The following is a 56,819-nucleotide window of genomic DNA, read 5'->3' as shown; positions in this document are numbered from 1 at the left end:
GAAGCGCACTTTGGCCACCAGCCCCACCTGCACGGTGGTCTCGCCCGGCTCGAAACTAGGCTCGGCGACGCTGACGTCATCGGCCATCTTGGCCGTGCGCATCATCACCGCCGGCGCCGCCGCATACTGGCGCTCCTGCAGGAAGTTGCCCGTGCCTTCGAAGTCCACGGCCTCCAGTACGGCTTCGCTGGCATTGCGCCCCATCGCCTTGGCCATGTAGGACACCCGGTCATTCAGGTTGCGGTAGGCGGCCGCTATCCGCGCTTCATCGAGTTTGCGGGTGGTTTCCGGCGTCAGGCCAAACTGCAGATTATTCAGTGCCAGCACTTTCTGTGCTGCGGCCACAGTCTTCGGCAGCTTGTCCAGACTGGTGGTGGTCATCTGCACATACTGGCCCACACGCCAACCCGTAATTGCGCGCTGGCGCGCTGGCTGACCATTCGGCAGCGGACGCTCTTCCGCATACACGGGATAGGTGTAATAGCCCTGCGTCTTCAGCATGGCGACCGGGTCTTCCTTCTTCAATATTTCCAGCCCCTGACGCATCTTGGTATTCACCCGCGAGGCAGCCACGGCTTTGTCCTTGTCCTGCTCTTCGATGGCCAGCGTCGCGACTACCTGATCATTCGCATGCTGCACTTCGCCCGAAGCCGGGACGACGACCAGTGTGCCCGTGGTCTGTACGGCATCTGCGCCGGCGGCATACGCGGAAAATGCCAGCGTTGCGGCAGTGGCGGTGACGAGTGATTTCAGTGCGGTCTTAGCAGCGGTCATAACAGACTCCATAGCAAGTTTAACAACGAGGCCAACTTTACCCGATTTCCACACGCCAACCCGTAACACATGGTGAGCGTTTGTAACAATTCGCGCGCAAGAAATCAGCCACAAATGCTGCACTCGCGTCTGCCTATGGTACATTCGCCCCACTTCGACTGTGAAAGTGCCCATGTCGTACCCCTATCTGAGCGACGTCATACAGGCAGCCACTGGCTATGCCCTGCCCTTGCCGCTGGCCACCTTCGGCCTGTTTGTGGCACTGGGCGCACTGGCCGCAGGCAGCAGCTTTCGCGCCGAACTCAAACGCTTCTATGAAGCTGGCCGCATCGGCCCTGCCTATGTGCATGGACTATCGCGTCCGCCACAGGAAATCGTCAGCGACTTTATCATTATCGTACTGATCGCCGGCGTACTGGGCGCACGCCTGTTCCACATTCTCGACCATCTCGACCAGTTCTTGGCCGACCCGCTAGGCATGATATTCACGCGTTCGGGTCTGAGCATCTTCGGCGGCCTGATCTTCGGCACCTTTGCCGGCATGCTGTGCGCGCGCCGCTGGCGTTTGCCCGTCACGCCCCTGCTCGATGCCGCCGCCCCCGCCCTGATGCTGGGCTACGCCATCGGCCGCATCGGCTGCCAGATTTCCGGTGATGGCGACTGGGGCATCGCCGCCAACATGGCGCTCAAACCGGACTGGCTGCCCAGTTGGCTGTGGGCCCAGACCTATGACAACAACATCTACGGCGAGCTGATCGCCGCACCGGGCGTCTACCCGACGCCCATGTACGAGACCGCGATGGCGTTGCTGTGCTTCGGCCTGCTGTGGGCCGTGCGGCGCCATCCGTTCCGCATCGGCTGGCTGTTTTCGCTCTACCTGCTGCTGGCCGGCGCCGAGCGCCTGCTGATCGAACAGATCCGCGTGAATCCCGTCATCAAGCTCGGTAACCTGCAAGCCACGCAAGCCGAACTGATTGCCAGCGCCCTGATCACACTCGGCCTGATCGGCCTGCTGCTCAAACGCCAGCGCCGCTAGTCCCCAAATATAGAAAATAGTTATCAGAAATCGTTGAAAATTTCTCAACTTATTTATTGTTATTTAATGCATAATTAAGTTTCTGATAACCTCTGGGGTATATATGAAAATCGTTCGCTACTTAATGTCATTGCTCGCCGTCGCGTTGATGAGTGCCAACGCCAGCGCGGCAACTGAGCAGTTCCATCTCACCTACAAATTCAGTCCTCTCAGCGCACCTTCGGTCTGGATTCCAGAACCATGGACCATTCAAGCAGACTTCACCGGCACACGCGATGGGGACCTTATCCGCAAAGTGAAATTTACCCGTCTCACGGTCGCCGGCGAGCTCCTCAACAAGTTCGGCGTTGCATCACTGGCCGGCGATTTTGGCGAAGGTGTGCTTTCGTTCAGTGGTAAATCGAACGATATCATCGTGTATGGTCTGGGCCCGATAGTAAGCTTCGATTTCTACAGCTATACCGTCAATCCGAGTACGATAGGCACGACCTTTGTTGAAGCTGGCTTGTACTATACCGATGACAAACATCCACCAGGCGGGATTTGGATGCATGACCGCAACGTCAATGGTAGCTGGGCGATTAGCGCCGTTCCAGAGCCGGCATCCTATGCCATGCTGATGCTAGGTCTGGGAGTGGTTGCTTTGCGCGCTCGCAAGCACACTGCGGTATAACACTGATTACCGCCAGATAGATATTAGGAGGCCGCATTGTTAGATCATTGCAGCTTCCAGTTTGAGGTGGCGCTTTCTTCTGATTTTGGCTGCTCGCGTGGCGGGGTGATTTCTCCGCGTGCCAGTTCAAATCTGAACTATTCCAACACTAGAAAAAGCCGGGCATCGGAACCGCAGCGCAAATAAAAACGGGGCAGACCCTGCGGCCTGCCCCGTTTTAAGTTAGCGTGAAGCTAGCTTAGTTCTTCGACTGGTCAACCATCTTGTTCTTGGCGATCCAAGGCATCATGGCGCGCAGTTTGGCACCCACTTCTTCGATCTGATGCTCGGCGGTCAGACGACGACGCGAGATCAGGGTCGGTGCTCCGGCTTTGTTTTCCAGGATGAAGGACTTGGCATATTCACCGGTCTGGATGTCTTTCAGGCACTGACGCATTGCATCTTTGGTCGCTGCGGTCACAACACGTGGGCCCGTCACGTACTCGCCGTATTCGGCGTTGTTCGAGATCGAGTAGTTCATGTTGGCGATACCGCCTTCGTAGATCAGGTCCACGATCAGTTTCAGTTCGTGCAGGCACTCGAAGTAAGCCATTTCTGGAGCGTAGCCAGCTTCTACCAGCGTTTCGAAACCGGCTTTGATCAGTTCAACCGCGCCACCGCACAGAACAGCCTGTTCGCCGAACAGGTCGGTTTCGGTTTCTTCACGGAAGTTGGTTTCGATGATGCCGGCACGGCCGCCGCCGTTGGCCGAAGCGTACGACAGAGCGATGTCGCGGGCGATGCCGGACTTGTCCTGATACACAGCGATCAGGTGTGGCACACCGCCACCCTGGGTGTAGGTTGCGCGCACGGTGTGGCCTGGTGCTTTAGGAGCAACCATGATCACGTCCAGATCGGCGCGTGGCACAACTTGGCCGTAGTGCACGTTGAAGCCGTGGGCGAAGGCCAGTACCGCGCCTTGCTTGGCGTGTGGTGCAACGTTTTCGTTGTACACCTGAGCGATGTTTTCATCTGGCAGCAGGATCATGATGACGTCAGCGGCTTTCACTGCATCGTTGACTTCTGCCACTTTCAGACCGGCTTTTTCTACCTTGCTCCACGAGGAGCCGCCTTTGCGCAGGCCAACGGTCACGTTGACGCCCGAGTCGCTCAGGTTCTGTGCGTGGGCGTGGCCTTGCGAGCCGTAGCCGATGATGGCAACGTTTTTGCCTTTGATCAGGGAGAGGTCAGCGTCTTTGTCGTAGAAAACTTTCATGGTCATTCCTTTGGATAAATTTGTTTACACTTTGAGGATGCGTTCGCCGCGGCCGATACCGGAACCGCCGGTACGTACCGTTTCGAGGATGGCAGTACGGTCGATCGAGTCGATGAAGGCGTCCAGCTTGGACTTGGCCCCCGTCAGTTCTATCGTGTAGGTTTTTTCCGTGACGTCGATGATGCGGCCGCGGAAGATGTCCGCCGTACGCTTCATTTCTTCACGCTCCTTACCTACGGCGCGCACCTTGATCAGCATCAGTTCACGTTCGATGTGCTGGCCTTCCGTCAGATCCACCACCTTCACCACTTCGATCAGGCGGTTCAGGTGCTTGGTGATCTGTTCGATGATGTCGTCCGAGCCGGTGGTGACGATCGTCATCCGCGACAGGGTGGCATCTTCGGTTGGAGCAACCGTCAGTGTTTCGATGTTGTAGCCGCGGGCCGAGAACAGGCCCACCACGCGCGACAGCGCGCCGGCTTCGTTTTCCAGCAAGACAGAGATAATGTGTCGCATGTTATAAGTCCTCCGAACCCAACAGCATTTCAGAGAGCCCTTTGCCCGCTTTCACCATCGGCCAGACGTTTTCCGATTGATCTGTGATGAAGTTCATGAAGACCAGCTTGTCTTTCATGGCGAAGGCGTCACGCAGTGCGCCGTCCACATCACCGGGTTTTTCGATGCGCATGCCGACGTGACCATAGGCCTCGGCCAGCTTCTCGAAGTTAGGCAGCGAATCCATATACGATTCCGAGTAACGCGAACCGTAATCGATCTGTTGCCACTGACGAACCATGCCGAGGAAACGGTTGTTCAGCATGATGATCTTCGGCGTCAGGTGATACTGTTTGCAGGTCGCCAGTTCCTGGATACACATCTGGATCGAACCTTCGCCCGTGATACAGGCTACGGTGGCATCCGGATTGGCCATCTGCACGCCCATGGCGTATGGCAGACCGACGCCCATGGTGCCCAGACCACCGGAATTGACCCAGCGCTTAGGCTTGTCGAACGGGTAGTACTGCGCAGCCCACATCTGGTGCTGACCCACGTCGGAAGTGATGAAGGCATCGCCCTTGGTCACTTCCCACAGTTTCTGCACCACCGATTGCGGCTTGATCACCAGATCGGACGAGGCGAATTTCAGGCACTCGCGGCCACGCCACTCGTTGATCTGCTTCCACCAGTTCTTCAGCGCAGGCGCATTCGGCTTGGCCTCGGCCGCATCGAGCTGGGACAGGAACTCGATCAGCACGTCTTTGACGTTGCCGACGATAGGAATGTCCACTTTCACGCGTTTCGAGATCGACGAAGGGTCGATATCGACGTGAATGATCTTGCGCGGGTTGGTAGCAAAGTGTTTCGGGTTACCGATCACGCGGTCGTCGAAACGGGCGCCGATGGCGATCAGGACGTCGCAATGCTGCATCGCCATATTCGCTTCATAGGTCCCGTGCATGCCCGGCATACCGACGAATTTATCGTCGCTGGCGCGATAGGCGCCCAGACCCATCAGGGTGTTGGTGACGGGGAAGCCGAGTTTATCGACCAGCTTGTTCAGTTCCGGCGACGCATGCGCCAGGATCACGCCACCACCCGTGTAGATCATCGGGCGTTCGGCTTGCAGCAGCAACTGCACAGCCTTGCGGATCTGACCGGCGTGACCTTTGTCGACCGGTTTGTACGAACGCATTTCCACCTCTTTCGGGTAGGAATACGTCGTTTTATGCATCGAGATATCCTTCGGAATATCGACCAGCACTGGGCCTGGACGGCCGGTGCGGGCGATGTAGAAGGCTTTCTTGACGGTTTCCGCCAAATCCTTGACGTCTTTGACGAGGAAATTGTGCTTGACCACGGGACGGGTAATACCCACCGTGTCGCATTCCTGGAAAGCATCCTGACCGATGGCGTGACTAGGCACCTGGCCCGAAATCACCACCATAGGGATGGAATCCATGTAAGCGGTAGAAAGACCTGTAACGGCATTCGTCACGCCCGGACCGGACGTTACCAGCGCTACACCAACTTTATCGGAACTGCGCGAATAGGCGTCGGCAGCGTGTATCGCGGCCTGCTCGTGTCGCACCAGTACGTGTTGGAATTTGTCTTGTTTGAAGATGGCGTCGTAAATGTACAGTACCGCACCACCTGGATAGCCAAAGACGTGTTCTACGCCTTCGTCAGCCAAGCAGCGGACGAGTATTTCCGCGCCAGTGAGCAGATTTGCTCCCTGCGTTGCTTCGGTATTCATGAAACATTCCTTTCAAGGTCCATTGGAGATTGATCGGATGTTCTTTCCTGGCGAAATATGGATACCGCTACAGCTTGGACCTGCACCCCTGTCTTTGATGCGAATACACCAGCCTCTTCCGTCAACCGTAGTGACGTGCAAAGCGGTGCTCAACGCAAACTCGTTGGCGAGATCTGTCTGTAGTGGTTGTACATACCTCTCGCGCTTGTGGCGCGGGTTAGAACAAACTGCCTACATATGAAAGCGCGTCGGATCGATTGCGGCGTTGTGTGCCAGCGGCGATCTGACCTTTAGCTTCGGGGTGTTCAAAGCGTCCCATACGGTACACCGCCGCGCACGTTTGAGCAAGCGATAATTGGAAAATATCGCGGCATCGCAGCATTTTCTTGCTAGCGTGCGGCGAAAAGTCTGCAGAAAGGACTATTTTTTGCTAGCATGCGCTCAGTTCCAGAGCCGCCTGAGCGGCCCAGCGCCGGCTTTCCGGCGAGCATATTCCACTACGCATGGCCACAGACAAAGAATTATCCGACTTCCTCGAAAGCGTCGAACGCCGGGCCTATAAACAAGCCGTGTATGCCGTCCGCAAGGACGAGTCGGCGCTTGATATCGTGCAGGACGCGATGATCAAGCTTGCCGAAAAGTACGGCGACAAGCCGGCAGCCGAGCTGCCCATGCTGTTCCAGCGCATACTCCAGACCACCATCCTCGACTATTTCCGCAGGGAAAAGGTTCGCAATACCTGGGTCAGCCTGTTTTCCGGCATGGGCCCGAGCGGCGACGAACATGAAGATTTTGATCTACTTGAGACCTATGCGGCCGAACAGGGCAGCGCCGCGGCCGAATCGAGCGCCGATCAGTTAGAACGCGATCAGGTGCTCGCAATAATTGATGCAGAAGTGCAAAAACTGCCCGCGCGTCAACGCGAAGCCTTCCTCATGCGTTATTGGCAGGATATGGACGTGGCCGAAACGGCCCTCGCTATGGGTTGTTCGGAAGGCAGTGTGAAGACACATTGCTCCCGAGCAACGCATGCGCTCGCCGAAACGCTGAAAGCCAAGGGGATAACACTATGAACACCGAAGAGCTGAATTTCGCTTACAAAGTGCGCCATGCACTGAACGAACAACTGGACGATCTGCCTCCTGCCACCACTGACCGGCTGGCCAAGGCACGCCAGATGGCGCTCGCACGCAAGAAACCGGATGGCGCAGCGCGCCGTACGGCGCCTGTCGTGCGCAGCGAACTGGCCGGTGTTCAAGGAGGCAACTGGTCGTTCTCGTGGTTCAACCGCATGGGCGTGGCCCTGCCGCTGCTGGTGCTGGTGGCTGGCCTGATCGGCATCTACCAGTACGAGCAGCAGGAACACATCGCCGAAATCGCCGAACTGGACGCCGCCGTGCTGTCCGATGAACTGCCGCTGTCTGCCTATCTGGACCACGGTTTTAACGCTTACCTGAATCAAAGCGAGCAATAAGTATGGCTTTAAGTCGTCAGGCAAAGTGGAGTTCTGTCGCGTTGGTGCTGATCCTCGGTTCCGCCGCCGGCCTGCTATGGTTCGGCAACCAGCCCGATGCGCCGCCTGCCATCGCCCAGCCGCTGGCCAAGGCCGGTAGTGCACTCGGCGTGGCCGGCAAAGGCAGCGCCGCCGACAAGACCCACTGGAAGGATTTGACGCCTGAACAGCAGCACACGCTGGCGCCATTGGCTGGCGAATGGGACCAGATGGAGCCGCTGCGCCGGCAGAAATGGCTGGGCATCATCAAGCGCTATGCCTCGATGAAGCCGGACGAACAGGCGCGCGTGCAGGAACGCATGCGTGAGTGGGTGCGTATGACGCCGGAGGAACGCCGTCAGGTACGCCAGAACTTCGCCCGCGCCAAGAAGATCGACCCGTCGCAGAAGAACACGCAATGGGAGTCCTACCAGCAGTTGTCGGACGATGAAAAGAAAGAACTGGCAGCCAAGGCGGCGGTGAAGCCACAGGTGGCCAACCTGCCCACAGCAGCCCAGAGCAAACTCAAAACCGTGGCACCGATCAAGCCACTGGTGGTGACGGAAAACGGTTCGGCCAGTGCCCCGGCCTTAGCGCCACCAGCACCGCTGCCCGCTCCGCTAATGCCCCCTGCCAGCAATATGGCACCGGCTGGCAGTGCAGCTGGATCCAGCGGCACCAATAACGGCAGCAGCACGGGCGGCGGCTACACCACTGGCACCGCAAGCCCTGCAACTGGCGACGGCGCCACGATTCCGAATGCTTCCAACATAACGCCGGCACCCGTGCCGGCCGCAGCACAGCCTACGAGCAGCAATGTCAAATAAATTCGCAACCACTCCGCCTGTTACCGAAACTGCAGTAACTTACCCCGGCGTGGGTCGCCGCCTGATCTCCATGGTGTATGAAACGCTGCTGGCTTTCGCCGTGCTGTTTCTGCCTTTCCTGATATTCGAATTCATCGTACAGGCGCGTCACACGCCCGCGCTCGAGCATACGCGTCAGGCCCTGCTGTTCCTTGTGCTGGGTGCCTATTTCATCCATCAGTGGAGCCGCGAAGGTCAGACGCTGGCCATGCGCACGTGGCGGCTCAAAGTAATCCGCCCCGGCCACGCCCATCTGTCGCTGCAGACGGCTGCCGTACGCTATCTGCTGAGCTGGATGTGGGTACTGCCCGCGCTGATCGTCAGCGCCGTGCTGCATCTGGAAAAATGGCAGGCGCTGGGCGCCATCGGCGTCGGCATACTGGCGTGGGCCATGACGGCTTTCCTCGATGCCGACCGCCAGTTCCTGCACGATAAGCTGACGGGCACCCGTCTGGTGCAACTGCCGCCACTGCCGAAGAAAAAGAAACAGGCCAGCGCCGCCTGAGCGACACTGGCCTGCTGTAGCCTTTGAACTAAGGCCGCGTTCTTGCGGCTGCGCCTAGAAACGCTCGTGTGGCTGCAGATAGCGCCACTCGCCTTGCGGCAGGCTGGACATGGCGATGCGGCCGATGCGGATGCGCTTCATAGCCACCACGCTGAGTCCCACCATCTTGCACATGTGCTCGATCTGGCCCGGTTTCGGGCCTTTCACGGCAAAGCGCAGACGGCGCTCGTTCTGCCAGCTCACTTTGATCGGTGGCAGCGGCTTGCCGTTGAACGGCAAGCCGTGATTGAGTAGCGCCAGACCGTTCTCGGCAATCTCGCCACTCACTTCCACGATAATCTCCTGTTCCATGCGCGCCGCTTCTTCCGTCAGCTTGCGGTTGACGCGGAAATCCTGCGTCAGCACCAGCAGACCGCTGGCCTGCGTTTCCAGCGGCAGCGTCAGTACCAGATTGGCCAGATGGCGTTTGAGGAAGCGCTGCGACGGTGCCGTGCGCGTCAGCGTATCGGGCCTGATCTGGTGCAGCGCCGGTAGACCATCCTTGCCTATGCCGCCATTCACGCCCACCGCCTTATGCAGCAGCAGCGTCACCGGTACAGCTTCCAGCAGCGTCGCATCGGCTGCAATCGTAATCTCCTGCTCGGGCGTGACGCGTGCACCCGCCTCTTCCACCACCACGCCATCCACGCTGACGTAACCGCCTTCGATATACAGTTCAGCTTCGCGGCGCGAGCAAGGGCGCATCTCGGCCACGCGCTTGGCGAGGCGGACGCTTTGATCAGTGGTGGATTCGGTCATCCGAAAAAATCTCCAAAAACAGTAATGGCGCGTTCGATATCGTCGCGCGAGGTATCCATATGAGTAACGATGCGCAGACGGGGCGCCATCGAAACGCGGATACGGGTCAGTTGCAGCACGTCGTTGAGGCCACGGCAGGCGTCGGCCGGAATATCGACGTAGAAAATATTGGTCTGCGGCGTAGACACGGTGATGCCCTTCACCTTGGCCAGTTCACTGGCGAAGTAGGCCGCATTCTCATGATCCTCGGCCAGCCGCGCGTACTGATGCTGCAAGGCGTACAGGCCACCGGCAGCCAGTATGCCGGCCTGCCGCATGCCGCCGCCCAGCATCTTGCGCCAGCGCTTGGCCTCGGCGATCAGCGGCTTGCTACCGCACAGCACCGAACCAACCGGCGCGCCCAGACCTTTGGACAGGCAGACAGAAACGGAATCGAAACCGGCCACCGCCGCGCTTGGGCTCACGCCCAGCTTGACGGCAGCATTGCAGATGCGCGCACCATCAAGGTGAGTGGCCAGGCCGCGCTCATGCGCGAGCGCCGTGGCCTGCTGCAGATAATCGAGCCCCAGCACCTTGCCGCCGATAGTATTTTCCAGCGCCAGCAAACGGGTACGGGCAAAGTGAATATCGTCCGGTTTGATCTGCGCCGCGATATCGGCCAGCGCAAGGCTGCCGTCGGGCTGATTGCTGATGGGCTGCGGCTGTATGCTGCCCAGCACCGCCGCGCCGCCGCCTTCGTAGCGATAGGTGTGGGCTTCCTGCCCCACCAGATATTCGTCGCCACGGCCGCAATGTGCCAGCAGGGCTAGCAGATTACTCTGCGTACCCGATGGTGCGAACAGTGCCGCTTCGTAGCCGAACAGGTCGGCCGTATAGTCCTGCAACTGGTTGACGCTAGGGTCATCGCCATACACGTCGTCGCCAACTTCAGCCGCGTGCATGGCAGCGCGCATCGCCGCGCTAGGGCGGGTGACGGTGTCGCTGCGTAAATCCAGCCATTGTTCATTCAGCCCGCTCATCTTCTGCACTACCCTCTTACGTTGTTTGCGCGGCCACTTGCTGCGTATAGAAACGCTGGCCCATTTCTTCCAGCCCCAGCGTCTCCAGCACTTCCTGCAGACGCTGCGAGGGCCGCTGACGCGGCAGGTCTTTATAGGTAGCGATGATCAGCTCATTCTTCATCGAATGCTCCCAGCCCACCAGTTCCGTCACGTTGACCTGATAGCCATGCGCTTCCAGTTGCAGACAGCGCAGCACGTTGGTGATCTGGCTGCCGAATTCGCGCGTATGGATAGGGTGACGCCAGATTTCCGTCAGCGCCGACTTGGCCAGCGACTTGCCCTTGTTCTTCTTCAGCACGGAAGCTACTTCGGCCTGACAGCAAGGCACCAGCACCATGTAGCGCGCCTTCTTCTTCAGCGCGAAGTCGATGGCATCATCGGTGGCCGTGTTACACGCGTGCAGCGCGGTGACGATGTCGATCTGTTCGGGCAGCAGCTTCGACTCAGTGGACTCGGCCACCGACAGCGGCAGGAAGGACATGCCGGGGAAGTTGAATTGCTGCGCCAGTTCCTGCGAGCGCTTGACCAGTTCTTCGCGTGTTTCGATGCCGTAGATGTGCGAGTCATCGTTGAGTGCCTTGAAGAACAGATCGTAGATGATGAAGCCCAGATAGGACTTGCCTGCACCGTGATCGACCAGCGAAATGCTGCCCTTGGTTTCCAGCAGATCCTTGAGCAACGGCTCGATGAACTGGTACAGGTGATAAACCTGTTTGAGCTTGCGACGGCTGTCCTGATTCATCTTGCCGTCGCGCGTCAGGATATGCAGTTCCTGCAGCAGCGCGACCGTCTGGCCTTCGCGGATTTCTGGCATATTGTCGGCGCCCGTGACGGTTGCGCCGATCTTGGCAGCTCCTGCTGCCTTGTTCTTATTTGGCTTCATCGATCCACGCCTGTTGGATTGCTTCGAGTACCTTCTCGCCACCGCGCGTGTGGTCATCGTCGAACTCTTCCAGTTCGACGATCCAGTTATGCAGATCGGTAAAGCGTATCGTCAGCGGATCGATATCGGGAAACTTGTCGTAGAGCGCTTCCGCAATCGCGCTGATGTCCGTCCACTTCATGTCAGTGACCGCCTTCGCTAGCGTGGTTGATGGTGTACTTCGGAATTTCGATGACCAGATCTTCGTCGGCCACTACAGCCTGACAGGACAGGCGCGACACGGCTTCCAGCCCCCATGCCTTGTCCAGCTGGTCTTCTTCGTTCTCGCTCGCTTCGCTGAGTGAATCGAAGCCTTCGCGCACCAGCACGTGGCAGGTGGTGCAGGCGCAGGACTTCTCGCAAGCGTGTTCGATGTGGATGTCATTTTCCAGCATGATGTCGCACAGCGTTTTGCCAGCGTCAGCTTCGATGACGGCGCCGTCCGGGCACAGTTTGGCGTGGGGCAGGAATACGATTTGTGGCACTTGTAACCTCTGTAAATGTTTAAACGACCTGATCCAGCTTCTTGCCGGCCAGTGCGCTGCGCACGCTGCGATCCATGCGGCGCGATGCAAATTCTTCCGTACCCTGCGCCAGCGATTCCACTGCCGCTTTGACGGCACTGTGATCGACGGCACCGGCCTGCGACTGCGCGACTACGCCGCGCACACTGGCGATCAGCGCATCGAGCGCTGCGCGCTCGTCAGCCGACAGCAGCGCGCCATCTTCGGCCAGCGCCGATTCGGTCGCCAGGATGATGCGCTCCGCTTCCACCTGCTCTTCACGCAAGGCGCGCGCCTTCATGTCCACGTCGGCCGCCTGATAGGAATCCTGCAGCATGCGTGCCACGTCGTCATCGCCCAGACCGTAGGACGGCTTGACGCTGATCGATGCTTCCACGCCCGAGCGCAGTTCGCGTGCCGAAACGGACAGCAGCCCATCAGCATCGACCTGATAGGTGATGCGGATACGCGCCGCACCTGCGGCCATCGGTGGAATGCCGCGCAGCTCGAAGCGGGCCAGCGAACGGCAGTCCGTCACCAGTTCGCGCTCGCCCTGCAGCACATGCACGGCCAGCGCCGTCTGGCCATCCTTGAAGGTGGTGAATTCCTGCGCACGCGCGCAAGGAATGGTGGAATTACGGGGGATGATCTTCTCGACCAGACCGCCCATGGTTTCGATACCGAGCGACAGCGGCGTCACGTCCAGCAGCAGCCAGTCGTCTCCGGCAGCGCGGTTACCGGCCAGCAGATTGGCCTGAATCGCAGCACCGAGCGCCACCACTTTGTCCGGATCGATATTCGCGTGCGGGATGGTGTGGAAGAAATCGCTCACGGCACGCTGCACATGCGGCATGCGGGTCGCGCCACCCACCATCACCACGCCATCGACATCGTCTGCATCGACATTGGCGTCGCGCAGCGCTTTCTTGATGGCGTTCATGGTCTTGGTAATCAGGTGCTTGGTGATCTCGTGGAAAGTCTCCGCCGTGATCTTCAGATGCACTTCTTCGCCCGAACTGAGCACCGCATCCACCGTCACTTCATCTTTACTGGACAGCAGTTCCTTGGCTTCGCGCGCCTTCACCATCAGCACCGCCGTATCTTCTTCCGACAGCGGCGCCAGCTTTTCTTCCTGATGGATGTAGCAGAACAGACGGTGGTCAAAGTCGTCGCCACCAAGCGCCGAATCGCCGCCCGTGGACAGGACTTCAAACACGCCCTTGCTCAGCTTGAGGATGGAGATATCGAAGGTGCCGCCGCCCAGATCGTACACGGCGTACAGGCCTTCCGAGCCATTATCGAGACCGTAGGCAATCGCGGCAGCCGTCGGCTCGCTGAGCAGGCGCAGCACATTCAGACCGGCCAGCTGGGCCGCATCCTTGGTGGCCTGACGCTGGGCGTCGTCGAAATAGGCCGGCACGGTAATCACGGCGCCCACCAGATCATCACCTAGCGTATCTTCCGCGCGCTGGCGCAGCGTAGCGAGAATCTGCGCCGACACTTCCACCGGACTTTTCACGCCGGCGATGGTCTTCAGCTGCACCATGCCGGGCGTATCGAGGAAATCGTAAGGCAGGTTTTCCGCGTAGGCGATATCGGCCAGGCCGCGGCCCATGAAGCGCTTGACGGAGACGATGGTGTTCTTCGGATCGGTGGTCTGCGCAGCCTGCGCCTTGTAACCGATGTTGGCATGGCCATTAGGCAGATAGCGCACCACGGAAGGCAGCAGCGGGCGGCCGTCCTCGTCGCTCAGCACTTCGGGGATGCTGCTGCGGACAGTCGCAACCAGCGAATTGGTGGTACCCAGATCTATCCCTACCGCCAGCCGGTGCTGGTGCGGTGCAGTGGACATGCCGGGTTCGGAAATTTGCAGAAGGGCCATGTAGTGTATGCCGTGCGGCTCTGATTAAATGATGATGCCGGGACATGCCCGGCCTGAGTCTCTCTGTACTGCCAGTATCTAGGCTGGCCTTGCTGTGGCGGGCGCTATCTCTGTCGCCCTGCCGCGCGCCCGTTCAGGCGTCTTCCAGCAGGCTCAGTGCACTGTCTATCTCTTGCTTCAGCTTTTCGATGAACATCAGCGCGCGCACACCCTGAGCTGCCTGCGCATAATCGCTGCTGGCGATCTGCTGCTCGATGGCGGCCAGTTGCGTCTTGCGTTCGCGCCGCAGTTGCTGATCCAGCCCTTCCAGCGCATCCACATCTTTCGCTGCACGTGCATCGCCGAGCTCTTCGCGCCACTCCATCTGCTGCATCAGGAAAGCCATAGGCATGGCCGTATTCGATTCCGTCTGCAGATCCACGCCAGCCAGCTCGCACATATACTGCGCGCGCTTCTGCGGATGCTTCAGCGTCTGGTAGGCCTCGTTGGCACGGGTGGCCCACTGCATGGCGACGCGCTTCTCGGCGTCGGTGGCATTGACGTATTTATCGGGATGGACGCGGTTCTGCACGTCGCGGTAGGCGCTATCGAGCGCTTGCGCGTCGACGGCAAATTGCAGGGGCAGATTGAACAGCTCGAAGTGGTTTTGCATGGCTGGTCAGATGCGGAAGCTTTCGCCGCAACCGCAAGCGTCTTTCTGGTTCGGGTTGTTGAACTTGAAGCCTTCGTTCAGACCTTCGCGGGCGAAATCGAGTTCCGTGCCGTCGATGTAAGGCAGGCTTTTTGGGTCGACGAACACTTTCACGCCGTGCGATTCGAACACATTGTCCTCATCAGCCACTTCGTCCACATATTCGAGCTTGTAGGCCAGTCCGGAGCAGCCCGTCGTGCGCACGCCAAAACGCAGGCCTATGCCTTTGCCGCGACGTTCGATGTAACGGTTGATGTGTTTCGCTGCTTTTTCGGTCAGGGTGATAGCCATTTGATTCTCCCGCGCCGCGCCACGAAGGTGGCGGCGGCGTGATTGTATAACGAGCCGGAGCTCAGCAAACTTAGGCGCTAGCCGGATGTTTGTTCTGGTAGTCCAGAACTGCTGCCTTGATGGCGTCTTCGGCCAGAATCGAGCAGTGGATTTTCACCGGTGGCAGTGCCAGTTCTTCAGCGATTTCCGTGTTCTTGATGGCCAGCGCCTGATCCAGCGTTTTGCCCTTGACCCATTCCGTTACCAGCGAGCTGGAAGCGATGGCCGAACCGCAGCCATAGGTCTTGAATTTCGCGTCTTCGATCTTGCCGTCGGCGCCCACTTTGATCTGCAGCTTCATCACGTCGCCGCAAGCAGGTGCGCCCACCATGCCGGTGCCAACGCTGTCATCGCCTTTTTCGAAGGCGCCCACGTTGCGCGGGTTTTCGTAGTGATCGAGTACTTTTTCCGAGTAAGCCATGATAGTGCTCCTGTGTTCTCTATTTCTTAAAAATTAGTGCGCTGCCCACTGGATCGAATTAATGTCGATCCCCTCTTTGAACATATCCCACAGTGGCGACAGTTCGCGCAGCTTGCCCACTTTGGATTTCATCAGATCGACAGCGAAATCGATGTCAGCTTCAGTGGTGAAGCGGCCGATGGTGAAACGGATCGAGCTGTGTGCCAGTTCATCACTGCGGCCCAGTGCGCGCAGCACGTAGGATGGCTCCAGACTGGCCGAGGTGCAGGCCGAACCGGACGACACGGCCAGATCTTTCACCGCCATGATCAGCGATTCGCCTTCTACATAGTTGAAGCTGACATTCAGGTTATGCGGCACGCGGTGATCCATATCGCCATTGATATAGGTCTCCTCGATTTCCTGCAGTCCCTTGGCCAGACGGTCGCGCAGCGCCTTGATGCGCACGATCTCTTCGTCCATCTCGACCTTGGCCAGGCGGAAGGCTTCGCCCATGCCCACGATCTGGTGGGTCGGCAGCGTGCCCGAACGCAGGCCGCGCTCGTGGCCACCACCGTGCATCTGCGCTTCGATACGCACACGCGGCTTGCGGCACACATACAAGGCACCGATACCTTTTGGGCCATAGGTTTTGTGCGCGGTGAAGGTCATCAGATCGACCTTGGTCTTCTGCAGATCGATCGCCACTTTGCCCGTTGCCTGGGCCGCGTCGCAGTGGAAGATGATGCCTTTCGAACGGCACAGCGCGCCGATTTCGTCGATCGGCTGGATCACGCCGATCTCGTTATTCACCAGCATCACGGAAACCAGAATGGTGTCCGGACGGATGGCGGCGGTCAGCTGTTCGATGGTGATCAGGCCGTTGTCCTGCGGTTCCAGATAGGTGGCTTCGAAGCCGATACGCTCCAGTTCGCGCACCGTGTCCAGCACCGATTTGTGCTCGGTTTTCACGGTGATGATGTGCTTGCCCTTGGTCTTGTAGAACTGCGCCGCGCCCTTGATCGCCAGATTGTTCGATTCGGTCGCGCCCGAAGTCCAGATGATTTCGCGCGCATCGGCATTCACCAGCGCAGCCACGTGGCCGCGTGCCTCTTCCACGGCTTTCTCTGCCGTCCAGCCGTACATGTGGCTACGCGAAGCAGGATTACCGAACTGTTCGCGCAGGTAAGGAATCATCTGGTCGGCCACACGTGGATCGATCGGCGTAGTAGCCGAGTAGTCCATATAGATAGGGAAATGCGGGGCCGTCTGGAACTGTACAGGCGCGATATTTTTTTCAGGGGCGTTCATCTGGTAACTCCGGGTTAGGGGTCGCTCAACCGTGAGCGGCGTGATTGCGGTGCAGCACCACGACGTTCTGTTCAGCGTTCTTCAACTTCTGCTGATCGACCAGATCCTGCAAAGATACGGAATCGAGGTAATCAACCATTTTTTCATTCAAAGTGGCCCACAGCTCGTGGGTCATGCAGCGCGCGCCGCTGGCGATGTCGGCGCCGTGGCAGTTTTCCTTGCCGCCACACTGAGTGGCGTCCAGCGGCTCGTCCACGGCGATGATGATGTCGGCCACGGTGACCTTGTCGGCGCGGCGCGCCAGACTGTAGCCGCCGCCGGGGCCACGGATGGATTCGACGATCTCGTGGCGGCGCAGTTTGCCGAATAATTGCTCAAGATAGGACAGAGAAATGTCCTGACGCTGGCTGATGCCGGACAGCGTGACGGGACCTTTGCCCTGGCGTAGAGCCAGATCTATCATCGCAGTCACAGCAAAACGGCCTTTGGTGGTCAGACGCATCACTACCTCGGTTGGGTTAAAATATCGACCGCTCAGCATCCCTGAATAAGCGGATTAGTTGATCGAATTAGTCAAGTATATCAAACTTTAAAAAAGTCTGCCCGCCAGCCGCTGGCGCCGGCTGCCCCGCCCGCCCCTGCAGCAGCTTCATGGGCCCGAACAATGCATGCATGTCAGCATTGCCAATAAAACTCAGGTTGTAGGGATGTTCGGCACGTATCTGCGGGAATTTCTGCATCAACGGCAGTTTGCTGAGTGTTTCCGCAATTTTTCCCCACAGTATCAGTGTCGGCACCACTCTGGCCTGTTCGGCCAGCCCCGCCATCACCGTCTCGAAAAACGGCAGCCAGGCACGGGCATCTTTGACCGGCGCAACGTGATGGCGGAACACCAGCGCTGCGTTCAGCAACAGAAACCCCTGCTCGGTTAATTTATCCTGCAACTCGGCCAGCGTGAGGATATGGCTGCCGCTGCCCTGCTGGGCACGCACGGCGATACCGGCCATGGCTACGGTGCCAGTGTCATCCAGATCAAGTTGACCATCCGCCACCAGCAGCATTTTCATGAAATTGCGCAGCGAAGTGGCTTTATTTACAGGCTTGGACAAGCCGCCGCCCAACTGGTCCGACCACAGGCTGCCCACCGCCCCATCCATGAAGCTGACGCCGGTGGCACTGGCAGCACGCGGATATGGCCCCTCCCCCACCAGCACATAGCGCACCTGCTCGAGCGGCAGTTCAAACGCTGCGAACAGGCGCTGTTCAGTGGGCAGGTAGTCGTCCTCAGCCAGTTGTGGCAGATAGTCGGGCGTGGCCGCCATGATGGCTTCCAGCCCCTGCACGAGTAGCGGGCGCCACGACACATCGGCACGATTCAATGCAGCACGAAAATGGGCAGGAATGGTCATAGGAGCTGCAAACCTTCTAGCAAAAGACGAAATTGTAGCCCAACCTCCGTTCCCCCCTTCTGCCAACCCGTTCAGGGGCCGCACGATAGCGCCGCTGTAACTCATCAAAAAATTGCATTAAGGGAATCTTAAAAATAATTTTGACAACTCAATGTATCTTCGGATAAGATTCTCTCATTCAATAATCGTTACCGGAGAACAAACAATGCTGTTCAAAAAATCGTTGCTGCTGGCCGCCCTGCTGGGTGCTACCCTGACCGCCCAAGCTAACGTTGCCATCGTCGGCAGCAAGATCGTTGTTAAAGACACGGGTGCGGTCACCGCAACCTTCCTCGGTTCCGATGCTGGCTACAACGACGTGGTGTTCTTCGACAATTCCGGTACCCAACTGTTCAGCGGCCATCACACCGCCAACGGCACCACCATCGATCTGGGCACCTACAATGCCGGCACCATCCTGAATTTCAGCATCCATGTCGACAACACCGGTGACAACTTCTACATGGGCCCCGCTTCCGTCAACAAGGACAACGTGTTCCACGCTGCCGTAACCCAGACCAGCAACAACACCGCCGTGGTAGGTTTTGAAGATCTGTATGGCGGTGGCGACCGTGATTACAACGACATCCAGTTCAAAGTCACCAACGTGACCGCTGCTGTACCAGAACCAGAAAGCTACGCCATGATGCTGGGTGGCCTTGGCCTGATGGGTCTGCTGGCCCGTCGCCGCAAAGCCAAGTAATCCGGCGCATCTCTCCTGTTAAGACGGCGTACCGTAGAGTCTCTACGGTACGCCGTGTTTTTTTGCCTGTGCACGTCAGCAGCGGCGATGAACGCGCCCGCATTGGATGCTGCGCCAATCCGGCGCGCTTGATGTTTGCATAATTTTGCAGCACTATTTGAGGCACCCTTAGACCCTAATGCAGAGGCAGGCGTGACCGCTCCCGATATTTCCAAACTCAAGATCGAACGCAATCCCGCCACAGCCAGTGCGCGTCCCGCACGCCGGCGCTGGGTCAGGCCCGTCCTTGCTGGTGCCGTGCTGCTGGCCGTGGCCGCCATCGCCAGCAAACAGATCAACGGCAGTGCCAGCGTGGAAACCGTTACCGTTGCCCAGTCCTACCCGTCCCAGAGCTACACCCTGCTCAACGCTACCGGCTATGTGGTGGCCCAGCGTAAAGCCTCGCTGTCCTCGAAAGCCACCGGCCGGCTGGAATGGCTGGGCGTACTGGAAGGCAGCGCCGTCAAGAAGGACGAGATCATCGCCCGGCTAGAAAACCGCGACGTCTCGGCCACACTGGGTCAAGCGCAGGCGAATATCAAGGTGGCGCAGGCCAATCTGGAACAGGGCCAGGCCGAGCTGGCCGATGCGCAGGCCAATTTCAAGCGCACGGGCGAACTGCTGGCGCAGAAATTCATTACGGCCTCGGCCTATGATGCGGCGCAGGCCCGCCTGAGCAAGGCCAAAGCCAATATCGCCGGCTATCAGGCGGCCATCGCTGCGGCGCGCGCCAGCGCGCAGGTAGCACAGGTGGCGCTGGACCAGACACTGATCCGCGCCCCCTTCGATGGCGTGGTGCTGACCAAGAACGCCAACGTGGGCGACAACATCACGCCCTACTCGTCCGCCGCCGACAGCAAGGGCGCCGTCGTCACCATCGCCGACATGAGCACGCTGGAAGTGGAAGCGGACGTGTCCGAGTCGAATCTGAGCAAGATCCGCGTCGACCAGCCAGCCGACATCACGCTCGATGCCTTCCCCGAACTGCATCTGGCCGGCACCGTCTCGCGCATGGTACCGACCATAGACCGCAGCAAAGCCACTTTGCTCGTAAAAGTGCGCTTTAGCGAGCGCGATGCGCGCGTGCTGCCCGATATGAGCGCCAAAGTGGCCTTCCTCTCCAAAGCCGTGCCACCGGAAGACCGGCAGGCCGTGACCAGCGTGCAGGCGGCCGCCATCGCCTCGCGTGACGGCAAATCCGTGCTGTTCGTGCTGGACGGCGAAAAGGTCAGACAGGTGGCCGTCACCCAGGGGCGCAAGCTGGGCGAACTGGTGGAAATCCGGGGCGTGAAGGCGGGCGACAAGGTGGTGCTGACGCCGGACGCCAAGCTGCACGACGGTGCAGCCGTTAGCCTGAACAAGAAATAGGCCGCCATGAGCGAACCACTGGTATTGATAGAACATCTGGTCAAGTCCTACCGCCGTGGCGATCAGGTGGTGGAAGTGCTGCGCGATATCAGCCTGAATATTCCGGCCGGCGAATTTGCCGCGCTGATGGGACCTTCCGGCTCGGGCAAGAGCACCTTGCTCAATCTGATCGCCGGTATCGACAAACCCGATAGCGGCGTATTGCGCATCAACGGCCTCGATATCGCCGGCATGGGCGAATCGGACCTCGCGCGCTGGCGCGCCCAGAACGTGGGCTTCATTTTCCAGTTTTACAATCTGATGCCGGTGATGACGGCCTATGAAAACGTGGAACTGCCGCTGCTGCTCACACCCCTGTCGCGGCGCGAACGGCGCGAGCGGGTGGAACTGACGCTGGCCATGGTCAATCTGGCCGACCGCATGGACCACACGCCCAACGAACTGTCCGGCGGCCAGCAGCAGCGCGTGGCCATTGCGCGCGCCATCGTCACTGATCCTACGCTGATCGTGGCGGACGAACCGACGGGCGATCTGGACCGCGCCTCGGCCAGCGAGATTCTGGCCCTGCTGCAGCAGCTCAACCAGCAACTGGGCAAGACCATCATCATGGTGACCCACGATGCGGCAGCGGCAGCGCAGGCGCGCACATTGATCCATCTGGAAAAGGGCGAACTGATCGCCGGACAGGCAGCCTGACACCATGTATTCGCTGCGGCTGATCATCAAGAACGCCATGCGCCACAAGCTGCGCACGGGCCTGACAGTGCTCGGTCTGGTGGTGGCGATCTTTTCCTTCGGCCTGCTGCAGACGGTGGTAGACGCATGGTATGCCGGTTCCGAAGGCGCTTCGAATACCACCCTGGTCACCCGCAACAAAACCTCGCTGGTGTTCCCCCTGCCGCTGTCCTACCAGGCGCGCATCCGCGCCGTGCCCGGCGTGACGGGCGTGGGCTATGCCAACTGGTTCCAGGGCATCTACAAAGACCCCAAGAATTTCTTCGCACAATTCGCTGTCTCGGGCGAGAGCTACCTGAATATCTACCCCGACTATCTGCTGCCCGCCGAGCAGCGCGCCGCCTTCCTGCATGATCGCAAGGGCTGCATTGTCGGGCGCAAGCTGGCCGACCAGTATGGCTTCAAGGTGGGCGACACCATCCCCCTCAAAGGCACCATCTATCCCGGCAACTGGGAGCTCGTCGTGCGCGGCATTTACGATGGCCGCCAGAGCAGCACCAATACGGCCACCCTGTTCTTCCACTGGGACTACGTCAACGAAACCATCAAGAAGATCATACCGCGCCGTGCCAATCAGATCGGCGTGTATGTAGTGCAGATCAACCAGCCGGAGAACGCCGCCGCCATTTCCGCCGCCGTGGATAAGGAATTCGCCAACTCGCTGGCCGAAACGCTGACCGAAACAGAGAAAGCCTTCCAGCTCAGCTTCGTCTCCATGTCGGAAGCCATCGTCGTGGCCATCCGTGTGGTGTCCTTCGTGGTGATCATCATCATTGCAGCCGTGATGGCCAACACCATGGCCATGAGCGCACGCGAACGTCTGGGCGAATATGCCACGCTCAAGGCACTCGGCTTCGGCCCCGGCTTTCTTTCGCTGATGATCTTCGGCGAATCCATGCTGCTGGCACTGGTAGGCGCGGCCATAGGCATAGCCCTGCTATTCCCCTTCGCCGTCTTCCTCGGCAAAGTCATGGGCACCATGTTCCCCGTGTTTCAGGTGTCCCAGTTGACGGTGCTGCTGCAAGTAGCTGCCGCGCTGGTGATAGGCGCCGTGGCCGCGATAGCGCCCACCATACGCGCCGTGCGCATCAGCATCGTCGACGGCCTGCGGAGCATAGGATGAAGATTCCACTGTCCTACGTGGCACGCAATCTGTGGGCACGCCGCCTGACTACGGCGCTCACGGCTGCCGGTCTGGCGCTGGTGGTGTTTGTATTTGCCACCGTGCTGATGCTGGACGAAGGGCTGCGCAACACCATGGTGACCACCGGCGAATACGATAACGTGGTACTGGTGCGGCGCGGGGCTGAGACGGAAGTCCAGAGTTTTATCGACCGGGTGCAGGCCAACATCGCCGCCAGCCACCCCGCCATCGCGCGCGATGCAACGGGACAGCCATGGCTATCCAGGGAAACCGTGGTGCTGATTTCGCTGATCAAGCGCGACTCGGGCAAGCCGTCCAACGTGATCATCCGCGGCATCGCGCACGACGCGCTGACGCTGCGCCCGCAGGTGAAACTGACGGCAGGCCGCATGTTCCGTTCCGGTGCTTCGGAAATCATTGCAGGCGCCAGCGTTGCGCGCCGCTTCAACGGCGCCGGCATAGGCGAGAAGATCCGCTTCGGCCAGCGCGAGTGGACCGTGGTAGGTCTGTACGACGCCGGCAACAGCGGCTTCGACTCGGAAATCTGGGGCGATGCCGACCAGCTCATGCCGGCCTTCCGCCGCAATGCCTATTCCGCCATGGTGCTGCGGCTGGCCGATAGCCGCCATTTCGAGCAATTCAAGCACGATATCGAGAATGACCAGCGCCTGACGCTCGACGCCAAACGCGAGCAGACCTTCTATGCCGACCAATCCAAAGCCCTGTCTACCTTCATCAGCGTGCTGGGTCTGATCCTGTCCGTGATCTTCTCCATCGGCGCCATGATAGGCGCCACCATCACCATGTATGCCTCGGTGGCCAACCGTGTGGGCGAAATCGGCACCTTGCGCGCACTGGGCTTCCAGCGCCGCAGCATCCTGGCCGCCTTCCTCAGCGAATCCATGCTGCTGGCCGTGGTAGGCGGTGCGCTGGGACTGGCTTGCGCCTCGCTGATGCAGTTCATCTCCTTCTCGACCACCAATTTCCAATCGTTTTCAGAACTGGCTTTCGGCTTCCGTCTGACTGGTGCCATCATCGTGAAAACCTTGCTGTTCTCGCTAGCCATGGGCGGCATAGGCGGCTTCCTGCCTGCGCTGCGCGCGGCCCGCATGCCCATCGTCGACGCCCTGCGTGCCGCTTGAGCCGCTACGCTGTGGCGTATGCAACAGCTTTACCACAACGCTAAAAGCACATCCCTACAAAGCATGCTAGACTCAATTCATCATTAATAGTCTAGCCACCACTGCCACTCAAGCAGGTCAGCATGCCACACCAGCGCCGCCCTCTCGCCCGCCCCAGCGCCACCTGGCTGTGCGCTATGGCGCTGCTGAGTATATGCAGTCTTCCGCTACCAACTAGCGCCGGCGAGCTACTCCCGAAACGTTTGCCCGTGCGCGAATATCTGCACGAACTACGCCAGCAGCTGACGGAAAAAACCGCTCCGCAACGGCGCCAGTGGCGCAATGGCGACAGCCTGCGCCTGCCCATCCCTGCGGCGCCGGATAATGCCGGGGGCCTGGTGCCGCGCCAGCCCGTGCAACCGCGCGCCAATCTGGCCCAGCATCCTACTACGGCCAGCTGGCCAGACGCTTCGGCTTCCATCTTCGAGCGCTACTGGTGGCAGATCCTGCTCGGCGGCAGTCTGATCATTCTGCAGGGTTTGCTGATCTCCGCGTTGATTTTTGCGCTGCGCTCGCGCCGGGTGACGCTCGATGCTTTGCACGACGAGCGCAACCAGCTGGAAGCACGCGTGCTGCAACGTACGCAGGAACTGATGCAGGCCAACGCCAAACTCGAGCAGCTGGCCACCACCGATCCGCTGACCGGCATAGGTAACCGCCGCCGCATGACGGAGCAGATCAACCGCGAGCTGGATCGTGGCCGCCGCTTCGGCCACCCGCTGTCGCTGCTGATGGCCGACATCGACCACTTCAAGAACGTCAACGATCAGTACGGCCACGAAGCCGGTGACCGCGTCATCATCGCCGTTGCGCGGGCACTGGCCGAGGGCGTGCGCAATATCGATATGGCTTCGCGTTTCGGCGGCGAGGAATTTGTGCTGCTGATGCCGGAAACCTCGATCGAGGTCGCCACTAGCGCGGCGGAACGGCTGCGCCAGGAAATCGCCGCGCTCGAAGTCAAAGGCGACAAGGGCGAAAGCATACACTTCACCATCAGCATAGGCGTGGCCATGGCGCCGCCGGAAAACACCCTGGATACACCGTCGACGCTGGTATCACGCGCCGACAAGGCGCTCTATCAAGCCAAGGAAGCGGGCCGCAACCGCGTAATGTGCAACGGCTAGACCACCGCGGTCTTATTCTGCGTCCGGCTGCTGCGCAGGGTGTGCTTGCTGGAACGCTGGCAGCTCGGCGCAGGCCGCATGGATGCGCATGATGGTCGGGTATGGACTCAGATCGAGCTGGAAGCGCTGGGCATTGAACACCTGTGGCACCAGACAGCAGTCGGCCAGCGTGGGCGTATCGCCGTGGCAGTAACGGCCGGTGCGCGCATCCGTCGCCAGCAACTGCTCAAAGGAGGCCAGCCCTGCACTCATCCACTGGTGCAGCCACGCCAGCTTCTGCTCTTCCGTCACATTCAGCACCCCGCTCAGGTACTTGAGTACGCGCAGATTGCCCAACGGATGAGTATCGGCGGCAATGGTCAGCGCCAGTGCGCGCACACGCGCACGGCCGGCCGCATCGACGGGCAGCAGCGGCAGGTCTGGCCGGGTCTCGTCCAGATATTCGATGATGGCCAGCGACTGGCCAATGGCCGCACCACCATCGTCCAGTGCCGGCAGCAGGCCGGCAGGATTGACGGCGCGATAGGCCGGATGCAGATGTTCGCCGCCGTCGCGCAGCAGATGCACGGGCACGGCATCGTAGGCCAGCCCTTTCAGATTCAGGGCGATGCGCACGCGGTAGGCGGCGGAACTGCGGAAATAGGTATAGAGCTTCATGGTCAGATCCGGAATGGTTCGGTTAGTCGTTTCAGTCCTGCCCTGCAGGCGTAGCCATCATCCACAGCATGAGTGCGGACAGCAGCGCAGGCACGGCGGCTATCAGGAAGATGGTGCTGTTCGGCCAGTTCATGCGCAGCAGTTCTCCACCGAGCAAAGGACCGATGATGGAACCGATGCGCCCCACGCCCAGACTCCAGCCTATGCCGGTGGAACGCAGCGTGGTGGGATAGTAGTTCGCTGCCAGCGCATTCACGGCCGGCTGGCCGCCCACGATGCAGAAGCCCGCGACCAGTATCGCCACGCACAGCAGCGCCAGCAGATGCTGTGACTGGCCGATCAGCGCAATCGCCGCAGCCGCCAGCAGGAAGCTGGGGATCAGTACGCGGCGGAAGCTGGAGCGGTCAATCAACTGGCCCATGGCCAGTGTGCCGATGGTGCCGCCCACGGGCAGGATGGTACCGGCCAGCACGGCCGCGCTGGTGGACAGTCCCGCATCCTTGAGGATGGTCGGCAGCCAGTTGGACAGAAAGTAAAGATTGAGCAGATTGAGGAAATTCACCAGCCACAGCAGCAGCGTGGTGCGGGCCCGGCCTGCCTTGAACAGGGCGGTAACGGAGCCCCGGCTATCGACCTGCTGCGGCACCAGATAACCCTGCCCGTGCTGCGGCGTGAAGGCCGGATCGATGCGGCGCAGCCAAATGGCCACCCGCTCTATGCGCTTGCCACTAAGGATGACGAACTGCATGGACTCCGGCAGCATCCACAGCATCAGCAGGCCGATTAGCAGCGGCAGCGCGCCGCCGATGTAGAACACCGCATGCCAGCCATACATGGGCATCACGGCGGCCGCTACCAGCCCGCCCACGACAGCGCCCACCGTAAAGCCGCAGGACACCAGCATCATCAGCGTGACGCGGCGCCGGCGCGGGCTGTATTCACCGGCCAGCGCCATCACATTCGGCATGATGGCGCCCAGCCCTATGCCGGTAATGAAGCGCAGCCACTGCAGCTGTTCCAGCGTGCTGCAGGCAGGGGTGAGCAGCATACAGACCGAGAAGAACAGCGTAGCGCCTATCAGTATCGGGCGGCGGCCCAGCTTGTCGGCCAGCACGCTAAACAACAGCGAACCGGCCAGCATGCCGAACAGTCCCGCGCCGAACACTGGCCCCAGACTGGCTTTGCTGACTTGCCACTGCTGGATGATGGCCGGCGCCACATAGCCCATGGCCTGCACGTCGAAACCATCCATCAGGATGCACAGGCCGCACAGCAGATACACGCCGAGCTGGAAGCGGCTGATGGGATTACGCTCGACCAGTGCCGCAATATCAACGGGTGCATACTGCATCTGCTGCGCTGCCTTTCTGCGTGGGGTACGCGAAGTGAGCTTACCGGAAAATTAACGTTCCGAGTAATGGGTGATGGTCTGTTCGATCGCACCGAATATGCTGCTGCCCTGGCCATCGTGCATTTCGATGCGCACGGTGTCGCCGAAGTGTAGATAGCTGGTTTGCGGCTTGCCCGTTTCGATGGTTTCGTACATACGCACTTCGGCCAGACAGCAATAGCCCACACCGCCGTTTTCGATGCTGGAGCCATGCAGGTTGCCCTGCTTGTTGGACACCGTGCCGGAACCGATGATGGTACCTGCCACCAGCTCGCGCGTGGTGGCAGCGTGCGCTACCAGCTGGGCGAAATTGAAGGTCATGTCTTCGCCCGCATTCGGTTTGCCGAACGGTCGGTGATTGAGTTCCACCAGCAGCGGCAGATGCACTTTGCAGTCGGCCCAGTGTGCGCCCAGTTCATCCGGCGTGACGGCCACCGGCGAGAAGGCACTGGCTGGCTTGGACTGGAAGAAGCCGAAGCCTTTGGCCAGTTCGTTAGGAATCAGGTTGCGCAGCGAGACATCATTCACCAGCATCACCAGCCGGATGGCCTTGGCACTATCGTCCAGGCTCGCGCCCATGCGCACGTCGCCAGTAATCACGGCCACTTCGGCTTCCAGATCGATGCCCCACTCTTCCGACAGCGCATACACGGGATCACGCGGACCGACGAAGCTATCCGAGCCGCCCTGATACATCAGCGGGTCCGAATAGAACGAGGCTGGCACTTCCGCATTACGGGCTTTGCGCACCAGCTCCACGTGGTTGATATAGGCCGAACCATCGGCCCACTGGTAGGCGCGCGGCAGCGGCGAGTGGCAGAAGCTCTGGTCAAACGGCTGGGTATCCAGCAGTTCGCCCGCGTTCAGCGCGGCATACACCTGTTCCAGCCGCGGCGCGACCAGCTCCCAGTTATCGAGTGCGTGCTGCATGGTGGCAGCGATTTTCGGTACGTGCTGGTAACGCGACAGATCGCGGCTAACCACGACCAGGCGGCCGTCACGGCTGCCGTCTTTCAGTGTTGCGAGTTTCATGCCTTGGCCTCCGGTGCGTGCATCCACGCGGCGTGTTTCGGTGCTTTGCGGGTCTGTGCCCATTCTTCCAGCATTTCCCATTTGACGGCGTCGAGGCGCTCCATCATCTCCGGCGTGCCCGTGTTGGCCGCCAGTTCCAGCCGGTGGCCATTGGGGTCGAAGAAGTAGATCGATTTGAATATCGTGTGATTGACGGGGCCGATCACATCGATACCGGCCGCCACCAGACGCTCTTTGGCCGCCAGCAGTTCGTCCATGGACTCCACTTCCAGCGCCAGATGCTGCACCCAGTTCGGGGTGTTGCGGTCGCGGTCCATCGGTGGCTGGGTCGGCAGTTCGAAGAACGCCAGGATATTGCCATTGCCGGCATCGAGGAACACGTGCATATACGGGTCCGGTGCCTTGGTGGACGGAACTTCGTTCTCGGCGATGGCCAGAACGAAGTTCATATTGAGGTGCTTGCCATACCACTCGACAGTCTGTTTAGCGTCGATGCAGCGGTAGGCGACGTGGTGTACTTGCTTGATTTTCATGATTGCCTCCAACTAGGACATGCGCCATTAAAAGCCAAATTCAGATATCATACAAACAGTATTTCTCACCTCATTTATCAGATTTTCCGATGAATCCCAATTTACGCCAGATGCGCGCCCTCGTGGCCGTGGCCAAGACAGGCAGCTTCACGCTGGCCGCCGAGCACCTGAACGTGACCCAGTCGGCGCTGAGCGGTCAGATCAAGGAACTGGAACAGCTACTCGGCGTGCGCGTGGTCGAACGCACCACACGCAAGGCCCAGCTATCCGAACTGGGGCGCGAACTGACGCCGCTGTTCGACAAGATACTGCAGGATCTGGACCGCGCCATGGGCGACATCGCCAAACGGCGCGCGCTCAAACAGGGCTCGGTGCGCATCGCCGCGCCGCAGATGCTGTCCTGTACTCTACTACCGGAAGTGATCGCTGCCTACCGCGCGCGCTATTCCGATGTGCAGGTGCTGCTGGCCGATAGTCCGGTAGAGCTGGTGGCAGCGCGCGTGTTCAGCGGCGAAACCGACTTCGGCATCGGCCCCGAGCGCGATGCCGCCACCGAGATCGAAGCCCAGCAGCTATTCGAAATGCCTTTCGTCGTGGTGTTTCCGCCCGACCACCCGCTCGACCAGCTAGAACGCATCACCTGGACCGACGTGATCGACTACCCCATGATTTCGCTGCAGGGCCAGTTCACGGAACGGCTGTTGCGCGACATGCACGCTTCCTTCCGCGAACAGTCCATCACACCCTACAATGAAGTGACGTTCATGACGACGGCGCTGGCCATGGTGCACGCGCGGCTGGGCATCACCGTCTGTCTGCCTTACGCAGAAAAGATGGTGCAGCTATACGGCCTGCGCATGCGCACGCTGGAATCGCCGTCGCTGACGCGCCGTTTCTTTGTCTACACCCGTAATGCCCGGGCACTGTCGCCTGCTGCCGAAAGCTTCGTCAATTTCCTGCAGGAGTTTGCCGCTGCCCACGAATGGAATGTGCCGCAAGGCTGAACTCGCTATGACTACAAACACCATCGCCATCAACCAGCAGATGGATCACTTCGACGGCCACCACAGTGTCTGGCTATTCGGCTACGGCTCCCTGATCTACAAGGCCGATTTTCCATATCTGGAACGGCGCCCTGCCAGCATCAGCGGCTGGACGCGGCGCTTCTGGCAAGGCTCGCATGACCACCGCGGCACGCCCGAAGCGCCGGGCCGCGTGGTCACGCTGATCGAACATGCGGGCGCCACTTGCCACGGCATGGCTTACCTGATTACGCCCGAAGTGTTCGCCCATCTCGATCATCGCGAAAAGAACGGCTATCTGCGTCTGGCTACCCCCATTACTTTTGCCGATGGCCATAGTGAACTAGGCCTCGTGTACATCGCCATGCCCGATAACGACGCCTACCTCGGCGCCGCCAGCGAGCTGGAAATCGCCCGTCACATCGCCAGCTCGGCCGGCCCCAGCGGCCCGAATGCGGACTACCTCAACCTGCTCGCGCATGCGCTGCGCGAAATGGGCCATAGCGATCCGCATGTGTTCGCCATCGAACAGCATCTGGCCAGTTTCGACAAAGCAGACTGAACCATCGAACCACGCCAGCCCGCGGCACTAACGCCATCCCGGAACAGCCTGCGCACTCTGGCGCTCCTTCAGAAAAGATCGAGCTGCCCTGTCTCAGTGGGCCGCGCCAGCGCGCCCAGCGGCGGCACCACCAGCGGCCGCGTGAACTGGCTCGTATCCATTTCATGAAAACGGCTGCTGTGCCCGCCTAAGCCCAGGCGCGCACTGGCGATCTTGAAGCGCTGGCGTATCATGTCCGCCCATACGCCTTCGCCACGCATGCGGCTGCCAAAGTTGCTGTCGTAATCCTTGCCGCCACGCAGATCGCGCACGCGGTTCATCACGCGCTGGGCCCGCTCAGGAAAATGCGCCTGCAACCATTGCTGGAACAAAGGCGCCACTTCCCACGGCAGACGCAACACTGTGTAGTGCGCACTCAGCGCACCCGCTTCGCGCACGGCCTCCAGCAGTTGCTCGATTTCCGGCTCCGTCACAAAGGGGATGATGGGCGCGATGCTCACTGCGACGGGTATGCCCGCTTGCGTCAGCGTGCGGATGGTGCGCAAACGTCGGGCCGGTGTGGCGGCGCGGGGTTCCAGCGTGCGCGCCAGCGTGGAATCCAAGGTCGTCAGGGTCAGCGCCACGGCCGCCTGCCGCTTGGCCGCCATGGGCGCGAGAATATCGATATCGCGCTCGATCAGGGCCGACTTGGTTATCAGCCCAACAGGATGCTGGCACTCCTGTAGCACTTCCAGCACGCGCCGGGTCAGCTTACGCTCGCGCTCGCATGGCTGGTAGGCATCCGTATTCACACCTAGCGCTATCGCCTGCGGCTCATAACCCGCCTTGGCCAATTCGCGCCGCAGCATCTCCGGCGCATTGACCTTGGCGAAAATCTTGCTTTCGAAATCCATGCCGGGCGACAGGCCCAGATAACTGTGGGTGGGCCGCGCATAGCAATAAATGCAGCCATGCTCGCAACCGCGATAGGGATTGAGCGAGACGCTGAATGGCAGATCCGGCGACTGGTTACGGCTCAATATCGATTTGCAGTATTCATCCGTCACCTGGGTTTTCCATGGCGACGCCGGCTCGCCATCTTGCTCATGCTCCCAGCCATCATCATACGGCGCGCGCTGTTGCACCTCGAACCGCCCCTGCAGATTCGTCACCGCACCGCGCCCTTTTTGCCCTTTGAGCGAGGGCGGCGGCAGCATCACCTGCGACTGGTTGTTTTCATCATGGGACATGTCCCCTCCTGCGTTGTAATAACCCAACCAGACTCATTATCGAAATAGAAACTATAGATTGGAAAGTGACTTTTCAATGATATTATGTAAAGTAAGTTGCAATAAAAGAAATTGCACGCACGATTTTTATAACGACCTATCAACTCCCGGGGAAAATCATGAACTTCGTAAAAAAAATAGCACTTGCCGCAGCAACCACACTGACTCTGGCCTGTACCGCCAACGCCTTCGCCGCTCCAATGAAATATGAAATTAAAGGTACGGGCTCCGGCAGCATAGGCGGCAATACCTTTAGCAATCAGGCCTTCGATATCAGCTTCATAGGCGATGCCGCTAGCAGTCCTGACCTGATCGATCCACTTGCCAGCGCCCAGATCGCCATCAGCGGCTTGGGCACAGCCACTCTGAACATTGCCACCCGCGTCGGTCTGGCAGGCACTACCATCGTCTATTTCAGCCGCTCCGAAAGCCTGGGCGGTCTCGATCTATTCGACTTCCGCGTGCTCACGCCTATCAGCAGCCTCAATTCGGTATTTTCGGTAGCAGGCACGGACATCTTTGCGCTCGATCAGTTTAAGAACATCAGCAGCACGCTAGGCGATGTCACTCTCGAATCCTCATCGGACGTCGTGTTTTCCAGCTCTGACGTTAGCGCAGTACCAGAACCAGAAACCTATGCCCTTATGCTGGCCGGGCTGGGTTTGATCGGTGTGGCTGCACGTCGCAAAGCTGGCAAGCAAGCTGCATAAACACGTAACTTCATCGCGGGACAGCACAGCTTGCGCTGCCCCGCCCCCTGCTGCCCCCCTCCACCTCCCGACTCTACCCAGCGTTCCGACTGGCTCAGAATAATAAAATACTGTATTTTTATACAGTATTTTAGACGCCGATCCTCAAGCTATCAAGCGAAAAATCAAACGTGCGGCGCCACCTTCTTGGGTGCCCTGAGCCAAGCTGGTATCATGCTCGCCTTTCGGGGCTATGGTTGATCCCTGCGCCCAGCGCGCCCCCACGCCAGACCACCTATGCGAGCCTAACCATGAACACTCAAGCCCAGCCGTCTTTCGCCAGCCGGATTTCCATCGCCATCGGCGCCTTCTTCCGCGCCCTGTCCGATGCTGACTATGCGGCGCGCCTGCGCGATATCGACCGCGCGCCTGCTTTTGCGCCAGTTTCCGCCCCAGTCGCTGCGCCCGTCCCTGCACCTGCTCCGGCACCGGTCGCCGCCCCTGCACCTGCGCCAGCGCCTATCGTGCTGCGCGAAGCCACACCAGACGCCGCCCTGCAGTTGCTGACGCTGTTCCAGCGCGAAGCGCGCCTGATCGACTTCACGCAGGAAAATCTGACCGCCTACTCGGACGCCGACATCGGCGCCGCTGCCCGCGTGGTGCACGAAGGCTGCAACAAAGTGCTGCGCGAGCACTTCAGCATCGAACCCGTACGCAGCGAATCCGAAGGCAGCCGCATCGTGCTCGAAGCCGGCTTCGACGCCGCGACCGTGCGCCTGACCGGCAACGTGGTGGGCAGCGCTCCCTTCCGCGGCGCGCTGAGCCACCGCGGCTGGCGCGCCACCAGCGTGCGTCTGCCCAAACTGGCAGAAGCCCATGACGCCAGCATACTGGCACCGGCCGAGGTGGAGCTATGAGCGACATGAACAACGCGCGCTACGCCATCGGTATCGACCTTGGCACCACGCACAGCGCCCTGTCCTATGTCGACCTGCAAGCCAGCGATGGCGAAAAGACCCAGCAATCCGTGCTGGCCATTCCGCAGGTAACGGCACCGGGTACGGTAGAAGAGCTGCCGCTGCTGCCCTCCTTCCTGTATCTGCCCCATGCGGAAGAACTGGCTGCTGGCGACACTACCCTGCCATGGGTAGCGCCAGCCCATGAACAGCACAGCGTGGCCGGTGAAATGGCACGCAGCCGCGGCGCCACCACGCCTATCCGCCTCGTCTCGAGTGCCAAGAGCTGGCTGTGCCACGCCGGTGTGGACCGCCGTGCCGCCATCCTGCCCAACGACGCGCCGGAAGAAGTACAACGTGTGTCGCCACTGGAAGCCTCTACGCGCTACCTGTCGCACCTGCGTCAGGCTTGGGAACAGGTCCACCCCGAAGCGCCGTTCGGCGAACAGGCCGTGACCGTCACCATCCCCGCTTCGTTCGATCCGGGTGCGCGCGAACTGACGGCCGACGCCGCCCGCGCGGCCGGCTACACCAACCTCACCCTGCTGGAAGAACCACAGGCCGCGCTGTATAGCTGGATACAGGGCAGCGAAGGCCGCTGGCGCAAGGAAGTCAAACCGGGCGACATCATCCTCGTCGTAGACGTGGGCGGCGGCACCAGCGACTTCTCGCTGATCGCCGTACTGGAACGCGACGGCGTACTGGAACCGCACCGCATCGCTGTGGGCGACCACATACTGCTGGGTGGCGACAACATGGATCTGGCGCTGGCCCATCTGGTGGCGCGCAAACTGGCCGCCAACGGCACCCAGCTCGACGCATGGCAAATGCGCGCACTCACCTATGGCTGCCGCAGCGCCAAGGAAAAGCTGCTGGCCGATGCCAGCGTGGAGAGCTACCCCATCGTCGTACCTAGCCGTGGTTCCAAGCTGATCGGCGGTTCGATCCGCACCGAACTCACGCGCGCCGAAGTCACCACCTTCATCCTCGATGGTTTCTTCCCGCAGGTGGAAGCCTCGGCCCGCCCAGCCGTGCGTACCCGCGCCGGCCTGACCCAGCTTGGCCTGCCGTATGCGCAGGATGCCGGTATCACGCGCCACCTGGCCGCTTTCCTCGCACGCCAGCTGGGTGCCACAAGCGAGCTGCAAGGCTATGCCGGCAAGCAGCCTGCGCAAGCCAGCTTCCTGCACCCGACCGCCGTGCTGTTCAACGGCGGCGTATTCAAGTCGGACCTGCTGGCCCAGCGCGTAATGGCCACCATCAACGACTGGCTGTACATGGAAGGCGCCGAGCCGGCGCGCATGCTGGCCGGTGCCGATCTCGATCTGGCCGTGGCCCGTGGCGCGGCCTACTACAGCTATGTGCGACGCGGCGCCGGTGTGCGTATCCGTGGCGGCACGGCGCGTTCCTACTACGTCGCCATCGAATCAGCCATGCCGGCCATCCCCGGCATGGAGCCGCCGATCCAGGCGCTGTGCGTGGCGCCGTTCGGCATGGAAGAAGGCAGCGAAGTGGAACTGCCCGATCAGGAATTCGGCCTCGTCGTGGGCGAGCCTGTGCAGTTCCGCTTCTTCGGTTCTTCGGTACGCCGTCAGGACCAGATCGGCACTCTGCTGGACTTCTGGGCGCCAGATGAACTGCTGGAACTCAACGAGATACAGGCCAATCTGTCGCCGGAAGGCCGTCAGGCCGGCGAAGTGGTGCAGGTGCGCCTGCATGCCATGGCCACCGAATCGGGCACGCTGGAACTGCTGGCCGTGGCCAGTGATGGCCAGCGCTGGAAAGTCGAATTCGACGTCCGCTCGGGAGCCTCCGGCGCAGCATGATGTCAGCCACCCAGCCAGCCATCGTCAGCATCGATCTGGGCACCACCAACACGGTGCTGGCGTATGCCTTGGCGGGCAGCAGCGAAATCCGGCTGTTCGAAATCGAACAGCTGACTGCCGCCGGTGAAATCGGCAGCGCCACGCTGCTGCCCTCACTGCGCTACCATCCGGCGCAGGGCGAGCTGGCTGACTGCGCACTGCAACTGCCATGGTCCGCACCGGATGTGGCAGGTCTGGAACAGGTAGTCATCGGCAAGCTGGCGCGCCAGCTCGGCGCGCAGGTGCCGGGCCGTGTGGTGGCCAGTGCCAAAAGCTGGCTGTCGCACCCGCAGGTCGACCGCACGGCCGCCATCCTGCCTTGGGGCGCCGAGGCCGATGTTGCCAAAGTATCGCCGGTGGCGGCCAGCGCTTCCTATCTGGCGCACCTGCGCAGTGCATGGAATACCCGCCATCCCGGGCTGCCGCTGGAACAGCAGCAGCTCGTGCTCACCATCCCTGCCTCGTTCGACGAAGCGGCCCGCGCGCTGACCCTGCAGGCTGCCAAACTGGCCGGCCTGCCGCAACTGCGCTTGCTGGAAGAGCCGCAGGCCGCGTTCTACGACTGGCTCTACCGCCAGCGCGCCAGCCTCGCCGGCGAACTGGCGAATACCCGTCTGGTACTGGTGGCCGATGTGGGCGGCGGCACTACCGACTTCAGCCTGATGAAGGTGGCGCTGCAAGACGGCCAGCCCGTGATCGAACGCATAGGTGTGGGCAATCACCTGATCCTAGGCGGCGACAATATGGATCTGGCGCTGGCTCATCTGGTTGAAAGCCGTCTTGCCAACACTGATGGCACGACGGCACGCCTCTCGGCCAGCCGGCTGGCGCAACTGGCCGAACGCTGCCGCGCTGCAAAGGAAATCCTGCTGGCCGACGATGCGCCCGAGCAGGTGAGCGTCACGCTGCTGGGCAGCGGCTCCAAGCTGATCGGCGGCAGCCGTTCGGCCCAGCTTACCCGCGCCGAAGTGCAGGCGCTGGTGGTCGATGGCTTCTTCCCCATGAATCCCGAGCGTGAAGCAGCACGGCGCGGCCGTGCCGCGCTGACCGAATTCGGCCTGCCTTATGCCAGCGATGCAGCCATCACGCGCCATCTGGCCGGCTTCCTGCGCCAGCACGCTGCTGCGGCACGCGCGGCGCTGGGGCTGGCGCCGGACGACAACAGCATCCCCGTACCGGACACCCTGCTGCTCAACGGCGGCGTGTTCCGCGCCCCGGCACTGGCGCAGCGACTGGAACAGGTGCTGGTCGCATGGCGCGGCCAGCCTTTGACGCTGCTCCACAACGATAATCCCGATGTCGCCGTTGCGCGCGGTGGCGTGGCCTATGCGCTCGGTCAGGCCGGACAGGCGCCCGTCATCGGCGGCGGTTCGGCGCGCAGCTACTACCTGCTGCTGGACGACGGCAGCCGTGCCGACCAGCCGCGCCGCGCCATCTGCCTGCTACCACAGGGCAGTCCCGAAAACAGCGAAGTGCTGCTGACGGAGCGCAGCTTTGCACTGCGCCTGGGGCGCCCTGTGCGCTTCCACCTTGCTGCCAGCAGCGGCACGGAACACGTTCCGCAAGCCGGCGAACTGGTACAGCTAGCGGCGGACGAGTATGTGGCCCTGCCGCCCATCGCCACCGTGCTGCGCGATGAACAGACTGACACGCGCAAGGAAATCGTCGTACGGCTGGCCACGACGCTGAGTGAAGTAGGCACGCTGGAAATGCACTGTGTGGCACTGGACGGCGCCCAGCGCTGGCTGCTGGAATTCCAGTTGCGCGATGAAGGCGCCAGCATCGATGCGGACGACAGTGCCGCAGCGGCGGAAGCGCCCATGCCCGCCGGCTATGCTGCCGCCATGGAGCGTATAGATCGCATCTTCGGCAGTCGCGCCCAGCAGGTTGAACTGAAAGAGGTGCGCCAGCTACGCGCTCAACTGGAACAGCTGCTGGGTAGCCGCGAAAGCTGGCCCACCGCCCTGCTGCGCCGTCTGTTCGACGCCCTGCTGGAACGCGCCAAAGGCCGCCGCCGTTCAGCCGAGCATGAACGCGTCTGGCTCAACCTGAGCGGCTACTGTCTGCGCCCCGGCTTTGGCGCACCGCTCGACGGGTGGCGTATCGAACAGCTATGGGCCATGTTTGACACGGGCATCCAGTACCACAAGGATGCGCAAGCCTGTGCCGAGTGGTGGACCCTGTGGCGCCGCGTGGCCGGTGGCCTCGATGTGCCGATGCAGTTGCGCGTACTCGATGATTTTGCTTTCAACGTGCAGGCCGACGAAGCCGAGCGCGGGCGCCGCCCTGTCACGCTGGTCAACGGCAGCGAGGAAGACATGCTGCGCCTGGGCGCCTCGCTGGAACGCATACCGGGCAATTACAAGGCCGAAATCGGCGCATGGATGATGAACCGCCTGCAAGCCATGGGGCGCAGCGCCGCCAAGCGTGCCGTCATCGGCAGCCGGGTTGCCAGCCAGGATGCCGCCAAGGCGGAAGCCGTGATGGCTCGCTTCCTGTGGGGCCTGAGCCGCGTCGGTGCGCGCCAGCCCTTCCACGGCAGCGCGCACGATGTGGTGGATACTGCCATCGTCACTGAATGGCTGGCACAGATACAGCAGCTAGACTGGAAAAAGCTGGAAGCCGCCGCCTATGCTGCCGCCCATCTGGCCCGCATGACGGGCGACCGCACGCGCGATATTGATGACACACTGCGCACCGAAATCCTGCGCCGCCTGAGCGGCATCGGTGCGCCCGCCAGCTGGAGCGCCATGGTACGCGAAGTGGTGCAGCTCGATCAGGCCGATGAAAAGCGCATGCTGGGCGATGCCTTGCCGCCCGGCCTGAAGTTAATTGTCTGATCGTGGCGGCAAGGGCGGCATAAACGCCGCCTGCTGCGCGACGAATCCGTCGAAGGAGGCAATCAGTCCATCATAGCGCTGCGCTGCCTGCTCCAGCTGCGCCAACGCATACACGGTAGCCTCCAGCGTGGAAAGCTGGTCCGGCAGATGAGCTTTGCGGATCAGATAATGCGAAGGCGGCGTGGCCTTCAGGGGCAGGCGCGGCAGACTTTGCAGCGCAGGGTTCAGATACAGCATCTTGCGGCTTTTGCGCCACGTGCCATCCAGTACGATCAGACGTAGCTGCTGCGGTTCCTGCAGCCATGCGGGATCGAGTGGCTGTGCGCTCGCCATGCCCAGCGACTGCTCGCCCGGCATTTCCGGATACAGCAGGATATTGCGGCGCGGGCCGGCCAGCAGTTGTTCCAGCTGCGCCGCCTCGAACTGTTCACCCACCACCAGCTGGCTAGGCGACAAACTCAGATGCAGCAAACGCGCGCTGCCTTTGGCCTGATGTACTTCCAGCGGATGCTGCAGGATCAGCACTTCCACTTGCGAAGTATGAGGAGATATCCACTGACAGATACAGCTGCGCTGCGGACGCAGGCAGTGCGGGCACTGGCTGCGGGCAGGCTGCGCGGCGATGGGGCGCGCCGCATCGCCGCTACGGGTATGCATAAGCCGCTATCTTACTGCAAGCGCAAGCTCGGTGTGCGCTGCTGGTGCGTACGCTGTTGCGAAACGTCGAGTTTAAACACGGCCACCAGCTCATTGAGTTTGCCGGATTGTTCCTGCAGTGATTCGGCGGCCGCTGCGGCCTGCTCCACCAGCGCTGCATTCTGCTGCGTCACCTGATCCATCTGGGTAATCGCATCATTCACCTGCGCGATGCCCAGACTCTGCTCTTCGCTGGCATTGCTAATCTGGCTCATGATGCTGGTGACCTTGCCTATGCTATCGACGATCTCGTGCATGGTGGAACCGGCCTTATCGACGAGCTCGGAACCGAGGGCCACATTCTGTACCGAGTCATCGATAAGGATCTTGATATCCTTGGCCGCTGCCGCCGAGCGCTGCGCCAGCGTGCGGACTTCCGACGCCACCACGGCAAAGCCGCGTCCCTGTTCACCCGCACGTGCTGCTTCCACGGCCGCATTCAGTGCCAGAATGTTGGTCTGGAATGCGATGCCGTCGATCACCGAGATAATGTCGACTATCTTGCGCGACGATTCATTGATCGCGCCCATGGTATGCACCACCTCACCCACCACCGCACCGCCACGGCTGGCGATCTCGGAGGCCACATTGGCCAACTGGTTGGCTTCGCGTGCATGTTCGGCATTGAAGCGCACGGTCGATGTCAGCTGCTCCATCGACGATGCCGTCTCCTCCAGCGAACTGGCCTGCTGCTCGGTGCGTGACGACAGATCGAGATTGCCATGAGCGATTTCGCTCGACGCAGTGGCGATCAGTTCTGTGCCATTGCGCACCTGCCCGACGATGTTGACCAGATTACCGTTCATGGTCTTCAGCGCGTGCATCAGTTTGCCCGCCTCGTCTTCGCTTTGCACCACGATGTCGCTAGTCAGATCACCCGAGGACACCGTCTCCGCTACTTTCACAGCGTAGTTGATCGGCCCTGTAATCGACTGAGATATCCACCATGCGGCCGTCACGCCGAGCACGATAGCGGCGATGCCCAGCGTGATCAGCAGCATGCGGCCGCTGGTGTACTGGCTCTTGATTTCGGTGGCTGCCTCATCGAGTTCTTCACTCTGGCGGTCGGCGAATTTTTTCAGCGCATCCAGATAGACTGTGCGGCTGCGCGTCATCTCGGTTTCATGCAGTTTCTTCGCGCCTTCCAGATCGCCGCCAGCCTTGGCGGCAAACACGGCTTTGCGTATATCCGTATAGGTTTTACGGGCGACCAGCAACTGATCGAACAGTGTCTTCAGTTCCGCATCATCGATATTCTTGCCGATTTCGTCCTGTATCTTGGTGGCTGCTTCCGACGAAGCGGCCATCAGCCCTTCCAGCGTCTTCTGGTCAGCCGGATCAGTGGCCATCACGGCCCCCATAGTACGGGCCGCATTCACTTCGATGATCTTGCCCCAATCAGCAATCATGCGCTCATCGCGGATACGCACATTGATCATCTCTTCTGTCAAAGCACTGGCATTACTGAGCCGCAGCAGGCCCACCACCGTCATCGCCACCAGCAGCAACAGCACCAGCGCGAAACCGATCCCCAGACGTGTCCCGATCTTAAAATTATTCATAAGTGCCTCACCGAAATAATCTGTGTTCAAATCCTAGCATTATTTCTTGGCAACTTCGAATGATTTCGTTATCCCGTGCTAGCCACTCCCAACATGGTTTCTAACTGGGCTAGCTGGCTGCCATCCTTGACCACCTCCCGCAGCCAGCCATGCAAAGGCATCTCGCCCCAGCTTGCAGCCTTTTCCGCCAGATAGGCTACCGGGCTATGGGGCTCGGCTAGACGAAAATACGCCGCCACACGACGCAAGTCACCCAGCGCCTGCTGACGGTTGCGTATCGGCCCACCGTCACCTACTTGCATTCCAGTAGTCGTTGTTTCTGGTACAAGCGGCACCAGCGTGACTGCCTCCTCCTGCGCCAACACTTCCATTGTCTGTACACTTTCGTGCGCTGCAGCAAAGCTCGGTCCTTCGCTACCGAGGCGCCGGTCGCTAACCTGTTCCAGCTGCTGCAGCATGGCCGCGCAATAGTCGGCATCGCTGCGCGGCACCGGGCCATGCTCCCGCTGCCATACGCACATGAGCGCCGGGATACGGCTCACCAGCCAGCGCAGATTGCCTATGCGCTCATCAAAATCGCCATCGTCCGCAAGCGGATACAACCCATCCCAGAACTGCTCGCACAAACCTGCCAGCACGGCCAGGCCATCGCCCAGTCCACGTGGCCCCTGCGTCTGGGCCAGCGCTTCGGCCAGCCACACCGCCAGCCGCATATCCTTGCTACGCGTTTCAATCAATACGGCGCAGCGGCCGGCTACCAGCGGCCAGTCGGCCTGCCTCAGAGTCGTCACCCAAACGCCCTGATCCAGCGCTGGATCATCTTCCATCCGCGCACGGGCAATCTGGTCCATGTCGTTGCTATAGGTCAGATCGTCGCCGCAGCGACGCTCTTCGCTAACAGGCTGTAATAGCTGGGAGATATTCAACATACGCGCCCTCACTTTATTTGAAGGTATATTTGAACTGCCCCTGTCGGTTGATACCGACCTTGATACGCTCTATCGCAACAGCCTCGCTTATGCGCTGCAAAATGGCACCGGCAATTTCCGGCAGCAGCGTGCCATTGAGGATGTGGTCCACGTTGCGGGCGCCCGCATCCACCTCGGTGCAGCGCTGCAGCACGGCCTCGATGACAGCAGGTTCGTAGCTGAATTCGGCACCGTGCTGCTCCTGCAGGCGGCGTGCAATCTGCCCAAGTTTCAAGGCGATGATTTGCGCCAGCACGTGGTCGGCAATCGGATAGAACGGAACTACTTTCAGGCGGCCGATAAAGGCTGGCTTGAAGTGACGTACCAGATGCGGCAGCAGCAGTTGTTCCAGTTGCGCCATCGCTGGTGCAGTCTGGTTCAGGCAGGCCTGCATGACGGCTGCCGAACCCAGATTGGAGGTTGCGATGATGATGCAGTTGCGGAAGTCGATTTCGCGTCCTTCTGCATCTTCCATCACACCTTTGTCGAACACCTGATAGAACAACTCGATCACGTCGGCGTGGGCTTTTTCGATTTCATCGAGCAGCACCACGCTGTAGGGATTGCGTCGCACGGCTTCGGTTAGCACGCCGCCCTGTCCGTAGCCGACATAGCCGGGCGGAGCGCCTTTCAGACCAGCCACGCTATGGCTTTCCTGATACTCGCTCATATTGATGGTGATGAGTTTGCGTTCGCCACCGTACAGCAGATCGGCCAGCGCCAGCGCTGTCTCGGTCTTGCCGACGCCGGAGGGGCCGGCAAACAGAAACACACCCTGCGGCTTGACCGGATCATCGAGCCGTGCGCGGGCCGTACGCACGCGCTGCGCCACCGCTGCCATCGCACCGGACTGGCCCAGCACGCGCTGCTCCAGCGCTTGCTGCAAGTGCAGCACGGTGCGCAGCTCATCCTGCACCATGCGTCCCAGCGGTATGCCGGTCCAGCCCGAAATGATGGCAGCAACGGCAGCACCGTCCACCTCCAACGGCACCAGCGGCGCATCCCCTTGCAGTTGCTGCAGTTCGGCGCGCAGACGGGCAGCTTCGTCGGTGCTGCTGGCACCGCGGCCATTCTCCGGGCCTGCATCGCCAGCCCGCACACGCAACAGCGCCGCCACCAGCGCCTGCTCCTGCTGCCAGCGCAGTGCCAGCGCGTCTGCCTCCGTCTGCAAGGCTGCCAGTTGCTGTTCCAGTCTGGCGATGCGGCTGGAACAGCAACTGGCCGCCACCTCGACGTCGGCGCGCGCTGCCGCCAGCTCGGCCACACAGCGTTCTATCTCCGCCCACACATCTTCCAGCCGGGCAGGTGCCACGCTTTGGGCCAGCGCCACGCGTGCGCAGGCGGTATCGAGCACACTGACTGCCTTATCCGGCAACTGCCGGCCGATGATGTAGCGATGCGACAGACGCACAGCTTCCGTCACCGCCTCGTCGCGCACACGCACGCCAAAATGCTGCTCCATCAGCGGCGACATGGCGCGCAGCATGGCAGTTGCCACCGTTTCGTCCGGCTCTTCCACTTTGACCACCTGAAAGCGGCGTGCTAGTGCAGCATCCTTTTCGAAGTATTTTTTATACTCGCCCCAAGTCGTCGCGGCTATCGTCCGCAATTCGCCGCGCGCCAGCGCCGGCTTGAGCAGGTTGGCAGCGTCATTCTGCCCCGCCGCGCCACCCGCGCCTATCATGGTGTGGGCTTCATCGATGAACAGGATGATGCCGTGCGGGCTGGCTTTGACTTCATCGATCACGTTTTGCAAACGGCTTTCGAACTCGCCTTTCACACTGGCTCCGGCCTGCAGCAAGCCCAGATCCAGCGTATGGATAGCGACTTTGCGCAAGACTTCGGGCACCGCACCGGCCACAATGCGCAGCGCCAGACCTTCCACTACCGCCGTCTTGCCCACGCCTGCATCGCCCGTCAGGATGGGATTATTCTGGCGTCGCCGCATCAGGATATCGATCAGCTGGCGGATCTCCTTCTCGCGCCCGATCACCGGATCAAGCTGCCCAGCGCCTGCCTGTCCGGTCAGGCAGACGGTGTATTGCGCGAGTGCTGGTGTGGGCTGGCATGGCACTGCGCTCGCCGCTACTGATGCAGCGTCGCGGTCAGGCTGGGGCGGCACACTATCCGCTACTTGCGCCTCCTCCGAGCCCTGCGTGTAGCGTTCCAGCTGGTGCTTGATTTCATGGATGGGCAACCGTGCGAACAAGGGTGAAGCCCGCTGCGCCAACTGGGCCAGCTGGCTATCCGTGAGCAAGGCCACCAGCATATGGCCACTACGGATCGAGCCTGTCTGCGTTATGGCCAGCGAAGCGATCATCCACGCATGCTCGAGCAGACGTAGCAAGTCGGCCGAGAATACCGGTGTGCGGGTGCTGCCAGCCTTGAGCTGACTGATCGTCGCTTGCAGGTTGGCCATCAGCGCTTCGCTGCTGATGTCGGCGCGCTGCAGGATCAGGCATACATCACTGCGTGGCTGTTCCAGCAAGGCCAGCATCAGATGCTCGACCTCCACTTCGAACTGCCCCATCCCAACGCAGATGCCGGCCGCCCGGTTGAAGGCCTGACGGGTGGCGGGATTGAGCTTGCTGACCAGCGTCTTCAGATTGAATTCCATGCTTGCGTCTCCGATTGCTTAGACGATGGATAGGCTGGCCGGCTGGCCCGAAAGGTGGGCCGCAGCAAAGCCAGCCCGGCTTCGCTGCGGTTGCTGGCTAAACGATGCGATTGGCCGACAGATCCCAGCCGCCGGAAGTATTGCCACCGGCGCCGCCGCCTATCTTCTGCTGGGTGTACTTCCATTTCACCTTGGAGAATTTGAGTGCCACTTCTTCCGACAGAATGTCACCTTCATCCACGGCCGGCGAGACCGCGCCGATCAGCACATTTTCCAGTTCGATTTCAAAATATTTGACACGCTCGCCCTGCCCGTCCGCACGCATGAATTCCAGCCGCGCCTTGGGTATCGTACGGCCGGCAGCACAGGTCTGCAGCAGTACCGGCGTGGCCAGATCGGCCAGCTTGGAGATCACGATGTCGCGGTGTTCGCAGCGCTCTGCCGTGTGGCCGCCGCCGGTGGACGCGGTGGCCGACTTGGGCTGCTCCACGCCGAAGCTGACCGAACGGCATTCGATCCAGTCCTTGTGGCGATCGTCGCTCGATTCGCCTTTTATCCCGTCAATGCTCAGATAGACATCAATTGCCATGGCACGCTCCGTTTTCAGGTTGGGGGAAGAATCACTTACTGGTCGATTGCGGCAGCTCCGCGACCAGACGGAGAGAGACCGATAATTCATCGAGCTGGAAATGCGGCCGCAGGAAGGAGACGGCGCGATACACGCCGGGCCGGCCGGCCACTTCATGTACCTGCACCGAGGCTTCGCGCAGCGGGAACTGGGCCTTCTGTTCCTGGCTGGCGCCATCGTCGAGCAGCACGTATTTCATCAGCCAGCGATTCAGGTAATCCTCGACATTCGACGCGGCAGCAAAGCTGCCGATTTTGTCGCGCATCATGGCCTTCATATAGTGCGCAATGCGCGAGACGGCAAAGATGTATTGCAGCTGCGAGGACAGCACGGCATTCGCATTGGCCGCATCGGAGCTATAGCGCCTGGCCTTCTGCGCGGATTGCGCGCCGAAGAAAGCGGCATAGGCCGTGTTCTTGCAATGCACCAGCGAGATGAAACCCAGATCGCTAAGCTCTTTTTCGCGCCGGTCGGTAATCGCCACTTCGGTCGGGCACTTCAGTGCCACCTCGCCCTGATCCGTCTTGAAAGTATGGGTGGGCAGATCGTCCACCAGCCCGCCCCCTTCTACCCCGCGTATGGCGGCACACCAGCCGAAGTCGTCGAATGCCTGCGTCAGGCGCGCGCCGAAAGCATAGGCTGCGTTACACCACAGGTATTTCTGGTGGTCGCTGCCATCCACTTCCTCGACAAAGCTGAAGCCTTCCACGGTGGTGCCATCGAGCGGGTTGTAAGGCAGCCGACCGAGAAAACGGGGCAACGTCAGGCCCACGTAGCGGGCATCTTCCGATTCGCGGAAGGCCTTCCACTTGGCGTATTCCACCGTGTCGAATACTTTGGCCAGATCGCGCGGGCGGGCCAGATCGCCATAACTTTCCAGCCCGAACAGCTCGGGAGAGGCCGCCGTGATAAACGGCGCATGGGCCGCTGCCGCCACATGCGACATCTGCTCGATGAAATACATATCTTCGGGCTGGCGGCTGATTTCGAAGTCGCCGATCAGCGCACCATACGGCGCGCCGCCGAACGTGCCGAATTCTTCTTCGTAGACTTTGCGGAACATGGCGCTCTGATCGAATTCCAGCGCACTCTGAAAGTCCTTGACCAGCTCGCGCTTGCTGGCATTCAGCATGCGCACCTTGACGCCCTGCCCCGAGCTGGCGTTCCCGACCAGATAATACAGGCCAGTCCAGCTCTGCTCGAGTTTCTTGAAGGCCGGCGCATGCATGATCGCGCTGACCTGACTGGAAATCAGCTGGTCGATTTCGGCCAGCCGCGCATCGATGGTGGCCGACAGATTATTCGACACCACCACGGTGCCCGCGAGTACCTGCTGCACCAGTTCCGCAATGATGTCCTTGGCGCGCTGATGCTCCGCGCCCGACTGGGCTACCTTGCTCTGCTCCACGATCTGGTCGAGCAGGCTGACGGCTTGCGCCAGATTCTCACTCGGCTCCGCTGCTTGCGCTACTGCTAGCTGGGCTGGCATGGTCGTCATCTCACTTCCCCTGTGGTTGCACCAAGCTTTGCAGCTTGTCGGTGTTGTTCAGCACGTCGCTCAGCAGATCTTCCAGCTTGTCGTTACCGGCCAGCTTGTTGCGCAGATCGGCCAGCTTGTTGCGTGCCTCCAGCAACTGGCTTAGCGGCTCAACCTGCCGTACCACCGACTCGGGACGGAAATCTGCCATAGCCTTGAAGCGCAGATCAACGCGAAAACTGCTGTCGTCACCGGCCAACTGATTCGGCACAGCGAATTCCGCGGCCGGTTCAATCGCGGCGAGTACTTCATCGAAGTTGCCGCTATCGATGCTGACGAACTGCCGGTCCTTGAACCGTCTGGCTTCCTGCGCCGAATTGCCGCCAAAGTCGCCCACAACGCCCAGCACGAAGGGCAGCTCCTTGTTTTCGATCGCGTCACCGATTTCCACGTCATAGGTCATCTGCACTCTCGGTGGCCTGACCTTGGTCAGGCGCTTCTGCACGCTGTCGCGATTTGCCATAACAACCTCCTGTGTATGATCACTGCGATGGATTATTTCAAGCCGCTAAAAGGATCAGTATTGCTGTTCTGGGTCGCGGACTTGGCTGCGGGCGGGCTAGACGTGGCCTTGCGTACGGGCGCGCCACCCACGACCGTTTTGCGCGCAGCTGTGCCGCCTGCCGGCACCAGCACTTCCTCGCCCAAACTTGCGCGCAGCAGCTTGGCCAGATCGCTGGCTTCCGAACGCAGCGAGCCGTTCAGATTATTCTGCTGGCTCAGATCGGCCAGCGCCTTGGTCGACAGGCGCAGACCGCTGACGGCCACGATGCTGTTACCCAGCTTGTCGGCCGGATCGCGCTGCAAGGCTTCCTGCGCATACGTGATCGCTTCGCCATAGCTGGCGCGGTCGAACTTGAGCTGGGCCAGACGCAGCCACGGAGTTTTATCGGCCGGATAGGCTGCGCCCGCGCTTTTTAGCAGCTCCAGCGCCTGCTCGTTGCGGCCCGCAGCCAACGCCGTATCAGCCTCCGCCATGCTGCGCTCCAGCGTGGCAGCCTGCAGTTTTTCACTACGCACCATCGCACCATCCGTCACGCAGGCCGATAGCAGCGCGGCCATCGTCAGCAGTGGCAGTCCTTTATGCAAGATAGACATGAAGCACTCCTTTCGCGTCATCAGACAGGAAGGAAGCCATTATTCATGAATGCCCAGATGAACTATTGCGCGGGCGCAAGTAGATGCTCATACGAAAATTGATTGCGTAGCCACAAGCCACTGGCTGCCGGAATGGACTTTAATACTGCAGGCAACGGCCGCTTGCTCCCCCCAATTACCCCGCTGGAGGCTACCGCATGAACGCCCAGATCGAACGCCGAGCCATCCCCACGCTGATGGGGGGACAGCGCCGCCAGCAGCAGCCCGGCTATGGGCATATCCAGACGCTGGTGGACTTGCTGGGCGATGGCTTTTACTTGCTGTTCATGCTGAAGAACGGCAGCACGCCGCCCGAGCAGACCCAGTTCTTCAACAGCATCACGGCACTACTCGCCGACTTCGACCGCGATGCCGCCAAACTGCGCGCCACCAGCGCCGACATCGAGGCAGCCAAATACGCGTTTTGTGCAGCGCTGGACGAAATCATCCTGTCATCGAATTTCAGCTTGCGCACGGCGTGGGAACGCCGCCCTTTGCAGCTAGCGATCTTTGGCGACCAACTGGCAGGCGAACACTTTTTTGACCGGCTGGAAGTGCTGCGCTCGGGCGGCGCAGCGCGGCTGGCGGCCTTGCAGGTATTCCAGATGTGCCTGTTAATCGGCTTCAAGGGCCGCTACGCGCTCGAACCGCAGGACAAACTGGCCTACCTGATCGCCCGTCTGGGCGAGGAAATCGCCGGCATGCAGGGCAAGAGCAAAGGCTTTGCGCCGCAGGCACAGCGCCCCGACCAGATCGTCAACAAGCTGCGCAGCCACACGCCCGTGTGGGCCGCCTGCGCCATCTTTGCGCTGGTAGCACTGGGCACCTATGGCTGGCTATCCTCGGCCCTGAAGCACAGCACGCAGGACACGCTGGCCGGCTACCATGAGCTGATCAAGCTGGCCCCGCGCCCGGCCTACGTGACCATTACCCTGCCCTAGCTAAGGCAGGACACGGAATTCGATACGGCGGTTGCGCGCGCGCCCGTCAGCGCTGGTATTTTCGGCTACTGGATGGTCCGGCCCCTGACCGGAGACCTGTATCTGCGCTGGGGCGATGCCCTTTTCGCCCAGATACCGACGCACGGCTTCGGCCCGCGCCAGGCTCAAAGCCAGATTGCTCTCGCGCGCGCCGACATTATCGGTGTGGCCTATTACCGCGACTTTTTTGCCATTGACCTTGAGCAGCGCGGCAGCCATTTCATCAAGTATGCGCTTACCTGACGGCGCCAGCGCCGCCTTGCCGCTTTCGAATTCGATGATGCGGCGCGCCAGCGTTTCATCGAGCAGTGTCTGTTCCGCCGCGCTCACGCGCAGGCCATTGCTGACCGTGTAGGTGGAATTCAGGCTGGTCGCCATCTCACTGGCCAGTTGCTGCCGCTGCGCTTCGTTCGCCACCTCGCCCCGCACGCTGACCCGATTGCCATCCACCTTCAGTTCGCCCTTGCTGATCAGTTTCAGATTAGGCTGTATCAGTTTCAGCAGATAAGTGTTCCAGCCAGCCGGCATGGAAACGGCAGCGATGCTGAGCTGGTCCACCACGCGCTCTGCGCCATACAGTTCGCGCAGGCGTGCCATCAACGCAGCTTTGCTGGCTTCGTCCGGCAGCGCGCCCTGCACCACAATCTGCCCCGCTACGGGCGCAGTGCTGGCAGGCGTTTGCGCATGCAGCGGCACGGCCACCAACAGCGCGGCGCCCAGCAGCATGGCGCTAAGGCGTATCAGCATGATGGACTCCCTTCAATGAAAGGTTTCTTGAAATAGTGAGATCACCGAGCGTAGCGAAAGCTGGCCCTGATCGAGATAGGCGGACAGCTTCTGGGCCTCGGCATCACCAGTGATCAGCTCATCCACCCAGCCTGTATATTCAAAACTGATCTGCTGCTCCGCTGCGCATTGCGGGTCTATGATGGCTTGCAGAGTCTCCGGCGCCGCACCGCCAAAGCCCAGCACCAGCACGTAGCGCCCGCGCTGCTGGCCGATGAACAGGCATAATTCGAAATCTGCCGGAAGAAGAAACGGCATGATCAGCGTCAGCCAGAAGGTGGCGACGGCCATCCGGTGCACTGGCGGCTGCGGTAGTGGTAGCACCAGACTCTTATCGAGCCGCTCGGCACCGCTACGGCGCACCGGCTGCAACAGCAAGCCTAGCGCCAGTATCAGCTGACGCACCTGCCGGCTATCGAGCATGGCTTCCAGCGCCGCGATAGTCTGCTGCTCGACGAAGACCGCGAAGCATTGCTCCTGCCGCTCGGTACTGCGTTCGATTTCAACGCTGGCGGCAGTGAGCAGCTGGAGCGGCAAAGCCGGATCATGTGCTGCGCAGACACTGCTGGCCAGCGGGGACAGGCGCTGCCACAGCGGCGCCAGCAGCATGGGACTCATGGGCAGAAAACTGCGCGCCTGCGCAACCTCGATCAGGCTGGCGCAGAGAAACGGGAAGCGCCGCTGCGACCGGTCACCGCTGGCACGCAGTTGTCCGGCAATGGCATGCCGGCGCCGCGTGCCGAGAAAGACGAAATCCAGCGGCAGCAAGGCATCGTAGTGCAGCTTCCAGCGCGGATCGCTGCTGAGCGCATTCATGACTTCAGCCAGCCAGCAATCCAGCAGCTTCAGTACGGCAGGATGGTCAGCCGCCTTGATGAAATCGGCGCGCGCAGGCAGCTTGCCAAAATAGGCGATGCGGGCGAGCTGCACGCCCGGTTCGGCGCTGCTCACGGTAACGTCCCCACGATGCTGTCGGGTAGCTGCAGGCCGCGCCATCCCGTCTCCGCGTTGCGGCTGGCGCCACTATCCGTGCTGCTGATGATTTTCAGCGCCACCGGTATGCTGAGCGGGCCGGCCTGCCAGCGTAGCTCGAAGACGCCGCCATCGCGCTTCTGTTTGCTCGCTGCTTCGATCATGCGCTTGAGGCCAGCGTCGCCGCTTTCGTTAAAAACGACGACATTGCGGCCATCCAGTGCAACCGCCGTGATGCGTGCACCGGACACGCCCTGCCCTGCCGGATGCACCATGCTAGCCCATTGGGGCGGCGTATTGCGATAGCGTAGCTGCTGGCCATCAATGTCGATGGTGTATTCGCTGGTGCCCTGCGCCGGCATGGGCTGTAGCTGGAACAGCGTCTGCGCTGTGCTGGCCGGGCTGGTCTGGCTGGCACTGCCCGCTGCCCCCAAAGGCGCCATCCATCCGGCCAGACGTGCGGCCATGGCTGGCGACAGCCGTATCCCCATCTCGGCCCATGTGCGGGCGGCCAGCATGTCGCCACGGCGGATCACCAGTGCACCCATGGCGCTGGTGCTGAAACGGGCGATGGCACCCTCGGGGCCAAAAATCCGCCCTATCTCCGCTTCGCTCGCCTGCTCGCGCGCTGCTGGCGTAAAAGGAGATTTCTGCGCCAGCGTCTGGCGGAACGGTTCCAGCACTTGCGCCAGCCAAGTCTTGTTCAATTCCTGCTCCACCGGCGCCACCAGCACGGCAAAGGTCTGCATCAGCGGACGCACCAGCAGAGGACGCACCAGTTGCTTGTGGGCGTCGCTCAGGCCAGTGAGCATCTGCTCGTCAACCAGCCGCAGCGTATCGGCGAGTTCGGAGCCGGAACCTTCCAGTGTCTGCTGCATCAGCTGGCGTGCTCCGGGGCCGGGGTCGCCCTGATTCTTCAGCTGATTGAGCCGGCCACGTATGCGCGACAGCCCCTCCAGATAGGTGCGCAGCAGCGTAGCATCCTTCTCATTGCCAGCCAGCAGACGGGCAAAGGCAGCGAATTCACGCGCGATCACACCCGCCGGTTTCTGTGCCTGCCCCCCATCGGCAGCCACCGTCAGATTCACCTGCGCAGGCGCGCGCCGTAGCACCACACTGGTAAACCAGTTCAGCAGGCCGCTTTTCGCTTCGGCCACTTCGACCCTCGCTGCTACCGGATTGTCCCAGCTGGTCTGCTGGGCAATGGCCGAGAACAGTTTCAGCAGCGGCGATGCGAGCGGATCGCCGAGACGGTTCATGGCCAGCACCGCGCCTTCAAAACCGTTCAGCGGCGCGATGCTCACGCCCTGCACGAACTTCTGCCACTCGCGCACATAGTCCGCCTTATACAGTTCCAGCAGCCCTTTCTGGATCTGCTCCGGACTGCCTTCCAGCGTCAGGTCATCGCGTGCGGCCGACTTCAGTACCCAGTCGGCACTTTGCAGTTCGTGGGTGGCCGCGTCCCGTATCGCCGGCTCGATGAATTTTTCCCACGCCTCGCGCGTGTAAGCCCCATTGACCACATGGCTACCCGTGATCAGGGCCTGATCGGCCTCGCCCACCATGCGCGCTACCGTCAGCGCCGGATAGCGTGTATTGGCCCGCGCCCGTATTTCGCCATACACCCGCTCGCGCGCCGGCATGCCACGCACCACGCGCCGCAGGTTCTCTCTGGCCTGATCGACCAGCGCCAGCCTGGCTTCTATGCGTGGCCATGCGGGATCGGCCAGCTGCGCCAGATAGAAGGTCATCATCCGTTCTGCGCTGCGGATCATCTGCTCGCGCGGCATATTGCCGCGGTTACTTTCCAGCCAGTTGCGCCAGTAGCGCGTGAGCTGATCATTGAGGTGCCCGGCCTCGGCATGGGCCGGATCGGCCAGCATCAGATAGCTTTTCAGGGCGTTATAGCCATCGTCCACATTCAGTGGCGAGGCTTCCTGGAACTGCCGCCCTGCCGGCCCAGTTGCCGGCGCGGCCGCTGGTGCGGCAGCCAGTTGCAACTGGTCGGCATGGGCATTCATCTCGGCCAGCAAGGCTTCCAGATTCGTCACCACGGGCGCCAGCATCACCTGCCGGACACCGGCAAAATACTCGGCCCGCAATTTCGCTTCCAGCGCATCGCCCTGATACAGACCGAATCCCAGCTTCCACGGCCGCTCGCTACGGTAGCGTTCCAGCTGTTCCAGCCTGTCCTGCAGTATCTCCAGAGCTTCCAGCCTAGCCTGCAGATCGGACCGCTGGCCCTGCAGACGCACCACTTTATCCAGATCGGCCTGCACATTGCTGACCAGCTGACGGTTCGCCAGATACGACCAGCTCCAGCCGCCCAGCGCCACCCCCAGCAGCAGCGCCGCAGCGAAGAACGCGCCGTACATCAGGCGCATGCGCTGGCGGCTGGCGTAATGGGTCACCAGATCCTTGTCGGCAAAGATCACCTGACGGAAGAGCTGCAGCAGGAAGAAGCCGGCCTGCCCGCCTTCCTGCGCAACCTTGACGGGCGTGGAGGCTAGCGCAAAGCGCTGCGCCAGCCGGCTAGCCTGCGCACTGTCGCTGCCGCCTTCCTGCAGTGCGCTGGTGAAGTAATAGCCGCGAAACACGGGCTTGAACTGGTAGGGATTTTCTTCGAACAGCGTAGCCAGAAACGCCCGCAACGGCGCCCTGATGGTGGCAAATTCCAGCGGAAAGGTGAAGACGCCGGGCGCCATCCGTTCGCGCCGCTGCTGGCTCATATTGGCCACGCTCAGGTCCTTCAGTCCTGCGCACAGTTCATCAAAGCTGCTGTCGAAGAAGGCCATGATCTGCTGGCTGGCCATCTTGCGTTTGTAGGGCATGGTGGCGCCCCACACCCGCTCGCGTTCGCTGCGCTCGCTGCTGGCAAAGAATTCGCTGAAGCCCGCTATCAGATCAGCCTTGGTGAATACCACGTAGACGGGGGCAAACACTTGCAGGCGCTCGATCAGATCCTGCACCCGCTTGCGCAGGCTACGCGCCAGCAAGATGCCCGCTTCGGGATCGGCCGTACGCAACTCGGCAATGCTGACGGCGATCAGTATGCCGTTAATCGGCGCGCGCTGGCGATGCTTGCGCAGCAGATCCAGAAAGCCATACCACTCCGGCCTGTGCTCATCCTGCACGGAATAGCGCCCCGCCGTATCGAGCAGTATGCCCTCGCTGGTAAAGAACCAGTCGCACTGGCGGGTGCCGCCTACGCCCTGCAACACCTTGCCGTCGGCAACAGGAAACTGCAGACCGGAATTGGCAATCGCCGTACTTTTCCCCGCAGCCGGATTGCCGATAACCATATACCACGGCAGCTCGTACAGCGCACGGTGGCCCGCCACGGCCCCCAGCCGCGAACTGCGGATGGTGGCAATCGCCTTGAGCAGGGCTTCGCGCAGCAGGCGCACTTCCGCGCCCGTCTGTTCCTGCTGCGCCGCCTCCGGCGCAGCACCGGCATCGCCGATCGCACTGGCCAGCTGGCTCGCCTCGCGCCCGGCACGGCGGCGGCGCCACAGCCAGATCGCGCGCGCCAGCAGCAACAGCAGCAGTGTCGCCAGCAGCGCCCAGAACAGCGCCAGCTCCAGCAACTGCGCACCGAGAAAGCACACGGCGATGCTCGCCGCCAGACCGATCAGGGCCAGGTGGCGAGGTTCAGTCAGGGCATACCATAGGCGTCGCATCATGAAGTTTGCCAGCAAAAAGTGGCGCCATCGCAGCAGGCGGACCGGACCATGTTGCCACCACCCACGCCAGCTTTTCTTGCGTCAAAACAATGAATGACCAGCAGCACTATTTGTGCAACAACCCCGCCTGCTGCAGCTCCACATGGCCAAAGTCCATCATGGTCCAGCGGCCGCCCCAGCGCAGTCCCGCCGCTTCGGCCACTTCGCCATACAGGCGGTAGCCACGCATGGCCCACGGGTCTTTCTCGGAAATCTGCAGCTTGCCATCGCGCAGGAAAGCGCAGTCCGCCGCCAGACCGAACTGGTGATAACTCTGGAAGGCACGTGCATTGGTCACATTGCTGCCCGCCTGAGCCAGCAGATTCTGCCGTTCGGGGCTGCGATAGCCTTCCAATATCGCCATCTCGTAGCCGTACTGCTCGCGCATGACGCGAAACACCCGCAACAGGCGCTGGGAAAAGCCCGGATGCAGCAATTGCCAGTTGCGGTCGGCGCTGGCCAGCATGGGACGGACCTGCAGTACTTCGGCCGTGGTAAATGCCAGCGGCGGCAAGGCCACCGGTGCGGTCAGCTGTTCGCCCTGCAGCAAAGCAAGTACCTGTTCGTTGCTGTCGCGTTCAGCGCCCTGAAATCCTTCCAGCATGGTCCGGCCAGCCAGCATCAGGGCCAGCAGCACCGGCACTGTAACCAGCACCAGCGCCGCCAGCACTAACAACCAGCGCCGCCGCAGTAGCTGCTGCAGATGATGCCAGTTGCGACCACATGCGGCCACCCCGCCCTGCAGGGCCAGTGGTGATAGCACCGCCGGCCAGCGCCAGCGGCGCATGCGCTGACACAGCATCTGCCATTGCACCTGCAGCGCTTCCCGCACGGGCGAAAACAGCAAGATCGAACAGGCAAAACAGGCCGCCAGAAAAGCGGCAGGCACAAAGAAAAGCAACATGGTGCGCTCCATCAAAGCTGGCCGGCTTAAGTCGCCGGAAACTGCCAGACGTCAGCACCACAGCCTAAAGCCTTGAGGAAAAACGCATGAAAGACCAGATCAACATTGCAGAAAATAGGCAGCCGGGTCCGGATATCCGCCCCAGCCTGCAGGGTGCGGCGAGCCAGCCGCGCGACGACAACTGGCGCATCCTGCAGCAGCTCGAGCATGGGCATGCGCACGGTGGCACCGTAGCGCCAGCAGCCAGTAGGCCCCAGCACTGGAGCATCGATCAATGGATCATCCGGTTAAGCCTGCTGATAGCGCTCATCTGTGCCAGCGCATGGTATTTGCATCCGCGCCAAGCGCGCAGTATGGCGCAGGCCACGGCGCCTGCCGCAGCGCTGGCACCCGCCACCAGACCGGCGGCAGTTTCAGCCACGCCAGCAGCGCAAATCCCGCTGACGCCGGCGCATACGCCGGTCTCCCCCGTCAGCCAGAATAATCAGGTCGCAGAGATCATCAATTCTCCGGCCAGCGCGGAAGCAGCAGACATGACGCAGCCTGCCGTAGCCGCCGTTATGTCTGCGCATCCACAACGACATGAAAAGGGACTGCTACATAAGAACCCACGTCCGGCATCACCGCCTGATCAGATGGCTGCCAGAGTGGCCTCCAGGGTGCCAGCCGAAGCGGGCGCCGACCGCGACGCTGCCTTGCTGGCCGCGCTGGTGGCGCACGGCAGTTCGAGCCGCGATAGCGCCACCATGGCCAATCGCGATATCGTCGAACGTCAGGCCAGCGATAGCACCCAGCATTTGCTGCAGCGCTGCCAGCAACTGGGCATGATAGAGGGCATGCTATGCCGTAGCCGGATCTGCGCCGGGCGCTGGGACAGCGATCAGGCCTGCCGCCAGCCGGCCCCTTAGCGCGTTATGGCTGGCTATGCTGCCGCTGCGCTGCCATCCGTCCGGCAGCGGACTGCCTGCCGCCACTCACGGGCTCCAACGTGCCGGCCCGGCCCAGCCCGAACGGCGGCATATTCACGTAGATATTTTCGTAGCTGCCCGGCGAGGCCGTATAGGTTTCATGCCAGATGCCGACGCTGCCATCCGTGCCTATGGCTTTGTTGAAGGCCTGCCATGCTGGCAGGTGCTCGGCTTCGCGATCCTTGGCATAGGCCAGCAACTGCTCCATGGAACGCCAGTACTGCACCAGTATGATGGTGCGCGAGAACCACATTTCCGCATGCAGAAATCCGCGCTCGGGCTGGCGCGATAACTCGTCTATCATGCGCGGCATGGCGCGCGCCACCGGCATCCACTTGTGCAGCATCAACGGTTTGTTGATGCGCATCCCGATCAGAAAGACGACAAAATCTCCGTCCAGTTGTGCTGTCAGCCGCTCGCGTCGAATCATAGTGCCTCGCATAATGATATCAAAAAGACCACATAACCCGACGCATCATAACATGTCTAGTCATCTACGCCAGCGGCCATTTCCGGCGCCAGCGTGCGGAAGTAGCGCCCCGGTGCACGGCCGAAATGGCGCTTGAACATGACGATGAAATTACTGGGACAAGCATAGCCCAGCGCATCGGCCACCGCCGCCACGGCAGCACCGCGCGCCAGCTGTTCCAGCGCCACGGCCAGCCGGAGCTGCTCGCGCCACTGGCCATAGCTGCAGCCTGTTTCGTGGCGGAAGAGCCGGTTCAGATTACGCGGCGAAATACCGGCCCAGATCGCCATCGCCGTCATGCTGCGCGTATCCAGCGGCTCGGCCATCAGTGCATGGGCGATGCGCTGCAGGCGCCGGTCCTGCGGCATGGGCAGGTGCAAGGCCGTCTGCGCGGGCTGCTGCAATTCATCGAGCAGCACGGCCGTGAGGCGCTGCTGCGCCGCTGTCAGCCCGGCTTCGGGATTCCAGCCGGCCGCCTGCGCGGCCAGCGCACGCAGCACCGGCGTCACCGTGACGATGGCCGGCTGCTGCGGCAACTGTGCGCACCAGTCCGGCGCCAGCAGCACGCTCCAGCCACGCAAGGCGCCTGTCACCCTGACCTTGTGCGCCGTGCCCGGCGGTATCCAGCCGGCCCGCCACGGCGGCAGCAGCCAGCTGCCCGCTGCCGTCTCCACATGCAGCAGCCCGTGCTCGACGCAGAATACCTGGCCGCGCACATGGCTGTGCCAGTCCACTTCGCGCGTACCGAGCTGGAACTGCCCCGCTGCCTCGGCGCCGCCGCGCAGCACGATCATGGCAGGGCCATCGTGGCGTTCGCTGTAGTCATTGCTCATGGCCAGAATTCACTATTTTTTGACCAAACCAGCTTACCACTGCAGAGCCGTTTGCGCCAATACTGACAGCCTCACTCATCCTCATGGAGCTAGCGGACATGTCAGACCACCCATTACACGTAGCCATCCTCGGTGCCGGCCTGGGCGGCCTGTGCCTCGCTCAGGGCTTGCAGGCACTAGGCTGCCGCGTCAGCGTGTTCGAGCGCGACGCCGCGCTCGACAGCCGCCCGCAGGGCTACCGCATCCGTATCAACCAGAGCGGACAGGCGGCACTGGCTGCCTGCCTAGGCACCGCCGCCAGTGCGGCGCTGGCATCGGCGCGGGCCAGTACCACGCCCTTGCGCTCGTTCGACGCGCGCCTGCAAGCGCTCGACAAGCATCTGCCCGCATGGTCGGACCGGCTGGTGCAGGGCCGCGTCGATCACGACTGGAAAATGGACCGCCAGGCCATGCGCCGCGCCATGCTGCAGGGACTGGAACCCTGCGTGCAGTTCGGTATGCAGCTAGCCAGCGTGCACAGCGATCCGGACGGCGTTACGCTGAATTTCGCCCACAGCCCCAGTCAGCGTTGCGATCTGCTGGTGGGCGCAGACGGCGTCAATTCGTGGCTGGCCAGCCATTATCTGGCCAGTGCACCGGCGCAGGACACGGGCGCGCTCTGTCTGTACGGCCGCTTGTCGCAGGCACAGGCACAGCAGGCGGGACTGGCAGCGCCGCTGCTGCAGGCCACC

At 61.3% G+C, this 56,819-nt stretch carries 56 protein-coding genes (2 of these 56 cut by a window edge); 21 read left to right on the top strand and 35 right to left on the bottom strand.

All coding sequences use genetic code 11. The features are described from left to right. Positions 1-774, bottom strand: the 5' portion of a protein-coding gene (locus tag GM655_RS12130) for an SIMPL domain-containing protein (RefSeq protein WP_155434957.1). The gene continues 6 nt to the left of window position 1, outside the view; 774 of the gene's 780 nt are visible here — the first part of the coding sequence; it begins with the start codon at positions 772-774; its stop codon lies beyond the left edge, outside the window. Positions 775-946: 172 nt separating this feature from the next. On the opposite strand from GM655_RS12130, the gene GM655_RS12125 reads away from it, so the two are divergent. Together GM655_RS12125 and GM655_RS12120 are read left to right on the top strand one after the other, a co-directional pair. Continuing rightward, positions 947-1,810, top strand: coding sequence for a prolipoprotein diacylglyceryl transferase (locus tag GM655_RS12125; RefSeq protein ID WP_155434956.1), 864 nt, complete (start codon positions 947-949; stop codon positions 1,808-1,810). A 103-nt stretch (positions 1,811-1,913) separates the two neighbouring features. Beyond that, entirely contained in the window at positions 1,914-2,483 is a 570-nt protein-coding gene (locus GM655_RS12120) for a PEP-CTERM sorting domain-containing protein (protein WP_155434955.1), read from the top strand. A 238-nt stretch (positions 2,484-2,721) separates the two neighbouring features. Here the strand turns inward: GM655_RS12120 and ilvC are convergent, their stop codons facing one another. Genes ilvC through GM655_RS12105 form a run of 3 tightly spaced genes read right to left on the bottom strand, consistent with a single transcriptional unit; the run spans position 2,722 to position 5,992 of the window. Continuing rightward, positions 2,722-3,738, bottom strand: a complete 1,017-nt coding sequence (gene ilvC, locus GM655_RS12115) for a ketol-acid reductoisomerase (protein WP_155434954.1) — start codon at positions 3,736-3,738, stop codon at positions 2,722-2,724. A 24-nt stretch (positions 3,739-3,762) separates the two neighbouring features. Next, positions 3,763-4,254 (bottom strand): acetolactate synthase small subunit, encoded by a 492-nt coding sequence (gene ilvN, locus GM655_RS12110; RefSeq protein ID WP_155434953.1) that lies wholly within the window; start codon positions 4,252-4,254, stop codon positions 3,763-3,765. 1 nt (position 4,255) lies between these two features. Further along, entirely contained in the window at positions 4,256-5,992 is a 1,737-nt protein-coding gene (locus tag GM655_RS12105; RefSeq protein WP_155434952.1) for an acetolactate synthase 3 catalytic subunit, read from the bottom strand. A 503-nt stretch (positions 5,993-6,495) separates the two neighbouring features. Between GM655_RS12105 and GM655_RS12100 the strand changes: the two genes are divergently transcribed. From GM655_RS12100 to GM655_RS12085, 4 genes are read left to right on the top strand one after another with little or no spacing between them, the layout of a single operon-like run. Next, positions 6,496-7,065, top strand: a complete 570-nt coding sequence (locus tag GM655_RS12100) for an RNA polymerase sigma factor (protein ID WP_155434951.1) — start codon at positions 6,496-6,498, stop codon at positions 7,063-7,065. After that, on the top strand, positions 7,062-7,466 hold the full coding sequence (locus tag GM655_RS12095) for a DUF3619 family protein (RefSeq protein WP_155434950.1): 405 nt from the start codon (positions 7,062-7,064) through the stop codon (positions 7,464-7,466). The genes GM655_RS12100 and GM655_RS12095 overlap by 4 nt, the downstream gene beginning before the upstream one ends. 2 nt (positions 7,467-7,468) lie before the next feature. Then, positions 7,469-8,311 carry a DUF3106 domain-containing protein gene (locus GM655_RS12090; RefSeq protein ID WP_155434949.1) on the top strand — a complete coding sequence of 281 codons (843 nt, stop codon included), beginning with the start codon at positions 7,469-7,471 and terminating at the stop codon, positions 8,309-8,311. Then, entirely contained in the window at positions 8,301-8,855 is a 555-nt protein-coding gene (locus GM655_RS12085) for an RDD family protein (RefSeq protein ID WP_155434948.1), read from the top strand. The genes GM655_RS12090 and GM655_RS12085 overlap by 11 nt, the downstream gene beginning before the upstream one ends. 54 nt (positions 8,856-8,909) lie before the next feature. Here GM655_RS12085 and GM655_RS12080 read toward each other — a convergent pair whose 3' ends face one another. The 12 genes from GM655_RS12080 to GM655_RS12025 all read right to left on the bottom strand — a co-directional run bounded on the left by GM655_RS12080 (position 8,910) and on the right by GM655_RS12025 (position 18,162). Then, positions 8,910-9,653, bottom strand: a complete 744-nt coding sequence (locus GM655_RS12080; protein WP_155434947.1) for an rRNA pseudouridine synthase — start codon at positions 9,651-9,653, stop codon at positions 8,910-8,912. Next, positions 9,650-10,672, bottom strand: coding sequence for a low-specificity L-threonine aldolase (gene ltaE, locus GM655_RS12075; RefSeq protein WP_155434946.1), 1,023 nt, complete (start codon positions 10,670-10,672; stop codon positions 9,650-9,652). Before ltaE ends, GM655_RS12080 begins: the two co-directional genes overlap by 4 nt. Positions 10,673-10,688: 16 nt before the next feature. Next, on the bottom strand, positions 10,689-11,597 hold the full coding sequence (locus GM655_RS12070; RefSeq protein ID WP_155434945.1) for a class I SAM-dependent methyltransferase: 909 nt from the start codon (positions 11,595-11,597) through the stop codon (positions 10,689-10,691). Then, positions 11,584-11,778 (bottom strand): Fe-S cluster assembly protein IscX, encoded by a 195-nt coding sequence (gene iscX / locus GM655_RS12065; protein ID WP_155434944.1) that lies wholly within the window; start codon positions 11,776-11,778, stop codon positions 11,584-11,586. Before iscX ends, GM655_RS12070 begins: the two co-directional genes overlap by 14 nt. A 1-nt stretch (position 11,779) precedes the next feature. After that, positions 11,780-12,121: an ISC system 2Fe-2S type ferredoxin gene (gene fdx / locus GM655_RS12060; RefSeq protein ID WP_161034826.1), complete on the bottom strand. Its 342-nt coding sequence runs from the start codon at positions 12,119-12,121 to the stop codon at positions 11,780-11,782. Between the two features lie 19 nt (positions 12,122-12,140). Then, positions 12,141-14,021, bottom strand: coding sequence for a Fe-S protein assembly chaperone HscA (gene hscA / locus GM655_RS12055; RefSeq protein ID WP_155434943.1), 1,881 nt, complete (start codon positions 14,019-14,021; stop codon positions 12,141-12,143). Positions 14,022-14,154: 133 nt separating this feature from the next. After that, positions 14,155-14,673: a Fe-S protein assembly co-chaperone HscB gene (gene hscB, locus GM655_RS12050; RefSeq protein ID WP_155434942.1), complete on the bottom strand. Its 519-nt coding sequence runs from the start codon at positions 14,671-14,673 to the stop codon at positions 14,155-14,157. Positions 14,674-14,679: 6 nt separating this feature from the next. Further along, positions 14,680-15,003 (bottom strand): iron-sulfur cluster assembly protein IscA, encoded by a 324-nt coding sequence (iscA, locus tag GM655_RS12045; protein ID WP_155434941.1) that lies wholly within the window; start codon positions 15,001-15,003, stop codon positions 14,680-14,682. A gap of 70 nt (positions 15,004-15,073) precedes the next feature. After that, positions 15,074-15,463, bottom strand: a complete 390-nt coding sequence (gene iscU, locus GM655_RS12040; RefSeq protein WP_155434940.1) for a Fe-S cluster assembly scaffold IscU — start codon at positions 15,461-15,463, stop codon at positions 15,074-15,076. Between the two features lie 33 nt (positions 15,464-15,496). After that, positions 15,497-16,753 (bottom strand): IscS subfamily cysteine desulfurase, encoded by a 1,257-nt coding sequence (locus GM655_RS12035; protein WP_155434939.1) that lies wholly within the window; start codon positions 16,751-16,753, stop codon positions 15,497-15,499. 25 nt (positions 16,754-16,778) lie between these two features. Then, entirely contained in the window at positions 16,779-17,255 is a 477-nt protein-coding gene (gene iscR, locus GM655_RS12030) for a Fe-S cluster assembly transcriptional regulator IscR (protein WP_155434938.1), read from the bottom strand. A gap of 67 nt (positions 17,256-17,322) precedes the next feature. Beyond that, a complete protein-coding gene (locus tag GM655_RS12025) occupies positions 17,323-18,162 on the bottom strand; it encodes a uracil-DNA glycosylase family protein (protein WP_155434937.1) in 840 nt (279 codons plus the stop codon). Positions 18,163-18,367: 205 nt separating this feature from the next. Here GM655_RS12025 and GM655_RS23375 point away from each other — a divergent pair, with 205 nt between their 5' ends. The 6 genes from GM655_RS23375 (at position 18,368) to GM655_RS23245 (ending at position 24,495) form a co-directional block, all read left to right on the top strand. Further along, entirely contained in the window at positions 18,368-18,904 is a 537-nt protein-coding gene (locus GM655_RS23375; protein WP_196308758.1) for a DUF4114 domain-containing protein, read from the top strand. Between the two features lie 192 nt (positions 18,905-19,096). Continuing rightward, positions 19,097-20,311 carry an efflux RND transporter periplasmic adaptor subunit gene (locus GM655_RS12015; protein ID WP_371866793.1) on the top strand — a complete coding sequence of 405 codons (1,215 nt, stop codon included), beginning with the start codon at positions 19,097-19,099 and terminating at the stop codon, positions 20,309-20,311. A 6-nt stretch (positions 20,312-20,317) separates the two neighbouring features. Beyond that, positions 20,318-21,007, top strand: coding sequence for an ABC transporter ATP-binding protein (locus tag GM655_RS12010; RefSeq protein WP_155434934.1), 690 nt, complete (start codon positions 20,318-20,320; stop codon positions 21,005-21,007). 4 nt (positions 21,008-21,011) lie between these two features. After that, entirely contained in the window at positions 21,012-22,169 is a 1,158-nt protein-coding gene (locus GM655_RS12005; protein WP_155434933.1) for an ABC transporter permease, read from the top strand. After that, a complete protein-coding gene (locus GM655_RS12000) occupies positions 22,166-23,332 on the top strand; it encodes an ABC transporter permease (RefSeq protein WP_155434932.1) in 1,167 nt (388 codons plus the stop codon). The genes GM655_RS12005 and GM655_RS12000 overlap by 4 nt, the downstream gene beginning before the upstream one ends. Positions 23,333-23,580: 248 nt before the next feature. Then, positions 23,581-24,495: a GGDEF domain-containing protein gene (locus tag GM655_RS23245; RefSeq protein WP_371866792.1), complete on the top strand. Its 915-nt coding sequence runs from the start codon at positions 23,581-23,583 to the stop codon at positions 24,493-24,495. A gap of 12 nt (positions 24,496-24,507) precedes the next feature. Here the strand turns inward: GM655_RS23245 and maiA are convergent, their stop codons facing one another. Genes maiA through GM655_RS11975 form a run of 4 tightly spaced genes read right to left on the bottom strand, consistent with a single transcriptional unit; the run spans position 24,508 to position 28,107 of the window. Next, entirely contained in the window at positions 24,508-25,152 is a 645-nt protein-coding gene (gene maiA / locus GM655_RS11990; protein ID WP_155434930.1) for a maleylacetoacetate isomerase, read from the bottom strand. Positions 25,153-25,183: 31 nt separating this feature from the next. Beyond that, positions 25,184-26,503, bottom strand: coding sequence for an MFS transporter (locus GM655_RS11985; protein WP_155434929.1), 1,320 nt, complete (start codon positions 26,501-26,503; stop codon positions 25,184-25,186). A 51-nt stretch (positions 26,504-26,554) separates the two neighbouring features. Further along, on the bottom strand, positions 26,555-27,574 hold the full coding sequence (locus tag GM655_RS11980) for a fumarylacetoacetate hydrolase family protein (RefSeq protein ID WP_155434928.1): 1,020 nt from the start codon (positions 27,572-27,574) through the stop codon (positions 26,555-26,557). Further along, a complete protein-coding gene (locus GM655_RS11975; protein WP_155434927.1) occupies positions 27,571-28,107 on the bottom strand; it encodes a VOC family protein in 537 nt (178 codons plus the stop codon). Before GM655_RS11975 ends, GM655_RS11980 begins: the two co-directional genes overlap by 4 nt. 89 nt (positions 28,108-28,196) lie before the next feature. On the opposite strand from GM655_RS11975, the gene GM655_RS11970 reads away from it, so the two are divergent. Beyond that, positions 28,197-29,111: a LysR family transcriptional regulator gene (locus GM655_RS11970; RefSeq protein ID WP_155434926.1), complete on the top strand. Its 915-nt coding sequence runs from the start codon at positions 28,197-28,199 to the stop codon at positions 29,109-29,111. Between the two features lie 7 nt (positions 29,112-29,118). Continuing rightward, positions 29,119-29,691, top strand: coding sequence for a gamma-glutamylcyclotransferase (locus GM655_RS11965; RefSeq protein WP_155434925.1), 573 nt, complete (start codon positions 29,119-29,121; stop codon positions 29,689-29,691). Positions 29,692-29,759: 68 nt separating this feature from the next. Here the strand turns inward: GM655_RS11965 and GM655_RS11960 are convergent, their stop codons facing one another. Continuing rightward, entirely contained in the window at positions 29,760-30,920 is a 1,161-nt protein-coding gene (locus GM655_RS11960) for a PA0069 family radical SAM protein (protein WP_155434924.1), read from the bottom strand. 158 nt (positions 30,921-31,078) lie between these two features. Here GM655_RS11960 and GM655_RS11955 point away from each other — a divergent pair, with 158 nt between their 5' ends. From GM655_RS11955 to GM655_RS11940, 4 genes are all read left to right on the top strand, one after another. Continuing rightward, entirely contained in the window at positions 31,079-31,669 is a 591-nt protein-coding gene (locus GM655_RS11955) for a PEPxxWA-CTERM sorting domain-containing protein (protein WP_229632537.1), read from the top strand. A gap of 290 nt (positions 31,670-31,959) precedes the next feature. After that, positions 31,960-32,565 (top strand): DUF2760 domain-containing protein, encoded by a 606-nt coding sequence (locus tag GM655_RS11950; RefSeq protein ID WP_155434923.1) that lies wholly within the window; start codon positions 31,960-31,962, stop codon positions 32,563-32,565. 5 nt (positions 32,566-32,570) lie between these two features. Further along, positions 32,571-34,430: an Hsp70 family protein gene (locus tag GM655_RS11945; RefSeq protein WP_155435333.1), complete on the top strand. Its 1,860-nt coding sequence runs from the start codon at positions 32,571-32,573 to the stop codon at positions 34,428-34,430. Continuing rightward, positions 34,430-37,309: an Hsp70 family protein gene (locus GM655_RS11940; RefSeq protein WP_371866820.1), complete on the top strand. Its 2,880-nt coding sequence runs from the start codon at positions 34,430-34,432 to the stop codon at positions 37,307-37,309. Before GM655_RS11945 ends, GM655_RS11940 begins: the two co-directional genes overlap by 1 nt. Here the strand turns inward: GM655_RS11940 and GM655_RS11935 are convergent. The 8 genes from GM655_RS11935 to GM655_RS11900 all read right to left on the bottom strand — a co-directional run bounded on the left by GM655_RS11935 (position 37,298) and on the right by GM655_RS11900 (position 46,415). Further along, the gene (locus GM655_RS11935) at positions 37,298-37,966 is read right to left on the bottom strand and encodes a tRNA-uridine aminocarboxypropyltransferase (protein WP_155434921.1); all 669 of its coding nucleotides are present in this window, start codon (positions 37,964-37,966) and stop codon (positions 37,298-37,300) included. The genes GM655_RS11940 and GM655_RS11935 overlap by 12 nt on opposite strands. 11 nt (positions 37,967-37,977) lie before the next feature. Then, complete coding sequence (locus GM655_RS11930) at positions 37,978-39,567, bottom strand: methyl-accepting chemotaxis protein (protein ID WP_155434920.1); 1,590 nt, start codon at positions 39,565-39,567, stop codon at positions 37,978-37,980. Between the two features lie 68 nt (positions 39,568-39,635). Further along, positions 39,636-40,496, bottom strand: coding sequence for a type VI secretion system protein TssA (gene tssA / locus GM655_RS11925; RefSeq protein ID WP_155434919.1), 861 nt, complete (start codon positions 40,494-40,496; stop codon positions 39,636-39,638). A gap of 13 nt (positions 40,497-40,509) precedes the next feature. After that, entirely contained in the window at positions 40,510-43,152 is a 2,643-nt protein-coding gene (gene tssH, locus GM655_RS11920) for a type VI secretion system ATPase TssH (protein WP_155434918.1), read from the bottom strand. A gap of 97 nt (positions 43,153-43,249) precedes the next feature. Next, entirely contained in the window at positions 43,250-43,741 is a 492-nt protein-coding gene (locus tag GM655_RS11915; protein ID WP_155434917.1) for an Hcp family type VI secretion system effector, read from the bottom strand. 31 nt (positions 43,742-43,772) lie between these two features. Next, a complete protein-coding gene (gene tssC, locus GM655_RS11910) occupies positions 43,773-45,269 on the bottom strand; it encodes a type VI secretion system contractile sheath large subunit (protein WP_155435332.1) in 1,497 nt (498 codons plus the stop codon). Between the two features lie 10 nt (positions 45,270-45,279). Then, positions 45,280-45,780, bottom strand: coding sequence for a type VI secretion system contractile sheath small subunit (tssB, locus tag GM655_RS11905; protein ID WP_155434916.1), 501 nt, complete (start codon positions 45,778-45,780; stop codon positions 45,280-45,282). A gap of 32 nt (positions 45,781-45,812) precedes the next feature. Next, positions 45,813-46,415 carry a tetratricopeptide repeat protein gene (locus GM655_RS11900; RefSeq protein WP_155434915.1) on the bottom strand — a complete coding sequence of 201 codons (603 nt, stop codon included), beginning with the start codon at positions 46,413-46,415 and terminating at the stop codon, positions 45,813-45,815. A 197-nt stretch (positions 46,416-46,612) separates the two neighbouring features. Between GM655_RS11900 and icmH the strand changes: the two genes are divergently transcribed. Beyond that, entirely contained in the window at positions 46,613-47,395 is a 783-nt protein-coding gene (gene icmH / locus GM655_RS11895; protein ID WP_155434914.1) for a type IVB secretion system protein IcmH/DotU, read from the top strand. Here the strand turns inward: icmH and GM655_RS11890 are convergent, their stop codons facing one another. From GM655_RS11890 to GM655_RS11875, 4 genes are all read right to left on the bottom strand, one after another. Continuing rightward, positions 47,396-48,181 carry an OmpA family protein gene (locus GM655_RS11890; protein WP_155434913.1) on the bottom strand — a complete coding sequence of 262 codons (786 nt, stop codon included), beginning with the start codon at positions 48,179-48,181 and terminating at the stop codon, positions 47,396-47,398. A 12-nt stretch (positions 48,182-48,193) separates the two neighbouring features. Continuing rightward, positions 48,194-49,171, bottom strand: a complete 978-nt coding sequence (gene tagF / locus GM655_RS11885; protein WP_371866791.1) for a type VI secretion system-associated protein TagF — start codon at positions 49,169-49,171, stop codon at positions 48,194-48,196. Next, a complete protein-coding gene (tssM, locus tag GM655_RS11880; RefSeq protein ID WP_155434911.1) occupies positions 49,168-52,875 on the bottom strand; it encodes a type VI secretion system membrane subunit TssM in 3,708 nt (1,235 codons plus the stop codon). Before tssM ends, tagF begins: the two co-directional genes overlap by 4 nt. Positions 52,876-52,981: 106 nt before the next feature. After that, positions 52,982-53,818 (bottom strand): M15 family metallopeptidase, encoded by an 837-nt coding sequence (locus GM655_RS11875; protein ID WP_155434910.1) that lies wholly within the window; start codon positions 53,816-53,818, stop codon positions 52,982-52,984. Positions 53,819-53,904: 86 nt separating this feature from the next. Between GM655_RS11875 and GM655_RS11870 the strand changes: the two genes are divergently transcribed. Beyond that, complete coding sequence (locus tag GM655_RS11870) at positions 53,905-54,726, top strand: hypothetical protein (protein ID WP_155434909.1); 822 nt, start codon at positions 53,905-53,907, stop codon at positions 54,724-54,726. A gap of 4 nt (positions 54,727-54,730) precedes the next feature. Here the strand turns inward: GM655_RS11870 and GM655_RS11865 are convergent, their stop codons facing one another. Beyond that, positions 54,731-55,216, bottom strand: a complete 486-nt coding sequence (locus GM655_RS11865; RefSeq protein ID WP_155434908.1) for a DUF4188 domain-containing protein — start codon at positions 55,214-55,216, stop codon at positions 54,731-54,733. A gap of 56 nt (positions 55,217-55,272) precedes the next feature. Continuing rightward, positions 55,273-56,088, bottom strand: coding sequence for an AraC family transcriptional regulator (locus tag GM655_RS11860; protein WP_155434907.1), 816 nt, complete (start codon positions 56,086-56,088; stop codon positions 55,273-55,275). 98 nt (positions 56,089-56,186) lie between these two features. Between GM655_RS11860 and GM655_RS11855 the strand changes: the two genes are divergently transcribed. Beyond that, on the top strand, positions 56,187-56,819 hold the 5' portion of the coding sequence (locus GM655_RS11855; RefSeq protein WP_196308757.1) for an FAD-dependent oxidoreductase. The gene runs 537 nt beyond the window's last position; 633 of the gene's 1,170 nt are visible here — the first part of the coding sequence; it begins with the start codon at positions 56,187-56,189; its stop codon lies off the right edge, out of view.

Source organism: Pseudoduganella danionis, assembly GCF_009720775.1.
Lineage (GTDB): Bacteria > Pseudomonadota > Gammaproteobacteria > Burkholderiales > Burkholderiaceae_D > Rugamonas > Rugamonas danionis.
The sequence above is the reverse complement of the archived record's forward strand: the minus strand, read 5'-3'. Positions and strand labels throughout refer to the sequence as shown.

Coding starts and splice junctions, on each gene's coding strand:
- GM655_RS12125 (WP_155434956.1), top strand. CDS start 947: ATGTCGTACCCCTATCTGAGCGACGTCATACAGGCAGCCACTGGCTAT.
- GM655_RS12120 (WP_155434955.1), top strand. CDS start 1,914: ATGAAAATCGTTCGCTACTTAATGTCATTGCTCGCCGTCGCGTTGATG.
- ilvC (WP_155434954.1), bottom strand. CDS start 3,738: ATGAAAGTTTTCTACGACAAAGACGCTGACCTCTCCCTGATCAAAGGC.
- ilvN (WP_155434953.1), bottom strand. CDS start 4,254: ATGCGACACATTATCTCTGTCTTGCTGGAAAACGAAGCCGGCGCGCTG.
- GM655_RS12105 (WP_155434952.1), bottom strand. CDS start 5,992: ATGAATACCGAAGCAACGCAGGGAGCAAATCTGCTCACTGGCGCGGAA.
- GM655_RS12100 (WP_155434951.1), top strand. CDS start 6,496: ATGGCCACAGACAAAGAATTATCCGACTTCCTCGAAAGCGTCGAACGC.
- GM655_RS12095 (WP_155434950.1), top strand. CDS start 7,062: ATGAACACCGAAGAGCTGAATTTCGCTTACAAAGTGCGCCATGCACTG.
- GM655_RS12090 (WP_155434949.1), top strand. CDS start 7,469: ATGGCTTTAAGTCGTCAGGCAAAGTGGAGTTCTGTCGCGTTGGTGCTG.
- GM655_RS12085 (WP_155434948.1), top strand. CDS start 8,301: ATGTCAAATAAATTCGCAACCACTCCGCCTGTTACCGAAACTGCAGTA.
- GM655_RS12080 (WP_155434947.1), bottom strand. CDS start 9,653: ATGACCGAATCCACCACTGATCAAAGCGTCCGCCTCGCCAAGCGCGTG.
- ltaE (WP_155434946.1), bottom strand. CDS start 10,672: ATGAGCGGGCTGAATGAACAATGGCTGGATTTACGCAGCGACACCGTC.
- GM655_RS12070 (WP_155434945.1), bottom strand. CDS start 11,597: ATGAAGCCAAATAAGAACAAGGCAGCAGGAGCTGCCAAGATCGGCGCA.
- iscX (WP_155434944.1), bottom strand. CDS start 11,778: ATGAAGTGGACGGACATCAGCGCGATTGCGGAAGCGCTCTACGACAAG.
- hscA (WP_155434943.1), bottom strand. CDS start 14,021: ATGGCCCTTCTGCAAATTTCCGAACCCGGCATGTCCACTGCACCGCAC.
- hscB (WP_155434942.1), bottom strand. CDS start 14,673: ATGCAAAACCACTTCGAGCTGTTCAATCTGCCCCTGCAATTTGCCGTC.
- iscA (WP_155434941.1), bottom strand. CDS start 15,003: ATGGCTATCACCCTGACCGAAAAAGCAGCGAAACACATCAACCGTTAC.
- iscU (WP_155434940.1), bottom strand. CDS start 15,463: ATGGCTTACTCGGAAAAAGTACTCGATCACTACGAAAACCCGCGCAAC.
- GM655_RS12035 (WP_155434939.1), bottom strand. CDS start 16,753: ATGAACGCCCCTGAAAAAAATATCGCGCCTGTACAGTTCCAGACGGCC.
- iscR (WP_155434938.1), bottom strand. CDS start 17,255: ATGCGTCTGACCACCAAAGGCCGTTTTGCTGTGACTGCGATGATAGAT.
- GM655_RS12025 (WP_155434937.1), bottom strand. CDS start 18,162: ATGACCATTCCTGCCCATTTTCGTGCTGCATTGAATCGTGCCGATGTG.
- GM655_RS23375 (WP_196308758.1), top strand. CDS start 18,368: ATGCTGTTCAAAAAATCGTTGCTGCTGGCCGCCCTGCTGGGTGCTACC.
- GM655_RS12010 (WP_155434934.1), top strand. CDS start 20,318: ATGAGCGAACCACTGGTATTGATAGAACATCTGGTCAAGTCCTACCGC.
- GM655_RS12005 (WP_155434933.1), top strand. CDS start 21,012: ATGTATTCGCTGCGGCTGATCATCAAGAACGCCATGCGCCACAAGCTG.
- GM655_RS12000 (WP_155434932.1), top strand. CDS start 22,166: ATGAAGATTCCACTGTCCTACGTGGCACGCAATCTGTGGGCACGCCGC.
- maiA (WP_155434930.1), bottom strand. CDS start 25,152: ATGAAGCTCTATACCTATTTCCGCAGTTCCGCCGCCTACCGCGTGCGC.
- GM655_RS11985 (WP_155434929.1), bottom strand. CDS start 26,503: ATGCAGTATGCACCCGTTGATATTGCGGCACTGGTCGAGCGTAATCCC.
- GM655_RS11980 (WP_155434928.1), bottom strand. CDS start 27,574: ATGAAACTCGCAACACTGAAAGACGGCAGCCGTGACGGCCGCCTGGTC.
- GM655_RS11975 (WP_155434927.1), bottom strand. CDS start 28,107: ATGAAAATCAAGCAAGTACACCACGTCGCCTACCGCTGCATCGACGCT.
- GM655_RS11970 (WP_155434926.1), top strand. CDS start 28,197: ATGAATCCCAATTTACGCCAGATGCGCGCCCTCGTGGCCGTGGCCAAG.
- GM655_RS11965 (WP_155434925.1), top strand. CDS start 29,119: ATGACTACAAACACCATCGCCATCAACCAGCAGATGGATCACTTCGAC.
- GM655_RS11960 (WP_155434924.1), bottom strand. CDS start 30,920: ATGTCCCATGATGAAAACAACCAGTCGCAGGTGATGCTGCCGCCGCCC.
- GM655_RS11955 (WP_229632537.1), top strand. CDS start 31,079: ATGAACTTCGTAAAAAAAATAGCACTTGCCGCAGCAACCACACTGACT.
- GM655_RS11950 (WP_155434923.1), top strand. CDS start 31,960: ATGAACACTCAAGCCCAGCCGTCTTTCGCCAGCCGGATTTCCATCGCC.
- GM655_RS11945 (WP_155435333.1), top strand. CDS start 32,571: ATGAACAACGCGCGCTACGCCATCGGTATCGACCTTGGCACCACGCAC.
- GM655_RS11940 (WP_371866820.1), top strand. CDS start 34,430: ATGTCAGCCACCCAGCCAGCCATCGTCAGCATCGATCTGGGCACCACC.
- GM655_RS11935 (WP_155434921.1), bottom strand. CDS start 37,966: ATGCATACCCGTAGCGGCGATGCGGCGCGCCCCATCGCCGCGCAGCCT.
- GM655_RS11930 (WP_155434920.1), bottom strand. CDS start 39,567: ATGAATAATTTTAAGATCGGGACACGTCTGGGGATCGGTTTCGCGCTG.
- tssA (WP_155434919.1), bottom strand. CDS start 40,496: ATGTTGAATATCTCCCAGCTATTACAGCCTGTTAGCGAAGAGCGTCGC.
- tssH (WP_155434918.1), bottom strand. CDS start 43,152: ATGGAATTCAATCTGAAGACGCTGGTCAGCAAGCTCAATCCCGCCACC.
- GM655_RS11915 (WP_155434917.1), bottom strand. CDS start 43,741: ATGGCAATTGATGTCTATCTGAGCATTGACGGGATAAAAGGCGAATCG.
- tssC (WP_155435332.1), bottom strand. CDS start 45,269: ATGCCAGCCCAGCTAGCAGTAGCGCAAGCAGCGGAGCCGAGTGAGAAT.
- tssB (WP_155434916.1), bottom strand. CDS start 45,780: ATGGCAAATCGCGACAGCGTGCAGAAGCGCCTGACCAAGGTCAGGCCA.
- GM655_RS11900 (WP_155434915.1), bottom strand. CDS start 46,415: ATGTCTATCTTGCATAAAGGACTGCCACTGCTGACGATGGCCGCGCTG.
- icmH (WP_155434914.1), top strand. CDS start 46,613: ATGAACGCCCAGATCGAACGCCGAGCCATCCCCACGCTGATGGGGGGA.
- GM655_RS11890 (WP_155434913.1), bottom strand. CDS start 48,181: ATGCTGATACGCCTTAGCGCCATGCTGCTGGGCGCCGCGCTGTTGGTG.
- tssM (WP_155434911.1), bottom strand. CDS start 52,875: ATGATGCGACGCCTATGGTATGCCCTGACTGAACCTCGCCACCTGGCC.
- GM655_RS11875 (WP_155434910.1), bottom strand. CDS start 53,818: ATGTTGCTTTTCTTTGTGCCTGCCGCTTTTCTGGCGGCCTGTTTTGCC.
- GM655_RS11870 (WP_155434909.1), top strand. CDS start 53,905: ATGAAAGACCAGATCAACATTGCAGAAAATAGGCAGCCGGGTCCGGAT.
- GM655_RS11865 (WP_155434908.1), bottom strand. CDS start 55,216: ATGATTCGACGCGAGCGGCTGACAGCACAACTGGACGGAGATTTTGTC.
- GM655_RS11860 (WP_155434907.1), bottom strand. CDS start 56,088: ATGAGCAATGACTACAGCGAACGCCACGATGGCCCTGCCATGATCGTG.